We start from the raw sequence: 57,671 nt of genomic DNA, 5'->3' as shown, positions 1-57,671 counted from the left end.
CGTTAGGAAAGCACTATGAACATGAAAAAAGCACAAGGTTTCACTTTACTAGAAGTGATGGTCGTTATTGTTATTTTAGGTATTTTAGCCAGTATGGTAGTACCTAACTTAATGGGTAGTCAGGAGCGCGCTAATATGCAAAAAGCGGTATCTGATGTTACCGCATTAGAAACGTCTTTAAGTCTTTATAAAATGGATAATTACGACTACCCAACAACAGAGCAAGGCTTAGATGCGCTTGTTGAAATGTCTGATGTAGAGCCAGAGCCACGTCGTTTTCCTGATGACGGTTATATTAAACGTTTACCTAAAGATCCGTGGGGTAATGACTACGTTTTATTAAATCCAGGTGAGCAAGGCAAAATGGATGTTTTTTCAGTAGGTCCTGATGGCGAAGCCGGTACAGAAGATGATATTGGTAATTGGAATCTTGGCGATTTTCAATAGGTAAAGGCTACCTTGTTGCTGTAAAGCACAATTTAGGCGTCAATTGTACTCATTGACTAACGTCAACTCCGTGCATTTTCCTTTAAATTGAGCATTACAGCTTAAAGTTACCCATTACAAATTAATATGAACGTTAAGTCTATCAACTCAATAGTGAGAAAAAATCAAGGCTTTACCTTAATTGAGGTAATGGTCGTGGTGGTGCTTATTGGTTTGATGGCAAGTTTGGTGCAATTTAATTTTGCAGGCAATAAGCCTGCAGATACGTTGAAGCATGAAAGTGCTCGCTTTGCGGCTATTTTTGAAGTAGTTGCTGAGTACGGCATGCTCAATAATATTGAGTTAGGTTTAGTTGTTAAAAAAACAAGTTATGAATTTTTAGGTTATGACGGCACTAGTTGGACTGAAATACCCGATCAAGACTGGGATGCTAATGTAACCTTGCCAGAAGAAGTTGAAATAAGCATAGAGTTAGACGACCTACCCATTGAAGAGCCATTACTTTTTAATAGTGATACCTTTAAAGAAAAAGATGAAGAAGACTTCACTTTATTATCTAAAGAAGAACAAGAAGAAAAAATAATACCACAAGTTTATATACTTTCTGGTGGAGAACTTACTCCTTTTAGCGTGACTTTTCGCATCACAGAAGAACTAGCTTATGATCAAGATGCTGAAGACATAGCATACCGAGTTACGGGGATTTATAGCACGCCCTTAACTATTGAAGGGCCTGTCCTCAATGATTAAATGTAATACGCTACTGCACAACAACAAATCAACCAATTCTCCAATTAAAAAACAAGGCTTTACCTTAATTGAAGTCATGTTAGCAATGGCTGTTTTTGCTGTTGCTGGCGTTGCATTACTTGGTGTTGCCGATAATAACTACCGCCATATTAGTTTGCTAGAAGATAAAATGTTTGCTAATTGGGTTGCTTCTAATCAACTTGTTGAAGCTAGCTTGAATAGCTCTTGGCCACCTAAAAACAATAAAAAAGGTGAGGTCGAATTAGCAGGCAGAACATGGTACTGGCAACAAAAAGTTATTAAAACAGCGAGTAGCGATTTACAATCAGTCGTGATAGAAGTACGGAAAAATAAAGAAGATGAATTAATTACTGCTAGTTTAATGACTTATTTGTCGAAGGCTAAGCCATGAGTTATGCCACTTGTCGTAAAATTAGCTCAATGAAACAGTTTGCTCAACAAGGTTTTACACTGCTTGAGGTATTAATTGCTATCGCTATTTTTTCAGTCGTTAGTTTAGCAAGCTTTACCATTTTTGATACTGTACTGCGTGGAGATGAAAACTCTAAAATACGTAGCGAAAAACAAAATGAATTACAACGCGCCTTTTTATTAATTGAACGTGATTTTACTCAAATCGCTAAACGAACAATGCGTCTTAATGGTGAAGCGGCAACGGATACGTTTATACACACTTCCGACGATAGTTTTATAAAAGATGAACAATCTATTGCTTTTGTACGCAATGGTTGGACAAATCCGGGGTTACTTTTACCTCGCGGAGATATGCAAAGTGTGGCTTATCGATTAGTAGACGGTACACTTGAACGATTACATTACAACTTTGTTGATGCTGTTGTCGGACAAGAGCCTAGAATAAGACCATTAATTAGTGATGTTATTAGTGTTGTTTTTGAATACCACGATGGCCAAAGATGGGAAAAAAAATGGGATGGTGCAACCCTACCACAGGCTATTGCTATTGAATTAGATACTGAAAGTTATGGGGTAATTCGCCGTCAGTTTTTAGTTGCAGATGATCCTGCTACAACAACTAGCACGCAGAATAATTAATGATGGTTAGATTGTTTTCAAATAAAAGCATTAGTTGTTGTATGAAACAACAAGGTGTTGCATTAATTACTGTGATGTTAATTGTTGCATTAGCCTCAATCATTGCCGCGCAAATGACAGCAAGATTACAAATGCAGATGCAACGAGGCACAAATATAAGCTTTAACCAGCAAGCTTATTGGTATGCTCTGGGGGCTGAAGCTTTTGCCAAACGTGTGTTGATTGATGCGTTTAAAGATGAGCCATCAATAACTCATTTAGAACAAAACTGGGCAATAGGTGCAAATAGTTACCCCGTTGACTTTGGTGATATTGGTGGGGAGTTAAGTGACTTACAAGCTTGTTTAAATCTTAATGCGTTACATCCAAGTGCTAAAACAAAAAATCAAAATGACTCAACTAATACAGTCGGTCAAAATACAGATTTACCTGCCGCAACAATTTTAGAGGCACTTATTCTTAATTTGAATATTGAAGATGTTAGTAACTTTGAAGCCGAAGCTATGGTACAAGCATTAACAGATTGGCTTGATGATAATGACAGGATAACAGGTAGCGGCGGAGCAGAAGATAATGATTACGCTTCACGCGAGTACCCTTATCTGGCTGCCAATAATTATTTAGGCAGCCTTAATGAGTTAAGGTTAGTTGAACACTTTACGCCAGAGATTATCTTAGTGTTAGAACCTTATGTTTGTGTACTACCGAATAACAGCCAAAATTTAATAAATATTAATACGTTAAGCGCCGAGCAACCCGAATTAATACAAGCGATATTTGATATAAGTATAGAAGATGCACAATCAGTATTAAATGCACGAGAAAGCTCGGGTTATGAAGACTTAAATGATTTCTTTAGCTTACCTGAATTAAGTGATGGTAAAGTAGAAGATTGGCAAAAAGAGGTATTTGTGGTTGATAGTGACTACTTTAAATTAAAAGCTAATGCACGTTTTAATAATAGTTACTTTGACATGAACTCTATTATGCAAGTAACAAAGAACCAAGAAATTCAAATAATTAGTCGTACTATAGGACGTAACTAGTGACAGAAACTTTATTTATCCGTCTAGGAAGTCAAGCTAACGATACCATTCATTGGTTGATTATTGATGAGACTAGTGGCGATGAGCAAGAAATAATTGCATGTGGCGACCTACAAGGTGCGGCACAACTCACCGAGCTTACGAGCAAAGCAGAGCAGCGCCAAGTAAAAGTATTGGTGCCTGGCTGTGATGTATTGTTAAAGTCTTTAAAAATACCTGCAAAGTCAAATCGCGCTGTACGTTTAGCTGCACCATATATGTTAGAAGATAGTGTAGCAGAAGATGTAGACCGATTGTTTTTCGCTTATGCAGATTTACCACGTGATATTCAAGATAATAATTGCTTCGCGGCAATTGTTTCACATCGACAAATCGAAAGATGGCTATCGTGGTTAGAAGATGCCGATATTGAAACGTCGTTTATGTTACCAGATGTTTTAGCAATACCTTATACCGAAAATGGTTGGAGTGCGATTACCTTAGGCTCTGCAGAGCAAGAACAAGTTATTGTTCGTCAACATTTATGGCAAGGTTTTACCTTAGATGCTAGTACGTGGAAATTACAATGCGAAGGGTTTTCAAAGCAAATAGAAAATATTGACGAAACGGATGAAGGTGATGAAAACGTAACACAACAAGTAAGTATTCATATCGAGTCTTATTCACACTTAGTTTACAGTGATAAATTCGATATGGTGCAAATGCCTGAAGAGTTACCGCTAATGTTAATGGCGAAAAACTATGGCAAAAACCTAAATCGTTTTAACTTATTGCAAGGCAAATATAAACGCAAAGAAGTTAGAAGTCATGCTAGAAGTCAATGGTTATGGGTCGCAGGCGTTGCTGTTTTCGCTTTATTATTAAACCTAGGTCATAAAAGCGCACGATTATGGCAATTAAATACGGCACAGGAAAGTGTGCAAGAAAGTATTATTGCACAATATAAAGCCACTTTTCCTAAAACAAAGCGTGTACGCATTTCAACAATAAAATCCCAATTAAATCGTGAATTAGCTTTAATGGGCGGCGTTGGTGATAAAGAGGGCTTTTTAGCGATGTTGGCTAAAATACAGCCTGCTTTTGCAAAAGTACCTGGATTAAAACCAGAATCGTTAAAGTTTGATGGTAAGCGCCAAGAGCTTCGTCTGCAAGCAACAGCGAAAGACTACCAAACCTTTGAAAAATTTAGTGTTGCCTTGTCGGCAACCGGTCTGGAGGTTAAAAAAGGTTCGCAAAGTAATCAAGGTGACTTAGTGTCAGGCTCATTTAGTATTACTAATAACGGTAAAAAAACAGCTGCCATTAACGATCAAAACACTCATTTAGACGCTCAACTCATTACTTCTTTGACTAATCAGGGAAGTGAGAAGTCGAGTAATGAGCAGAATAAGGAAACATCATAATGAAAGCATGGTGGCAACATTTAAATACTCGTGAGCAACGTATGGTTGCTGTTATGGCGTTCGCCTGTATTGTTTTTATTTTATATAACGCTATTTGGCAGCCGTTAAATAATAGCTTAGTAGAAGCGCAGGAAAAATTAGATCGCAACCAAGAAATGCTTACTTGGGTAGAAGAAAATACCGCTTTATATCAAGAAGCAAAGCGTCACAGTAATAAAGCGCAGCTCAGCGGCAGCTTATCAAGTGTGGCAAGTAAAAGTGCAAAAGCTTATAAATTAACAATTACCCGTATGCAGCCGCAAGGGGATGATTTACAAGTATGGATCGACAATACGCCTTTTACGCAATTATTGTTTTGGCTTGAACACTTAGCTAACAACGAAGGTTTGCAAGTTCACGCGATTGATTTAACGCAAGGTGATAATGCTGGCGAAGTTAAGGTAAGGCGTTTACACCTTGCTAAATAGTATAAAACTAGCTGATTATTAATAAACCGTATAGGGTTTAATTGTCGCTTTAATAGTAGTTTTTGAAGCGTATAAGTTACTTAGTAACAGATAAAAATATAGAGAGATTAAATGAAGAAGTGGTTTGCTTTTACGGCAATATTTTTTGGCAGTTATTTCGTGTTTTTAGTGGCAACAATACCGTTAGCTGTTTTGTTGAATAATATAAATCTTCCTAAAAATGTAAGTGTAGGTATTGCTTCAGGCACCATCTGGCAAGGTGAAATTAATAAAGTATTTGTCAATAATAATGAAATAGAGAAGATTAACACCGAGCTTAGTTTTTGGTCGTTGTTGTTTTTCGCTCCATCGATAGATGTCTCTTTTGGTGATGCTATGTTAAATGGACCGGAAGGAAAGCTAACATTAACAGTATCATCAAGTGAATTGTCGCTTAATGATGTGGAGTTATTTCTTAATGCCAATGATATTGCTCAAAATTTACCGTTACCGATCCCTGCTAGCGCTCAAGGTAATGTTGAAATAGCATTAACCGAATTGACTTTAAATACATCAAACAAGTTAACGTGTGAATATGCACAAGGACAGGTAAGCTGGATTCGTGCAAGTGTTAATGCCTTAAACTACGATATTAAAGTAGGCTCACTTAAAGCAGATATTAGCTGCGAAGATGGCGATCTACTTGCTAAAATTTTACCAGATAATGATTTAGGGGTAACTTTAGATACTCGATTAAATTTAGCAACGCAAAAAGCGACAGGACAAGGTTTTGTTAAACCAGGACCTAAGTTTCCTGCTAACTTAAAACAAGCGTTAACATTTTTAGGGCGCCCAGACGCTCAAGGGCAGTATCGCCTTAGATTTTAATTAACTTAGGGCGGCTTAAACCGCTGCTTTATTTATATTTACCCAATACGCAGAAGCTAAAACTATGTTATACCAATTTAATCAAATTGGTATTAATTTAACGTTAAGGTGTAATAATCGAAATAGGCGTTGGCCAATCTTCAGGGTTTAACCTACCTTGCTCAAGCAAACCACCAAGACCTTGTAACCCTCCAGTGTGCAATAATACAATACGTTCACCCGGTTTAAAGTAGCCTTGCTCTAATAAGTCGAGCAAGGCCAAAATCATCTTTCCCGAATAAACGGGTTCAAACGTTATCCCTGTTTCTTGATTAAAAGCGATAATCCGTTGAGCATCGTTATCGCTAAACTTACCGTAACCGCCACGATGAAACTCTGTTAATAATTGCCAGTTATTATGCTGTTTATGAATCGAAGTATGTGTTTGGTCAAAAGTGTGAGATTGAATTAACGCTTTTATTTCATTAAGTAAATATTCCCCTTGCTTTAATACTGCTATACCTACTATTTTATGTTGATTATTTTTAGGGATATTATCACCAGCTATTAAGCCAGCTAACGTTCCGCCACTACCTACGGGAGTAAGTAAAGTATCAAATTCAGTCTGTTGATTAAGTTCGGTGAGTACTTCTGCTACACCTGCTACAGCTAATGAATTACTACCACCTTCAGGAATAATAAAATAGTTCGGGTATAACTGCTGTAACTCTTCAAGATAGTCACTATCAAACCGTCTACGGTAAGTTTTACGATCGACAAAATGGCACTGCATGCCCCAATGACGCGCCCAACTTAATGTAAAGTTATCAGCATAATGTGACTCGCCGCGAATGATGCCAATACAGGGAATGTTTTTTTGCTTACAGGCATAGGCAAAAGCATGAATATGGTTAGAGTAACTTCCGCCAAAAGTTAACGCGCCTTGAAAGCTATCTTGTGTTGCTTGCCTTAAATTATATTTCAATTTTCGCCATTTATTACCCGAAATTACCTGATGTAACTGATCGTCTCGCTTTATTGAAACATTAACTCTATATTTATCAAATAGCGGATGTGTTAATTTTTCTAATTTTGATAAAGGTTTAGGCATAAATTGAAAACTAAAATAGGTTACTAAAGAAACTAAAAAGATTATATACCATATTGATACTAACCTTATTAAACGAAGGATAAGTAAAATACTTAGGGTTTTAATAAAACCTTAGCGATATTGTTAAATATGCTTATATTTTTGTCATTCAAATAATAAAAATTTGCACTTAAACGACTAATAAACTTAACTAATAGTTATTAGTATTCCTTGCTCTGCGAGCATAACAAAGGGTATATTGAAGTTAAATAGAGTACGATGGGGTATTACCAATATACATATCGTTGCATTCATTTAGAAGGTAATTACCATTAATTATAAAATACGGCTTGCACGTGGTTTTCTCAAATGTTTCGAAACTCGCACTTTGAAGGAGTTTGAGTGTTAATGTCACTTTTAACAAAAATAAGTCAATTTTTTTCAAAAAACAATTCAAAACAACGCATAGGTATTGCTTTTCAGCAGCAAGGTATTTCTATGTGTTCTATTCCCGCTCAGGTACAAAATAGCGACACTGAGAATAAAAACTCAGCTAAAGTTATTTTTAAACATGAAAAAGCCAACTTCACTCACTTTGTTAAAAATATTCAAGCGTTTCATAACAATCATGAGCTTGATGGAAATGCCACTTTAGTGTTGAGTGAAGCCCAATCTCAAATAGTACAAATTGATAAGCCAGCACTATCCGAGACTGAAATAAATAGTGCTTTAAAATGGCAAATTAAAGATTTAGTCAGTATCGCGGCTGATAATATGCTGCTTGATTATTATGATGCGCCGATCCTGTCAGGTGGCAAAGAAAAGATTAACGTTGTGTGTGCCCCTTTAGATGAAATAAAAAAATTAGCCATAATTACAGAGCAAGGGCAAGTAAAAGTTAGCAATATAACCACGCAAGAATTTGCTTTTGCTAATTTGTTACCTGCACAGCATGACGCCACTTTATTAGTCTGCCAGCAGCCTAATGAAGAAATAGTGTTAATTATTGTGAAAGATAATCAAATTTTCTTTCAACGTCGTTTACGTGGTTATGCTCAAATAGCAGTTAAAACAGAAGCGGAGCTTACCGCCTCTGTTGTTGACGATCTGAGTTTAGAGATCCAGCGTTCAACTGATTATTTTGAACGACAATTAAAGCAAGCCCCGATACACGCTATTAAAGTGTTATTACCGATGAAACTCGAGGATTTCTTTATCGAAAAGCTAGCTGCAAATACTTTGGCACCAGTGAGCTTGTTAGAATTGCCTCGGCCATACCATCAACATAGGGAATATGCCGCTGCTATTGGGGCAAGTATTGACCATGCTTCTGCTTATACTGAAGAAAATATTGTGGTAGGAGAGCACTTTGGTAATTAAAAAGAATATAAACTTACTACAAGCAGATCTTTTTCCAGAAAAGCCACTTTTGACACTAGGTAAAGTGGTAGCTTGTTGGTTAGGGTTGTTATTGCTTATGGCGATTTGGACAATTGTGACCGATCTGAATTATAAAGAAGCGACCATAAAATATAATGTTTTGAAAAAAGATCTACAGCAAAAACAACGTCAAGGAAGTCAGCTAGAAACGCGCTTGGCAAATAGACAGGTAACGCCAGAATTAAAACAAAAACTCAGTACTTTAAAGTTGGTTATGCAGCATAAAGACGCGTTATTAAACAAACTTACTGATTCAAACGAAACCTTTGCTGGTGGTTTTGTTATGATTATGAATAACTTATCCAAGATGCACCATAAAGATATTCGATTACAAAAAATTAGCATTAATTCAAAAGCCATGACTTTTTCTGGGTTGGCTTTAAATCCACAAGCCGTACCTGCGTGGTTGGCAGGATTTAAACAATCAAGTTTATTATCAGGTAAAGAGTTTTTGAATTTCAAACTGAATCAAAGTGAAAACAATCTTACCGAGTTTGTTGTTAGTTCAGCGGAAAAAGAAGGTAAGAAATAATGAAGCAACAATGGCAAAACTATAATGACAAATTTCATCAATTAACTAGCCGTGAACAGCTTTTATTATTACTTACTGGGGTAGTGGCAATATTTTTTATTATTTCATATCTTTTTATTGATGAGAAAAGTGCCAAAACTGTTAACTTAGATAAGCAAAGTAAGAGTATGCAATCGAGCATTCAAACACTTGATTACTCTATTGAGCAATATCAAACAGCGTTGAAACTTGATCCTGATACTGATGTACTTAAACAAATAGCACAATTAGAAAGTAAGCTGGCTCAGCTTGATGGGCAATTAGTGCTATTAACCACTGACCTTATTAGCCCTGTTGAAATGCGTGAAGCATTAATAAAACTTTTACAATTAGAGCCAGGCGTATCATTACTTTCTTTTGAATTGATAGGAGCTCAACCGCTCTTAAATTTATCGGCTGTTTCAGCTGATGCGGATGTAAATGTTAATAACTACTCGCTGCCACCTGAACAGCTGGGCTTAAACTTATATAAACATGGCATTAAGTTAAAATTATCAGGTGAATATTTTCAATTACGAAATTACCTCATGCAACTTGAGCAACTCTCGTGGAAGTTTTTTTGGCAAGATTTTCAGCTTCAAGTAAAGGAATACCCTGTAAATGAAGTTGAAATAATAATTTATAGTTTAGGATTAAATAAGGAGTTTATTGGTGTATAAAGCTCATTTAAATTCCAAAGTCACTGTTATTTTAAGTGTTATAGTTATACTTACTTCAACTGTTGCCTCGGCTCAAAACCTTGATCCCACTAAACCGTTTGGTGTTAGTGCGACAAGTACGAATAATTCTTTAAACGTTAAAGATGGTTTAACACTCACGTCAATTATTCACGGCGATGGTATTCATACCGCGGTAATAAATGGCAAAATTTATAAAATGTTTGACTATGTTGGTGAATACCGCATCACCGCAATTAATAATCATAGTGTAGTCTTACGTAGCAAGTCTGAACGTTTAAAGATAAATGTTTTTAAAAGTAAAGGTTTTACAAGTCACGTTGTAGAAAACACGGTAGCTAACTAATGATAAAAATAAGTTTCCCTATGAAAAACGTTAAATCAAAAATTACACTGGCAACATTAGTGTTTATTTTAGTTGGCTGTCAATCGTCACCAGATGATCCTGTTTGGATGAAAGAAGATATAGATTATGCGATCAAATCAAATGACCAATTAAAACAACCTAAACCGTTAACGCAAGTACCTAATTCTGTTCAACAAGAAATGATGTTCAATGATATGGATCTAGCTAAACAAGGCATGTTAGCTGAGAAACGTTTAGAAATTTCAGCGACAGAAGTTGAAGCAAAAGATTTTTTTCAGGCTATTGTTAGAGGCTCTCGTTATAACGTTGTTATCCACCCTAACGTAACGGGGCAAATATCATTAAGCTTGAGTGACGTTACTTTAACTGAAGCCTTAACTGTGGTTGAAGATGTTTATGGTTATGAAATAACTAAAAAAGGTAATGTGGTTCAGGTGTTCCCGCCAGGTATCCGCTCTGAAACTATTGCGCTAAATTACTTATTCCTTAAACGTTTTGGCTCGTCGAGAACGACAATTAACTCGGGTGGGGTTTCATCAAGCGAAAACAATAACAGTAATAATGGTAGCAACAACCGTAATAGCAATAATTACGGTAATAATAATAGTAATAATAGTAATAATAGTAATACTGGTGATTCAAGCAATCAAAACGGCGTTAATTTATATACCCAAAACGAGTCTGACTTTTGGGTTGAACTAAAAGAATCACTAAATTCTTTTATTGGTACTGGGGATGGGCGTTCAATTATTGTTTCACCGCAAGCTGGCTTAGTAACCGTTCGTGCATTACCTCAAGAAATAAACGCAGTTAAAAAGTTTTTAACTGACACTGAAAGTCATTTGCACCGTCAAGTAATCATTGAAGCGAAAATCATGGAAGTGACACTTAATGATGACTTTCAACAAGGCATAAAATGGAACCAAGTATTAGATAACATAGGTAGTGCAGAAATAGTTTATTCTACAACAGGCAATGTTGTTGGTAGCGTAATCTCCAGTGCAATTGGCGGTGTTAATACTATTGGTTTTAGTAAACAAACTAGTGGTAGTGACTTTTCGGGAGTTATCGAGTTATTAGAAACTCAAGGTAATGTACAAGTACTATCAAGCCCGCGTATAACGGCAACTAATAATCAAAAAGCGGTTATTAAAGTTGGTGAAGACGAATACTTTGTTACAGATGTTTCGAGTACTGTTTTTACAAGCAGTGGTGGTGATGGTACTTATGCAACACCTGATATCGAATTGACGCCTTTTTTCTCAGGTATTGCGCTTGATGTTACCCCACAAATAAGTAAAGACGGTGGTGTTATCCTTCATGTGCATCCTTCTGTAACTGTAACAGAAGAGCAAAATAAAGTTATTCAAATAGGCGATGAAGAGCTTGTATTACCATTGGCTCAAAGCCGTGTTCGAGAATCTGATACTATTATTCGTGCCATGTCAGGCGAAGTTGCTGTTATTGGTGGTTTAATTGAAACTTACAACATAGATCTTGAATCTAAAACGCCAATTTTAGGCGACATTCCTTTTCTTGGGGAGCTGTTTAAAAGTAAGTCAACTCAATCACAAAAGCGTGAGTTAGTTATCATGCTTAAACCTGTTGTGGTAGGGCAAGACACTTGGAAGCATCAATTAAAAGACGCACGTAGTATTTTAACAAAGTGGTTTCCTGAAGAAGTAGAAGAATGTGAGCTATCAGATAACGGTGAATTGACCGCAGAGTGTCAAGAGCAATGCGCAAATGCTGAATATGCACAAAGCAATGATGTGTGCCAACAGGCGAAAATAAATGCTGAGCAAAATACAAGTACAGGTGTAGCACACAATGATGTTAATACAGAACTATAAGTTACCTTCAATGATGTTTAACTTAACTAGCTGATGCTGTGAAAGAGCTATGTACTTATATCATTTTGGTTTAACAGAACTACCATTTACGTTAACGCCTAATACCAGCTTTTACTTGCCTATGGCCATGCACGACGAAGCACTAGCTGTATTGTCAACTGCCCTGAAAACAGGTGAGGGCTTTATTAAAGTGGTGGGAGAAGTAGGTACCGGTAAGACATTACTATGTCGTAAGTTACTTAATGAAATCCCAGAGCACTTTGTTACAGCATATATTCCTAATCCTTATTTAAATCCTGATGAATTAAGACGCGCAGTTGCGGTTGAATTAGGTATTAAACAAGCACAACGTATGTCTGTGCAGTTACTAACACAACGTATCCAAACACGGTTATTAGAGTTACATAGTCAAGGCCACTCGGTGGTGTTAATACTCGATGAAGCACAAGCATTGCCAGAAGACAGTTTAGAAGCGTTAAGACTTTTCACTAATTTAGAAACAGAAACCCGCAAATTACTGCAAGTTGTTTTATTTGCACAACCCGAACTTGATGAGCGATTAAGTACAACAGAGTTTAGACAATTAAAACAGCGGATAACATTTTCTTATAAATTAAGAGCCATGAACTCAAATGAAGTGCAGCAATATATCCATCATAGATTGCAAGTTGCAGGTTATAAGGGGGCTGAGCTTTTTTCTGATCAGTTATGTAATAAAATAGCGCGAGTTAGTCAAGGTGTGCCGCGGTTAGTTAATATTCTGTGTCATAAAATGCTTATGGTTGCTTATGGGCAAGGTCATTACAATATGACAGCTAAAATTTTACAAGCAGCAGTAGAGGATACCGAGAGTATTGAACAAAACTCAAATAAAAAAATGTTCCTTGCTTTGTATGTCGCCATTTCATCTTTAATAATATTGGGTGGCTTTTTTTTCTATTTTTCCTCGGTAAATGAACTATGAGTGTTATCAATCAAATGTTAAAAGATTTAGATAAGCGAGATTCTGAATCGAATAAGCATAATGCTCTACAAAATAATAGTCGTATGGGGCTTTCAACTACCAATGTGGCGTTAATTACCGGTTTTGGAGTATTGTTTTTATGTTTGCTTGGTTTTTATATTTGGCAACTTATAGCTGAAAACAACACCTTAAAGGCTGAAAAAAAGCATATCCAACAAGCGAATGCCCAATCAGAGAGTGTGCAAAAAAACGCTTCTAGCGCATTGGCTATTAATAACTCTCAAAGTAATATGGAAAAACCATCGCAGTTAAAAGCACTTAAAACGTCTATATCGTCAAATCAAGATAAGCCTATAACTCCGCAAAAAGCAGTCAATCAAGTACTAGTAACTGAAGCAACAACGAAATCAGAAGCTACACCTATACAAACTAAAGTTGCACAAGAAGAAAACAAAAAAACTGTTGCGGCTAAGCCAGTAACAGCGTCTAAAAAAGCCAATGAACGTCAACATAGTCACAGCCATTCAGATGAAGAAGGAAGTCGCAGCCATGACGTTACACCTGTTGTTAATAAACCTGCAGCGAATAAAATGTCAGTATCACGCCGTAACTTATCGGCAGATGAATTAGTTGCAAAAAAATTAGTTTTAGCTGAAAAGGCACTCGAGGCAAAACAAGTAGATAAAGCTGAAAAGTTGTTAGAAGACGTAATTATTTTAAAGCCTACTGATAGCCAAACACGCAAAAAACTAGCAGCGTTATGGTTTGGCAGACAAGCATACCAAAACGCAACTAATTTACTGTCGCAGGGTATAGCTTTAGATGCAAAGGATAGTAGTCTACGAGAAATGAAAGCCCGTATTCACTTACAACAGCAACAAGTTACCGCGGCTTTAAATACCTTAAAACCGTTAGCTCAGTTAAAAAATGAGCAATACCAAATAATGTTAGCAAATACAGCACAACAGGCGCAGCAAAATCAAATAGCTATAATGGCTTATAAAACACTCATTTCAATGCAGCCGGAAAAAGGTCGATGGCATTTAGCTATTGCTGTTTTATATGACAAAAATAGTCAGTTTAGATTAGCAAATGAATCTTATAATAATGCTTTAGCTAAAAATGATTTATCTGTTTCTTCAGAAGATTTTGTTAAACAGCGCATACTAGCAATAGGACAGTAGGAAATATTATGGCAGCTCACAAATTAAAGATGCGCTTAGGTGATTTATTGGTCCATGAAAATATCATCACCAAAGAACAACTAATGCAAGCGTTATCCGCTCAAAAAGAAACAGGCCGTAAGTTAGGTGATACGTTAATAGAATTAAACTCTTTAACTGAACGACAACTATTGCAGTTTTTAGCGCAGCAGTTAGACGTGCCCTTTTTAGATATTTCACAGCATAAAATATCCCCCAATGTAGCAACCTTATTACCTGAAGTTCATGCTCGACGTTTAAGAGCTTTAATTATTGAAGATAGAGGCGCGTCAGTACTCTTAGGAATGAGTGACCCTGCTGATTTAAGTGGCTTAGATCAATTAGAGCGCATGCTTTCTCCTAAACGTATTGAACTGGCTGTGGTTATGGAGTCACAGATTTTTGATGCTTTTGATGGTTTGTACCGACGTACCGCTGAAATTGAGTCTTTTGCGAGTCAACTGGAAGAGGAATACGAAGAATCCTCTAGTTTTAATTTAGAAACTAATTTTTTAGATGAAGGTGGTGATGCAACTGTTGGTAAGTTGCTTCAGTCTGTATTTGAAGATGCCGTACAAATGCGAGCATCGGATATTCATATTGAACCTGAAGAACAACAACTACGAATTCGACAACGTATTGATGGTGTTTTACAAGAGAAAGTACTTAAAGAAAATAAAATAGCTTCGGCTATGGTGTTACGCCTTAAATTAATGGCGGGACTTGATATCTCTGAAAAGCGTATTCCTCAAGATGGCCGTTTTCACCTAGATATTGCCGGGCATAGTATTGATGTACGTATGTCGACTATGCCAGTGCAATTTGGTGAGTCGGTGGTTATGCGTTTATTAGATCAATCGGCTGGCTTATTATCATTAGATCAAACGGGTATGCCGGCCGATATTGCTGAACGTATACGACTGCAAATTCATCGTCCACACGGTATGATTTTGGTTACCGGACCAACGGGGAGTGGTAAAACGACTACCTTATATGCAGCATTAAGCGAATTAAACGAACCCAGTAAAAAAATAATCACGGTAGAAGATCCTGTTGAATATCGTTTACCTCGTATAAACCAAGTACAAATAAATACCAAGATAGATTTAAGTTTTTCTCGGGTTTTACGTACCGCACTTCGTCAAGATCCCGATATTATGATGGTCGGTGAGATGCGAGATCAAGAAACAGTCGAAATAGGTCTGCGTGGCGCCATAACAGGTCATTTAGTTTTATCAACATTACACACCAATGATGCTATAACCAGTGCCTTACGGTTAATCGATATGGGCGCAGCCGGTTTCTTAGTGGGTAGTGCATTACGCGCTGTAATTGCTCAACGACTTGTTCGTAGAGTGTGTGATGTTTGTGCTATTGAATATCATGCTGATGAACAAGAGTTATTTTGGTTAACTAACTTAGCTGGTGAACAGGCAAAGAATATTAAATTTATGCACGGTAAGGGTTGTCAATCATGCCAATATACCGGTTATAAAGGCCGAATAGGTGTATTTGAAATACTTGAAATGAATGCTGAAATGATGGCTGCTTTAAAGCGTAATGATAGTGAGGCGTTTTCAGCATTAGCTAAAAAGAACCCTACTTTTACACCTTTGGCGAATGCCGCTTTTAATTACGCAGCTGAAGGTATTACCTCGGTAGAAGAAGTATTACGCCTCGTAGAGACTATTGATATCAGCTAAGTTTTGAGCGGTTATTCTTCCATTATATAGATACGTTACATTTGGTAAAAGTATAGAGAATTTATGGCTTTATTTAATTATACAGGGCGAAATGCCAATGGCAGTCAAGTAAAAGGTAGTCTTGAAGCTGCCAATGTCGATTTGGCTGCTGAAAAGGTTTTTAAAAAAGGTATAACTCCTATTGCTGTTACTGCAGTAAAGCAAGGTGATAAAACTAGTGCAAATATTGATGTTTTAGAGTTGTTTAATAATGGCCGAGTGTCACTAGAAGAGTTAATTATTTTCTGTCGACAAATGTACGCTTTAATGCGCTCAGGGGTGCCAATATTAAGAGCAATTAATGGCATGGTTGAATCTGCTAATTCAATAACATTAAAAAAAGCACTATCAGATATAGGCAGACAACTTGAAGGTGGTTACGCCTTTTCATCCGCGTTAAATAGCCATCCCAAAATTTTTGATAATCTATTTGTTTCATTGATACATGTTGGTGAAAATACAGGGCAATTAGATCAAGCATTCTTAAAGCTAACGAGTTATCTTGAACGTGAACTAGATACTCGAAAACGTATTAAAGCGGCTTTACGTTACCCAAGTATGGTTTTAATTGCGATAACTGCGGCGATAGTTATTCTTAATATTTTTGTTATTCCAACCTTTGCAGACATGTTTTCTCGCTTAGGGGCTGATTTACCTCTTGCTACTCGCTTTATTATTGCCAGCTCTAATCTATTTTTAAATTATTGGCCGTATATGCTAACGGGCGTTATTTTGATCTTTTATATGATTAATAAGTCCTTAAAAACTAAACAGGGTAGACTGCAATGGGATAAACGTAAAATCAACATTCCAATTGTCGGTAGCATTATTGAACGCTCTATTTTGGCGAGATTTTCGCACAGCTTTGCCATTGTGTTAAAGGCTGGAGTCCCCATGACCACAGGATTAACCTTGGTAGCAGATGCTGTAGATAATAGTTACATGCAAGGTAAAATAGCGGCAATGCGTCAAGGGATTGAAGGCGGTGAAAGTTTATTGCGATCTTCTGTAGCAAGCGGTTTATTCACTCCTTTAGTTTTGCAAATGGTTGCTGTTGGTGAAGAAACAGGTCGTGTAGACGAGTTACTTGCCGAAGTAGGTGATTATTATGAGCGTGAAGTTGATTATGACTTAAGCACTCTTACCGCCCGCATTGAACCTCTACTTCTGGTAGTAGTGGCAGTAATGGTGTTGGTGTTAGCATTAGGGATTTTCACCCCGATGTGGGATATGGCTTCGGCCATGCAAGGGTAGATAAGTAGAATGAATAAACCACTAAATCATTCTGAAAAAAAACAAGGCTCTATGGTTGAGCTTTTAGTGGTGATTGTTGTTGTTATGATAATGATGAAATTATTATTAGATGTTTTTTTTAGTCAACAAGAAAAAATAACTGATACAGCTTTTACCGGGTTAGCACAAAGCTTTATGAGTAAAGTTAACGTTGTTCATGGGCAATGGCTGATGGATAGACAGCCCGAAACTGTTGTGCTGAGTCAACTTAGCAGTAGTGAAAAACAGTACATTAAAGTAAATAAGTTTGGCTGGATTGATAGTAAAAACCACAGGCTAGCTTGTCATGATATTTGGCAGCAAACCCTAGCAGTACCATTAAAGGTGGTCAAATCAACAGTTGTTGCGATTGAAATTCAAAATAAAGTGATTAAAAACGGCCGTTTATGCCGTTACAGTATTGCTAATGGACAATCTTTTGACTATCGTAGTGATACAGGGAAAATAAAATTAAGCAACTAACCATTACTTATCAAGTTGATCTAATACTGAGTATTCATTTCATCAGCGGTAGAGGTGTGATGGGTAGATAACATTGTTTTTTAGAGATCTCTAAATCATAATGTTGTTATGCTGGTCTAGTAAATCTAGATTCGTGGTAGATAATACAAAGCAGTTGAACTAAATAAATGTATTAATGCGAAGTACATCAATACCTAACTATCTAGTTTATTTAATAAGGTCACCCCAATGGTACACAACAATAGTTATAATGAGTCAGTATTTAGTATGAACAAAAATACAGGTTTTACATTAATAGAATTGGTTATCGTTGTCGTTATTTTAGGTTTTTTAGCTACAACAGCTATTCCTAAATTTGTCGACTTAACTGAGCAAGCTAAGCAAGCTAATATTGAAGGTATGGCCGGTGGATTCGCAACAGGTGTATCATTAGCACGTTCACAGTGGGAAGCCGAGGCTCGCCCAAAAGACTCCAGTGGCGAAAACTTTGTTAATTACGACGGCACTGTTGTATACCTAACCAGTGAAGACCGTTCAACTACACCAGCAATCAGCCCAGGTTACATTGTTGGGCTGAGTGCCACACCGGGTATAAATGGCACTAAAGAAATGACGGCAGCATCATGTATTGATGTGTGGAATAGCTTGTTACAGCAACCACCAGCAATAACAGACGATGTGGATAATATTAATAGTGATGATAGTTTTAGGTATTTAGCGAGTGTTTCAGGTGGTGGCGCTAATACGTTATGTCATTATCATTTAAAAGAAACACTAGCACGTGACGACACTGGCGAATATGTTGCCTTAACAACAGCGACATTAACTAGTGTTGGTAATAGCTTTAGCTATCAACCAGCTAATAGCTCAGTAATTATTTATATCAATGATAATTAACAATAAATTTTAAAGTGAAATTGGATTTTTTGGTTTATAATTATTAATATAAATCTAATAGTTTAATTTCACTATTAAGTAAGTCTAAATCAGCCATTAAAACGCGAATATTTTCGTTTATAAATTGAGGATAAAACATGAAAAATAGTATGAATGTTAAAGTAAATCAAAAGGGTTTTACCTTAATTGAATTGGTAGTAGTAATCGTTATTCTAGGTATTTTAGCTGTTACTGCAGCACCTAAGTTTATTGATTTGAGCGGTGATGCAAAAGCGTCAGTTGTGCAAGCAGTTGAAGGTTCTTTAAAATCTGCGGCAGATATGGCTTATGCGAAACGTCTTGTTAAAGGTGTTAGTGCAGGTGGGAGTATGTCTTTTGGCAGCGATACTGTTACTTTTGTTAATGGATACCCAATAGCTGCAGATATTCAAAAGTTAACGGATATTTCTGCTTCAGTAAGTGAAGGTGCAGATTTCCTCCTCGATGATGATGGGACTGATGGTAGTATTTCTTTTCAGCATTCAGATGCCTCGAATAAAGTTGAGTGTCAGGTTACTTATAGCAATGCAGCAGAGTCAGGTGATAAACCTGAAATTGAAAGTGTTGTTTCTGATTGTTAATTGCATAGATATAAACTAAAAATTATTAAGCCGAGTAAACCTCGGCTTTTTTATGTCTGATTGTTTATTTAGTTGTCGTATTATTTTGTTTAACTTGTACTTCATGCTTCTCTAAATCTATTAACCATCTTGTTTTCTCTTGTGGATAAGTACGTTGAGCTTCGTTAAGTAGTCGGTCAAAAAGTTCTTCTTTATCGAGTATATTCGCCACTAATAACGCTTTTCTATACAAAATTGGTCTTGGTTTATATTGTATACGATCAATAACCCAATCAAGGTAACTAGTTAGTTTTTCGTTATCTCTTTCATGTAAACCTGAAATAAGTATATGAGCATATACCGCAGCATCTAACCGATTTTGCCAAGCTATAGGGTTAACAATATTATTCAAACGTTTAAGCGCTACAGGGTCTGTTAAGTTTTTTTCGTATTCTACTAAAATATATGCAGTGTGTTGTGCAGTTACCATAAAAGGGACAAAAATAGCAGGTATCAATAAAGCCAAAAAGCGTATTAAAAACGTTTTTTGACAAGGAATAATATTTATTTTGTTTTTAGTATTTATAGTATATTGATCAATGACCCACAGTAATATTAAAAATACTAACCAATGCGAAACAGAGCTATAAAAAGGAAACTCAAATTGGCAATGTACCAATAAAGGTAAGGGTAAAGCTAATAATAACAAACCTTTGTTTAGAGGAATTTTAATCCAAGTTAATACAAAACCGACAGTAAAAAGCAAAAAAGCTAATAAAGCAACTCCGCCTCCTTCAACGACCCAAAAAAACACCTCGTTATGGGGATGAGAAAAATTCACCAACGTATCGCCAACTTCTGGATGCTGTTGAGCATATTGGTTGAAGTGGTCAATAAAGCTTCGTTCAAACCCACCGTAGCCGTAGCCTAATAGTGGCTCCTCTTTAATCATATTAAGGCTAACCAGATAGACGTCATAACGAACCCCTGTATTTTGATAGACTTCGGTAGAGCGAACAGGAGTAGAAGATTTTTCAATACAAATTAATGCCGCACTTATTGCTAAGCCTATAACGCATAAGTTCGTAACTAATTGTCTTTTACTTTTTTGAAAAATATATGGTGTTGTACATATTAATGCCAATAATGCACCAACAAAGCCGGTTCTAGATTGTAATACCACTAATAAAAAAGTAGTGCTGAACAGGCTAAAAAATACAAAGTACTTAAGTGGTTTGTATTTTGTTAAAAGTGTTGTTTTACTTGAGAAGAACAAAGCTATAGCTAGACCTGTCGCCATAAAGCTTGCCATCACATTGGGTTGTAAGAATACGCCATGTGGGCGACTAGAACCTATTCTATAACCACCCCAATCTCCGGCTTCAAATATAAAAAACTGTACTAAACCAAAGCTGGCTTCCAATATAATAGCAATTAATATTATGCCAAGTATTTGTAAAATATTAGGTTTGGATAGTTGAAATTGATAGAGAGAAAACAAAAAGAGCAAGCCACCGATTAAGGCGAGTACTCTAGGAATAGCATGGTCAGTAAATTGAAAATTATAAAAAATAGGAATAACTAAGCAAATACAGCCTAAGGTTAACCAAAGTAGCATGTTACTGTAGTAAATTTTTTTATTTAAGGTTATTTGCCATAAACCAAGGGCAATTAATATTGACGTTATTATCCAAGCAATAACATTATAAGAATAATATAAGCCAACACCGCCAGGTGTATCTAAAATGACATGCATACCAACGAGGAAATAAAGTACGAGAAAAAATTTAAAATAAGGTAATAAAATCAAAATAAGCTCATGATAGTCAATGCAATACTTGAGTATACAATCTATGGTTAAAGTGTTGTAAGATAATAATGCTATTTTTTGTTGGTATGGTTAGTACTTACTACAGCAGAGAATTGATTTGGGGTCACGTCAGAAAAATTTACTTATCATCGAGCACCAATATGCAAAACCAAGGCTTTACTTTAATAGAATTGATTGCTGTCATCCTTTTGATTTCAATTCTTGCCGTATCGGTAGCGCCAAAATTTGATAGTACTGATGGTTACGAAGCACATACACATAGAGCACAATTAATTGCAGCATTGCGTTTAACGCAGCAACGGGCGATGCAACAAACTTCCCAAGCAGATGATTATTGCCATCAAATAGTATTTGATAATGATTATCCTCGTTATGGCATTCCTGATAGAACTGATTGCGATGTGATGATATTTCCAGGAACGATTGAAAACTGGGAGCCTGATGCAACAGGCTATTTAGTTGATAGTCGCTATCAAATTACCTTTAATATTGATGGTCAAAGTAATCCTCAAGCGGTAGGTTTTGATTGGATGGGGCGACCTACTAAAGACTGCTTAAATGGTTGTGTAATCAATGTGGCGCACCCAACAAGTACATCACTAAAAATTACTATTGAAAAGGAGGGCTATATTCATGCATTCGATCTTCCATAATAAACAAGCCCGTCAATTCACTAGTTTAGTTAAAAAACAGCAAGGATTTACCCTAATTGAGTTGATTATAGGTATTGTTATATTAACGATATCATTGGCTATCGTGAGTACTCTTATCGCTCCAGCAGATGAGAAAAGTGCAGATAATGTATTACAAATTAAAGCCTCAGAGCTTGCACAAAGTTTAATGAACGATATAACGAGCCGTGCTTTTGATGATAATTCAGATATGTCTGGTGGACGTGTTCGATGCGATGAAGCAGGGACTGCGGCTTGTACTACAACACTTGGGCCAGAGACTGGTGAAGATAATCGTAATTTATTCGATGATGTAGACGACTTTCACAATTATAGCGATAAAAAAAACTCAACGGGTGACGATATTGATGGCGGTTACGATCAGTTCAAAATATCTGTCAAGGTGATTTATGCAGGTGAGGATCTTGGTTTAGCTAACAGGTTGGCGAAGCGTATTACTGTAACAGTAACAACCCCTTTAGGCACCGAAATTGAGTTTACCAGCCATAAGGCTAATTTTTAATGATTTTTTTAGCCGTCAAGTTTAGCCGAAAGAAGCGAAAAATTACGCAAGGTTTTACTTTGCTAGAAATGATTCTAGTTATTATGATTTTAGGCATAATGGCGGTAGGCATAAGTGGTTTTATCAGCCTATCTACGCAAACTTATATCAATGCTACGGCCCGAGATGAACTGGTTGGTAATGCACGTTTTGTGATCGAACGTTTAAGTCGTGAATTACGTAATGCGTTACCAAATAGTATTCGTGTTAAAAACTTTAATGCAGGACAAGGACAGTGTCTTCAATTTACTCCCATTATCGCTAGTACTGTTTATACCGATATTCCTGTAATGCCAGAGCCAGCTAGCAACAGTTTATCTATAATTCCTTTCAATAATAATGAAGGCGATTCTTTTCAATGTGACACTGTTTCTAACTGTAATGCACTGGCGACAGTTTACCCATTAAGTACTGACGATATTTATGCAGACTCTACAGCTGCACTCGGTAAAACTTTTCAAGTTGAAAGTGTTACCGACAATATAGTATTTGGTACTGCTGTAGATCTTTCTGAAATAATCCTTAACCAGGCGATTAACTTTATTGAAGATTCACCCACTAAACGGCTTTATATTATTAATGACCAGGTGAGCTATTGTGTAACATCAGGTTTTATTTCTCGTTACCAAGAAAACATTGCTAGTGGTAACCAGATTGCTCCGCCTGTTTCTTCTAGCACGCTTATGGCGGGGTATTTAACGACAAACTTTAATGGTCATTTACCTTTTAATTACCAACCTGCAACGTTAAGGCGTAATGCGGTTGTGCAAATACATCTTAAGTTTACACAAGATGATGAGAGTTACGTGTTTGATCACGAAGTACATATTAACAATGTTCCTTAAGTAGCATGTATTGCAAATTTTTAACTGTAATTTTATGAGTTAACACTTTATCAGAGATCATGCTTATATTGCATAAACATCTGCTTAGCGTTACCTTTATATCAATGTTAGTCCTAATAAATAGTAGTTTTAACTGGCAATATGCATAACCAACAATCGCTTAAAAATAGATTCCACAGCAACCTAACTCGCACTGATGCACAGCGAGGGAGTTCTATTGTCTTAGCTTTATTCGTTATCATTATTTTAACTTTACTTGGTAGTGCGCTAATGCGCATGATTTCAACCAGCAGTGAAACTGTATCACAAGAAGTTTTAGGTACGCGCGCTTATATGGCCGCAAACTCTGCAATGCAAGCAGAGTTACAACAACTTTTTCCGCTTAACAATACCGTTGGCGTTTGTAATGCTAGCAATATTATTACTTATGACTTTCAAGATGAAAATACAGATATTCCAGGCTTATATGATTGTGAAGCGACAACAACGTGTGACAATTACTATTCTGATAGCGAGAATGATGTTGAGTATTACCGGCTAACCAGTACTGGGAAGTGTGGTACTGGCGCTATGAATTCTGACAGTAAAGTGATTGTAAAAAGCAGCAGAACGATTCAAATAGAAGCGAGGAGTTTGTAGATGACAATTCGTGCACTGTTTTATTATCTACTCCTTATTCTATTTTCTCAAAGTGTAAGGGCTGTAGAGTGTCCAGTTGTTTTTCCAGATGGAATACAAAATAATGATGATGAAGGGCTTATTACTTTTAATTACCATGGTCAACTTAAGAATAGTCCCGATAATATTTTAGCAACTAATCAAGATATTATCGATGCTTCAGGTGATAATTGGAATAGTTGTGAAGATGGACCTTGTACTAAACTAGGTTCTATAGCTGAAGTTGTAAATATTAATGATTTTGGAACTGGTGAAGATGGTGATATTACACTTATTGTAAATGAAAGCCAAACTATAGCGCCAGGAAACTATGGCGATTTATTATTAAATTATCACTCAGTTTTAACACTAACCGAAGGTGATTATTACTTTACAGGAAATTTTGTTAATAACTCGCAAAGAAATATAATCATTAACGGCTCTGGCGTTGTACGCATCTTTGTTCAGGGTATCGTTACTTTAGGATATCAATCAGGTTTGAATGAAAATGGTAGCGCAACCCAATTGTTACTTTACTCAGCAGATAATATTGTTGTTGGTAACGAAGTGAACTTTTCAGGGTTCATATATAGCAAAGAAAATGTCACCATTTCTTATCAATCATATGTTAAAGGTGCTATCAGCGCTAAAAATCTGACCCCATCGAATACAGAGCAAGTCATAGAGTTTGAGGATGATATTCCTGATTTTGGTGATTTTTGTGGAACACCATCGTTTATAATGCCGATTACGGATTATCGTTTTGATGAATTAGTGTATACGGGCGCCCCTGGTGAAATTATAGACTCAATTACGGGGGCAGATGGTCAAGCAATAGATAGTCAACCTACCGAAGGTAAGGTGTGTAATGCAATAGATTTAAGTGCAACAGGCATCGATGATTACGCTATTCTTGATGAATCGGTTTTAACTGGGAAAACCAACTTTAGTATTTCTTTATGGTCTAAAAGTAGTAAAACTTCAAACCAAAGCTTCCTCTCTGGTGCTGGCGCTAGTGCTAATGATTTACTAATGTGGTTTATCAATGATACTAATTTTAGACCCCATTTAAAGAATTCTTATCAAGGTGATATTAGGACACCTTCAATTGCTGATGGCGAGTGGCATCATTTAGTGTGGACTAGAGAAGGCAATCAAAGTTGTATATTTGTAGATAAGGTATTACAAGGTTGTGTTACACAATCGTCATCAGCTTTAAGTATACAGAGTCTCATTCTTGGACAAGAACAAGATAGTATAGGAGGTGACTTTGTTTCATCTCAAGCGCTTGAAGGCTTAATTGATGAATTACTGATTTTTGATGAAGTGATAAGCTCATCACAAGTTGCAGATATTTATGATAATCAAAACTCAGGCCGAGGTTATGACGGTAGCGCTAGAGTTTGTCCAACATTAGTTGAAGCGGTTACTGGCCGAGTGACCTTAAATAATACCATTAGTAACCCTGAATTTACGCATGTGTGTTTTGATACTCCTTTCTCTAGCGTTCCTCAAGTATTTAGTTTACCAACCACTGCTAATGATGAAGATCGTTTAACCTTAAGAATTAAAAATGTAACAACTGAAGGGTTTGATATTGCTCAGGTTGAATCACGCGAACAAGCAAATAGTTCACCTCCTACGGGTAATGTTGCTCAAACAGTTGACTTTTTAGCTATTGTTGAAGGGGATTACAACCTTGATGGTGGCGCTGTTATGCGCGTAGGGAGTGTTAATACGCAAAGTTTTCAAAGCAAATTTATTAACGGTAGTTCTTGGGAAACGGTCAATACAGCTGATTTAAACTTCTCACAATCACCGGCAATAATTACCGCGATTCAAACCATGTCTAATGAGACGAATAACCATCCAGCGGGCCCCTTTCCAATTTCAGAGCCTTTTATGGCGACCACCGTTAGTAGTGTTACCAATACTCAATTTAATATTGCTTTAGATAGAGGGGAAACCACAACAGGAACGGTAAATACTAATGAAACGATAGGCTATATTGCTATTACTGCCGGTGCTAGTGGACAGCTTACAACCGATATTACTTTTGAATCATTTCTCACTAACGATAATATTCAAGGTACCGATGACGATAATGACTGTCAAATAGTTAATTTTAATCAATCTTATGATGACACCCCGTTAGTGATTGCTAGTAAAAATAGTCATGACGGTCCTGACGGTGGCTGGCTGAAACAATGTGCCATATCAACCTCTAGTGTTGGTTTAGTGATAGTCGAGGATGCTGATAATGATGAAGAAAATGCTCATACCACAGAAATAGGCGGTGGTTTGGTATTAGGAGGAGCATTTAAAGACTACACAAATTCATGTCCAGTTTTAATAGATCACTTTGAGATAGATACTTTAAATGGTCAAGGTTTAACATGTGAGCCAGACACAATATCGATTAAGGCCTGTAGTAATGCTGATTGTGATCTGCTGTATAGTAATAATGTTGATGTGCAGTTACTTGTAACTAGTAGCTCTGAAGGAATATCAAACAAAATGATTACCGTGGTCGGTGGTGAAAGTGATTTTAGTTATCGCCATACGGTTGCTGAACAAGTTTCTTTAAGTATAGATAAATACTATGAATGTAGTGATGGAGAAGCAATTCCTTGTACGGTTACCTTTGCTGATGCCGGTTTTCGATTTGTTACTGATACAGGTGATTCCACTTTACCATTACAGCTTTCAGGAAAACCCTCAAATACAGGTTTTAACGCAAGCACCTTGCAAGTAGAGGCTGTTAAAACTGATGATTCTGGTGCTTGTGCGCCACTTTTGGTAACAGGCCAGTCTATTGAAATGGCGGGTAGTTATCAAAATCCGAGTACAGGATCTGAAAAAGTAAACATTTCCGGGGTTGATATTGGTACTGCGGCAAATAATATTACTTTTGATAACTTACCTTTTAGTTCAGTAGCACTAGATTTTGGTAATGCTACGCAAAATAAGGCAGAGTTTGTTTTTACTTATCCAGACGCTGGTACGACGCAACTTCATGCGCGTTATGAATTGCCTGATGATAATGGTAACTCTTCTGGAGAATATGTTACGGGTAGCTCTAATCCAATAACGGTACGCCCTTTAGGATTTTTTATCGACGTAGCTGACAACCCTGAAGCGCAAAGTGCTAGTGATAGCGTCTTTAAAAAAGCGGGGGAAGAGTTCACCACAAGTGTTAGCGCAGTAGCATGGCATGTTGATGATGACTCCAATGGCGATGGGGTGCCTGATACTAATGCGGATTTATCTAATAACAATGTGACACCAAACTTTGGAAATGAAAGTGTTGCCGATACTGTCGTTATTTCAGGTAGCATATATTTACCGAACCCAGGTACCGACGGTACATTAACAAATACTGAATTTACCAACTTTACCAATGGGGTTGCGACTAACGGCAGTGCTAATAATAAATCCATGACTTATAGCGAAGTCGGTATAGTTAGTTTTAGTGCTAATTTACAAGATAGTAAATATTTAGGCGGTAGTGATATTAGCGGCGAAGAGCCTTACGTTGGCCGATTTATTCCAGATCATTTTGCCGTGAAAAATGTTGTAGATGGTATTTTAAATGGCAGCTGTGATACAGCTAATACAACAGATTTGCCTTTTGTCTATAGTGGACAAAGGTTGACGGACAGTTCAGCAACGGGGGCATTAGGTTATTTAATTGCACCAAAAATTGTTCTTGAAGCAAGAAACTCAAATGATCAGCTAACGCAGAATTATACTGAAGATTTTATCAAATTATCATTAACTAACTTTGAGCGTTTAATGGCTGCAAGTCATACCGCCCCAAGTACGCAAATATTGGCGCCCGTTGCCGATAATAGTCAAATGGGCAAAGATGCAACTAACTTAGTACGCTTAACTGCAAATATTGATGAAGCAACCTTAGTTGGTGAAAATGGCGTTATAACCTATAGCTACAATGACGATGACAACTTTTTTTATTGGCATGAAGGAAATAGTGAGATTGCTGAATTTACCTCTGATATAGATTTATCTATGGTTTCCATTATTGATGGCGATCTTGTTGAAACTAAAGATTATGATGGCGATACGGGTAATAACCTAATTCTTACACTGCAACCTAGTGGCAAGTTAATACGCTTTGGGCGCGCTCAGCTTGAAAACAGCTATGGCCCTGATACCTCAGATTTACCGCAAACGTTGTCAGTTACTTATTATACCGCTGATGGATATATCCTGAATGAAGAAGATACTTGCACAATTTATAACTCTAGTAATATTAGCCTCACTAATATCAGTTTAGATCCTGAAAAAACACCAATAAAGAGTGCAGTGTCAGGTACATTTGCTGACGAAGAGTTGCATGGTGAAACACGCGATATTATATTAACCGCGCCAACCGTTGATTTAAATGAAAGCAATACTGGCCAAGTTTGTGTTAGTTACAGTATTTTTCCATGGTTGCAATATAAATGGGCTGTAGATGAAGATAACTTACAATGCTCATATACTGATGTAGACGGTTTATTCAATGATAATCCACACGCTATAGCAACTTTTGGACTATACCGCGGTAATGACCGAATTATCTATCAAAGAGAAGTATCGCGTTAATAGTCGTTATTTATAATAACTCGTTACTTTTTCTTTACGTTTTATCTTAAAAAAAGCAACACATTAGCGTTAGACTAAGGTATCATTATCCGATCTGTTATTCGCACGCATTCTCGCACGAATTTTCGCACACAATCAGCGTTTGCTTTATTAGTACATTACAGGACATTTTGAGCTATGTTTAAAAAAATACGCGGCATGTTTTCTAACGATCTTTCTATTGATTTAGGTACAGCCAATACACTTATTTACGTAAAAGACCAAGGTATTGTATTAAACGAGCCTTCTGTAGTTGCTATTCGTCAAGATCGTGCTGGTGGCTCTAAAAGTGTTGCTGCTGTTGGTATCGCTGCAAAAGCTATGTTAGGTAGAACGCCGGGTAACATAGAAGCTATTCGTCCAATGAAAGACGGCGTAATCGCTAACTTTTTTGTTACTGAAAAAATGCTACAACACTTTATTAAACAAGTGCATAGCAATAACTTTTTACGTCCAAGTCCACGCGTGTTAGTTTGTGTGCCTTGTGGTTCTACTCAAGTTGAGCGTCGTGCAATTCGTGAATCAGCATTAGGTGCTGGCGCAAGAGAAGTTTATTTAATTGATGAGCCTATGGCAGCAGCAATTGGTGCTGGTATGCCAGTATCAGAAGCAACAGGTTCAATGGTGGTTGATATAGGTGGTGGTACCACAGAAGTTGGTATTATTTCACTTAATGGTGTGGTTTACTCATCATCAGTACGTATTGGTGGTGACAAGTTTGACGAAGCAATTATTAATTATGTACGTCGTAACTTTGGTAGTTTAATTGGTGAAGCAACAGCAGAACGTATTAAACATGAAATTGGCTCTGCTTACCCAGGTGAAGAGTTAATCGAAATTGAAGTTCGTGGTCGTAACCTAGCAGAAGGTGTACCGCGCAGCTTTACGTTAAACAGCAACGAAATCTTAGAAGCACTACAAGAGCCATTAACAGGTATTGTTAGTGCAATTATGGTGGCGTTAGAGCAATCTCCACCAGAGTTAGCTGCTGATATTTCTGAGCGAGGCATGGTATTAACGGGTGGTGGTGCTTTATTAAAAGACCTAGACCGTTTATTAATGGAAGAAACAGGTATTCCTGTTGTGGTTGCTGATGATCCATTAACCTGTGTTGCTCGTGGCGGCGGTAAAGCCCTTGAAATGATCGACATGCATGGTGGCGATTTGTTCTCTTACGAATAAATCAATGTTTCTTCTTTGCCATTTGGTTCAATTACCGCGTTGAAAGTACTCATTGACTAACGTCAACTCCGTGCTATCGCCTTGTACTTGAACCAAATGACTTTGAATAAAATATTGATGGATAAATAGTAATAAATTATTTGCATGTTGCTTTATTACGTATGAAAAAATAACCGACTTGAAGCCTTATAATCTAGTACTTCTACCTTGTAACATTTTATGAACCCAATATTTAATCAAGGCACATCTCCAGGGCATCGACTTATTCTGTTGCTAATCTGCTCTGCCGCTTTGATTTTTTTCGACCACAAAATGGGTAGTTTTGAAACCGCCCGTGGTTACTTACAGTCCCTAGTTAGTCCTTTGCAATATATGGCCAACGCCCCTAAACAAGTGATGAACTGGGCTTCTGAAAACCTGGTAACTCGTCAACAGCTGATGGAAGAAAACCAAGAGTATCGTGTTAACGAGCTTTTCTTTCATGAGCAATCAATGCAGCTCAGCATACTTCGCCAAGAAAATGAACGACTTCGCTCCTTGTTAGCCTCACCTGTTAGCGGTGAAAGTAAAAAAATGTTTGCTGAAATATTAGCCGTTGATAGTGACCCTTATTCACATCAAGTTGTTATCAATCGTGGCGCGAATGATGGTGTGTTTGAAGGTCAACCAGTACTTGATGAAAAAGGTATTGTTGGTCAAATACTACATGCTGGCGCGAGTAGCTCTCGTGTTATTTTAATGACTGATATTTCACATGCTATTCCCGTACGAGTGCAACGTAATGGTTTAAGATTAGTTGCTTCAGGCAGTGGTCAAATAGATAGATTAATTCATAATTTTGTTCCTCACAGTGCAGACGTTAAAGAAGGTGATTTGTTAGTCACTTCCGGCTTAGGCGGAAAATACCCGGAAGGCTACCCTGTCTCTAAGGTTGTGTTTGTACGTGCCGATGAGTCTCGAGAATTTGCAGTGATTTATAGCCAACCTATCGCCCAAATAGACAGATTACGATATATCCTATTACTTTCTAAAGAAAAAACTGTTCAGGACTCTTCTATAGGTAAAAATAATAAGTCTCAGAAAGGTAATACTAAAGAAAACGTTAAAGAAAAGAATCTTAAAAAAGAGAAAGCTAAAAAACATATTGCAGCAGGTGTAAACTAATGTTTAGTAATAACGGCATCATTATTTTACTGACTTTATTAATCGCATTAATTGCTAGTATTATGCCTATGCCACTAGGGGTTGATGTTTTTCGTCCTGATTGGGTGTTAATTATTTTAGTGTACTGGTGTTTAGCTTTGCCTAATAAAGTTAACATTGTTACCGCTTGGGTAATGGGCTTTATCCTTGATGTATTACTTGGGTCGGTGTTAGGTGTGCACGCATGTGCCATGGCGTTATCTATTTATATTGTAGTCGTTAATTTTCAAAAAATTAGAAATTTTTCTGTTTCACAACAAGCACTTATTATTGGCGTTTTATCAGCGCAATATCACCTAGTCGTATTTTGGTTGCAGCGTTTCTTAACTGATGCGGTATTCTTACCCAATTATTTATATCCTGTTATTACCTCAATTATACTTTGGCCTTGGTTGTTTTTATTACTGCGCCGAGTGCGTAGACACTTTAAAATTAAGTAGTTCGTTTAATGATGAGTTAAAAAACATCAAGTACGGTATTAAAGCGTAATAAAACATTAATGGCTGTTCTATAAACTTTCCTAAGCTCTAGCTATAACTGCAGAATATAAGATTTATGATTAACGTAACAGCAAGTTCAAATAACCCTCAGAAAAAATTAATATTAGCTTCCCAGTCACCTAGGCGTAGCGCTCTACTTGCACAACTTGGTTTTGAGTTTTCAATACAAATCAGTGATATTGATGAAACCGTTATAGATTCAGAAACTGCACATGAATATGTTTTACGTTTAGCTAAACAGAAAGCTCAACATATATTTAATCACTTGCCAGCTAATGAGCAAGAATGTAGCTTTGTATTAGGCTCTGACACCAGTGTGGTGTTTGATGGCATCATATTAGGTAAACCCACCGATGAAAAAGATTGTATTAAAACGCTATCTTTGTTGTCTAACAATCAACATCAAGTATTAACTGCTATTGCTTTAGTGGGAAAAAATCACGTACAAGGCAAGGTTGTGTTAACCGATGTGACATTTAAAACACTCAGTAAAGACGAAATTGCAGCCTATTGGTTAACAGGTGAGCCGCAAGACAAAGCTGGCAGTTATGGTATTCAAGGTATTGCTGGGCAGTTTGTTAAAAACATTAACGGTAGTTATTCAGCTGTTGTTGGATTGCCATTATACGAAACTAACAATTTATTAACTGAAGCGGGCTTTGTTGGCGCTATCAAGTGTAAAAAATAATTTAAAAATTAAGTGAAGAAAGGACTAATTATGAGCGCTGAATTATTAATTAACGTTACCCCAAGCGAAACGCGCGTTGCATTAGTTGAAAATGGTTCGTTACAAGAAGTACACATTCAGCGAGAAGCTAAACGCGGTATTGTTGGTAATATTTATTTAGGCAAAATAATCCGAGTATTACCTGGTATGCAAGCTGCTTTTGTTGATATTAAGTTAGATAAAGCCGCATTTCTTCATGCTTCAGATATTAAAAGTAAGCTGATTTTAAAGGAAGACTCTGAACAAGTACCTGATATTCGTTCTTTAGTGCATGAAGGCCAGTACATTATGGTGCAGGTGGTGAAAGACCCGTTAGGTACTAAAGGTGCACGGTTAACTACAGACATTACCGTTGCGTCTCGTTATTTGGTATTAATGCCTAATGCGCAACATGCTGGAATTTCATTACGTATTGAAGATGAAAAAGAACGTGAGCGTTTAAAAAATATTGTGAATCCGTATTGCGATGATCAACAAGGCTTTATTGTGCGTACTGCCGGTGAAGGCGCAGGTGAAATAGAGCTGCAGCATGATGCGGAGTTTTTACGTCGTGTATGGCAAAAAGTAATTACCCGTAAACAACGTAAACAAACCAAACTGCCTTTATATCAAGATTTATCTTTATCATTTCGTGTGTTACGTGATTTTGTTGGTATCAACATTGAACGGATCCGTGTTGACTCTAAACTAGCCTTTCAAGAGCTTGTTGCATTTACCGAAGAGTTTATTCCTGAATTAACGCCGTCATTAGAATACTACCCAGGTGAAAGACCTATTTTTGATCTGTTCTCAGCAGAGCAAGAAATTCAACGTGCCTTGCACCGCAAAATAGAACTTAAATCAGGTGGTTATTTAATTATTGACCAAACAGAAGCAATGACTACTATTGATATAAATACTGGTGCATTTGTTGGTCATAGAAACCTCGAAGACACAATATTTAGTACTAATATCGAAGCCACACAAGTTATTGCAAGACAGCTAAGGCTAAGAAACTTAGGGGGTATCATCATTGTAGACTTTATTGATATGCATAATGACGATCATAAACGTCGCGTGTTAAATAGTCTTGATATGGCGATGAGCAAAGACAAAGTGAAATATAGCCTACATGGTTTTTCTGCTCTAGGCTTGGTTGAAATGACACGGCAACGTACTCGTGAAAGCTTAGAGCATATTCTATGTGGAGAATGTCCGCTGTGTTCAGGGCGAGGTCACTTAAAAACAGTTGAAACTGTTTGTTTTGAAATACTCAGAGAAATTGTGCGTGTTAATCGTGCTCACGACGCGGATAAGTTCATTGTTTATGCTTCTACTGCCGTTACCGACTTCTTACAAGAAGATGAGCGCCATAATTTAGCAGAAGTTGAAGTTTTTATTGGTAAGTTAATTAAAGTACAAGCCGAACCCATGTATAATCAGGAGCAATTTGACGTTGTGATGATGTAAGTTGATGTTTACTCATCTATTTCGTAAAGGTAAATATACTGCTATGCATAAGATAGGATAACTTCAGCTTTAATGAATATTGTCGGCACTTCGAACCGTTGGTTAAATTACCTTTATAAAACAGTAGCCATTTTATTGGTACTGTTAGCAGTAGCCATTAGTGCCTTTCGTCTATTACTCCCTTTTGTTCACCATTATCAGCTCCCTCTACAAAATTATCTCAATGAACAAGCCAATAGCAATATAGTTATTGGTGACTTAAGCATGACTTGGCAAGATTTTGGCCCAAGTCTTGTGCTTGGCAATGTACAAATCATTGAGACAGACAATACCTCGGTATTTATCAAGCAACTTGAATTACAAGTCGACTTTTGGCAAAGCATTTCTCAACAAGATCTTATTTCCAAAAATTTATTTATCTCTGGCGCAGATATCGATGTTAATGAACAGCTATGGTTAGCAGCAGATGCTGATGAAATAGCGAACGATAATAGTGATGAAATGAATGATATTGATTTTATTAGTGATGTTTTTCTAAATAAAATAAAAAGATTTTCTATTCTGAATAGTCATGTAACGGTTCGCAATGAAACAATAACACGCAGTATTCGGTTGAATACATTACGCTGGGTTAATAATGGTTCTCGCCATCAAGCACAAGGTAGCGTGGTGCTTAATGAATTAAGCTCTAATAACCTCACCTTAAAACTAGACCTACGTGGTAAAAAAATAACAGGGCTTACTGGCGACGCATACTTGCAAGCGAATCATATTGATATCACACCTTGGCTAGACAATGTTTTAGTGCTTGAGGACGATAAAACAAAAAGTGATATTAACTTCTCTGCTTGGCTTGAAGTTAAAAAAAGTCAGATAAAACGTTTAAAGGTAAACTTTTCAGATAGCTATATGGCGTGGTCTTATCATGGTGATAAGCAACGACTTACCTTAGAAAAAGGGCAAGTGTTATTAGTAAAAGATAAACATGAACGCAGCTTTAATTTATACAGCACCCCGTTAACGCTTCAGTTGAACGAACAAGCAGCACAAAATTTTACGGTGATGTTAGCGAAAAATACGAATGATTTTTCATTACATTTATCTGACGTTGATTTGAGCATGATAGCTGAACTTACGCCATTAATTGTTGCTAATGAAGGGACCCGTAAATTACTCTCCGATATGAGTCTAAACGGTAAAGTAGAAGATATATATATCCGCAACGATAAATCCGGGGTGCAAGCGGTAGCAAATTTTTCAGCATTAAATAGTCGTTACAGCCATGGTATTCCCGGTTTAAAAAATGCCACGGGTCAACTTAGCTTCGTTGATAATTATTTAGCGATAGACTTTTCTGCAGAGCAGGGAAGTCTCGATTTTGATGAACTTTTTGTGCAAGCATTTCCTTATGACAAGCTTACCGGTGAATTTAATGTTGCCTTTGATAATAGTGGTTGGATACTAAATGTTGAGCAATTAGACTTCTTATCAAAAGAGATCAATTTATCAGCGCAAGTTAATGTTGAGGCACCGACAAATGATGAAGTTAATTTAGCGTTACTTGTTAACGTTAGTAATGGCAATGCGGGGCTTGTTGGGCGGTATTTACCTTTGCCGATCATGAGTGATAACTTAGTTGAATACTTAAATTCGGCGGTTGTTTCTGGTCGAGTCGAAAATGCTCAAGTACTTATTAACGGTCCTATTAGTCGTTTTCCATTTACTGATGGCAGTGGCATTTTTGTAGTGGATGCAGAGCTTAGTGATGCTGAATTTAAGTTTGTTGAGAATTGGCCCTCAATTAATGACTTTGTTGCCAACTTAAATTTCACCAATAACTCTATGTTAATTACCGGACGAGATGGTTTATTAGCAGGTTTAGACGTAACTGGAGTAACAGCAGGTATTGCTGATTTATCAGGTGAGGCAGTCCTTCTTGTCGATGCAGATATAAAATCGACTGACAGCAGTAATATTAGTCGTTTGATGAACCAAAGTCCATTACAGAATAGTGTCGGTAGTGCCTTAGATTATATAAATATTCAAGGTAAAGTCAGCGGTGACTTTTCATTGAATCTACCGTTAGATGATAGTGAACTTGGTGTTGCAACTGGCAGTATCAATTTTGATAATAATAAAGTTGCCTTACAAGCGCCGCAGCTAAATTTTAGTGACGTACAAGGTCAATTAAACTTCGCAAACGATGTGATAGATACTAAAAATATGCAGTTAATATGGCAAGGCTTGCCTGTTACATTAGATATCACAGGTAATGATCGAGACAGTTATTACCACACGGCTATTAAGCTACAAGCATTATGGCAAGAGTCTCAATGGTTGCCGTATGTTCCTGATTCTTTGCGTAGCTATACACAAGGAGAACTGCCTTGGCAGGGCGAACTATCTTTGCATCAACATCATGATGGTGGCTTTTCATACGATGCTAAATTTAGTTCAGAGTTAACCAATACTCAACTATTGCTACCAATGCCATACGCGCAAAATTCAACACAAAAGAACACATTAAATGTCAATATTCATGGTGAAGATAAGGAGTCAAAAATAGTTTTAAACTATGGTGATGAAATGCACTTTTCTGGCTTACTTAATCATGAAAATGTTACTTTTACGCGAGCTAATTTGATGTTAGGTAAAGGTAACATGGTATTGCCGAACGATGGTTTTCATATAACCACCAAATTAGACTACGTTGATTTTGCACAATGGCAAATATTAATTAGTGACATTCTTGATAGCCACGAGCCAAAAACAATAGATAATGAGCAAGCCAACACGCAACCTCTTTTAGCTAAGCCAACCCGTATTCGCGGCACAGTAGGGCAATTGAACATTCTTGGACAGGCGCTTAATCATGTAACCTTTAATTTGTTAGAAAAGCCAGAGTGGCAGTTATTATTACTTGATTCTACAGAGACACGAAGTCAAATAAAAATATACCCAGATTGGTTAGCGCAAGGGGTCGATATTAATGCTGAATTTTTGAAATTACCGCAACATGAAAAAGTGGTCGAAAACGAACAAAATATTAACCCTAACTTAAACGTTGATACAACCACATCACCATTATTATCAATTGAGCTTATGGGGCCTCAGCCATTAGAGTCTTCTTTAATAGATAAAGAGGAAAACGATAGTATTTTTGCCAATATGCCCCCGATAAAGTTTCATTGTGATAGCTGCAGTATCGGCTCACTTAACTTAGGTGTAGTTGACTTTACTGTTAAGCGAGCTAACGAAGATACTATTGAATTTAATAATTTTACGGCATCACGCAATAAAACTAAGTTAAACCTTAATGGTCGTTGGCGGCATAATAAAGATGAGTCAACAACGACATTAACAGGGCGCTTAGACGTTGATGATGTAGAAAGTGAACTCAAAGCGATGGGTTATGCATCTATTATAAAAGACAGTGGTGCTACAGTTGATTTAGATCTTAATTGGCCAGGTGGTTTACATGACTTTTCAGTCAATCATTTAGATGGCACTGTACATGGTCGACTTGATGATGGTTATTTGGCAGAAGTGAGCGATAAAGCTAGACTGTTTTCCGTACTGAGTTTGCAATCATTAGTACGAAAATTAACGCTCGATTTTCGTGATATTTTCAGTGATGGTATGTTCTATAGTAATATTCAGGGTCACTATCAACTAGAGCAAGGCTTACTTAAAACCAATGATACCGAAATGAACGGTACCGCGGGTAACTTGTTTATGACGGGACATACCAATTTGGTAACAGGTGAACTTGACTATGATATGTCATACAAACCTAATTTAACCTCTAGTTTGCCGGTACTTGCTTGGATAGCGACATTAAACCCTGTAACATTTCTTGCTGGCGTGGCCATAGATCAAGTGATCAAATCACAGGTTGTCTCAGAATTTAACTTTAAACTTACAGGCTCTATTGAGGATCCCGACTTTAAAGAGGTCGATCGAAAAAGTAAGAGCATTAGTGTAGACACCGCGCTGCCTATTGCTGATAGTCAACAAACTAATCTACCTAACCCGTTATCTAAAGAATTATTGATGATAAGTACGCCTGAGAATAACAAGCCAGCACTGGAAACATCAGCTGAAACTACACCAGAAAATATAACAAGTGGGGAAAATGACATTGAGTAACGCTACCGTTATACCTCAGTCTAAGCTCAGGCTAAGCGCAATACAGTTATCGTCAGCGACAAATGTTACGACTAACCTAGCCAGTATTGCTGATATTTTAGAAAAAATTACTCAGTGTAAAAATAATGATATAAACCATGATACTGTTGATCATTTAGTCGTGTTACCTGAATGTTGTTTGTATTTTGGTGGAAAAGACAGTGATCAACTCGCCCTAGCAAAAAGCACAAGTAGTCAAGAAGGAAGCAAAGACAATAAGCTTTGTCTCGCACTGGCTGAATTGGCGCAACGTTTTCAGGTGTATTTAGTTGCTGGTACCATACCTATTTTATCTGCATCAGGACAACAGTTTACTAACAGCAGCTGTATATTTACTCCTGATGGTAAATTAATCGGGCAATACGATAAAATACACCTCTTTGATGTTACCGTAAGTGATAATACTAAAAGCTATTGCGAATCACGATATACTCAAGCAGGTAAAGAAATAAAAGTAATAGAAACTCCGTTAGCTGCTATTGGTTTATCGGTTTGTTTTGATTTACGTTTTCCGAGTTTATTTCAACAATTAACTGAAGCTGGCGCGGCTATTATAACCGTGCCCAGTGCATTTACTAAGGTAACAGGTAAGGCGCACTGGCAAACACTATTACAAGCCAGAGCGATTGAAAATCAAGTATATATAATAGCTGCAGGGCAAGAAGGTGTTCATGAAAATGGCCGTGAAACTTGGGGGCATTCAATGATCATTAATCCTTGGGGCGAAATAGAACAAACTATAGAAACAGGTGTAGGTTATATTAGTGTTGATTATCAACCACAAGAAATAACACGTATACGGCAATCTATACCGTTAAAAAGCCCCTTTATAACTACCTTAGCTAGTAATACATCGCTGAATAAATGATAGTCATTTTATTCAAATTAAAGAACAGAACAAAACGATAAGTAGAGCGCAGAGCAAATGAATAGTGTTGAAAAATCTTTATTAAGTGACAGTCAAATAGATGATGACATTTTAGCAAAAACCTTAAAAAGTATGATGAGCAGACAAGTTGATTATGCGGATTTATATTTTCAAGCCAGCCAACATGAAACCTGGGTTTTAGAAGATGGTATTGTTAAAGAAGGGTCGTACAATATTGAACGTGGTGTTGGTGTTAGAGCTATCTCAGGTGAAAAAACAGGTTTTGCTTATTCTGATGATATAACTCCAGCGGCTATTCAACAGGCTGCAGATGCAGCAAAAGGTATTGCTGATAGCGGCACTGGCGCAACGGTTAAAGCATTTAGTCGTCAATCACCTATTCAAGTATATCAATCGGTTGAGCCACTTGGCAGCTTAACGCAAGAGCAGAAAATTGATTTGCTGCATCAAGTTGAAGCCCATGCTCGCCAAGTTGATAGCCGCGTTACTCAAGTTATTGCAAGTTTGTCAGGTGTATACGAAACCGTGCTCGTTAGTGCTAGCGACGGTACTTATGGTACAGATATTCGTCCATTAGTTAGACTTAATTGCTCGGTATTAGTGGAAGAAAATGGTAAACGTGAACGCGCTAGTGCCGGCGGTGGAGCACGTACCGATTACAGTTACTTTTTTGAGATAGCAGAAGGGGATAACAAGCCACGTTACCTAGCTTATGCTGAAGAGGCTGTACGTCAGGCATTAGTTAACATTGTTGCCATTGAAGCACCTGCAGGTACATTCCCGGTAGTTTTAGGGGCAGGTTGGCCAGGTGTTTTATTACACGAAGCCGTAGGTCATGGCTTAGAAGGTGACTTTAACCGCAAAGGCTCGTCAGCATTTTCGGGTAAAGTAGGGCAAAAAGTTGCCTCAGAGCTTTGTACCATTGTTGATGATGGTACTTTACCTAACCGTCGTGGTTCAATTTCAATTGACGATGAAGGTACACCAGGGCAATACAATGTACTTATTGAAAATGGTATTTTAAAAGGCTATATGCAAGATAAGCATAATGCTGGCTTAATGGGTGTAAAGCCTACAGGTAATGGCCGACGTGAATCGTATGCGCATTTACCTATGCCACGTATGACCAATACATACATGCTAGCGGGAGAGTCTAGCCCAGAAGATATAATTAAGTCGGTTAAAAAAGGTATTTATGCACCTAACTTTGCTGGCGGGCAAGTGGATATCACCTCAGGTAAATTTGTATTTACTAGCTCGGAAGCTTACTTAATTGAAGACGGTGAAATTACCACTCCAGTAAAAGGCGCGACGTTAATTGGTAACGGCCCTGAAGCGATGAAGCGCATTAGTATGGTTGGTAATGATTTAAAACTTGATGGTGGTGTTGGTGTTTGTGGTAAAGACGGACAAAGCATCCCTGTTGGTGTTGGCCAACCTACTTTAAAAGTTGATGGTATGACAGTTGGTGGAACACAGTAAAAATTGAGTTTTAATTAAAACTATTTGATCAAAAAAGCTTAACGAGTACGCTCTTTTAACAGAGTTTGTTAAGCTTTTTTATCGTTTAGTTATTAACTTAGCAGTTGCTCACTTTATTTTAGGCGTTTTCTTTCAAGTAAGTGAATAAGTTTTTATAATGCTTACCAAGTTTTTCAGCTTTGACTTCTTTCGCGGCATGGCGAATTAACTGCTTGATTTTTTGACGTTCAATATTCGGAAACTCAACAATTAACGCTTCAACAGCATCATTGCCTTGTTCGATTAATTCATCTCTTATCGCTTCAAGACGTACAAATTTAGCCGTTTCTTGCTGATGCTTATTGGCCATTACTTCAATCGCATGATGAATTGGCTCAAGATCAGTTTCTAATAATATTTTAGCTGTATGACGAATGTGACGACGTAACGCTTCATGCTTATTTTTGATTTTATCAGCAACAACCATGGCATCTTTTAAGTCATCCGTTAATGGTAAGCGACTACGTTGATGCTTCGACATTTCAATAATACTTTGCGCAAAATCTTGTAATTGATGCATTTCACGCTTTATTTCTGTTTTACTTTTTAACTCTTCTTCTAAAGATTCGTCGATATCGTTGGCTGACTGGGGCATAATAATGTCTAATAGCATGTTAAAATAAATAATAATTACATTTATTATATCACTAAAATTAAAATATTCTAAGTTGCCGATTTATCCTAAGCGAAAATATTTATTCTAAGTGAAGCGAAACTCACAGTTCACGCCTCAATAGCCTTAGCACTATTTTCCCCAAAGACGCACTAACCTTATTACCCTTATAACCAGGAAGTAGAAAACAATATGACCCAAGCCTCTAAATCGCATGATCCTATAACTAATCAACTTAGCGAAGTTAAAGAACGTGTTGCCAAAGTTCTTGAATTAGCTAAATCACTTGGCGTAGATGGCGCTGAAGTCGCGATGAGTCGCCAGCAAGGGTTAAGTGTTAGCACACGCATGGGCGAAGTTGAAAATGTTGAATTTACCAACGATGGTGGCTTAGGTATTACAGTCTATCGTGAGGGCCGAAAGGGCAGCGCCTCAACCGCTGATTTATCGGAGCAAGCGTTAACTAAAGCGGTTACTGCAGCGGTTAATATTGCTAAATATACCTCGGTAGATGACTGCTCAGGTTTAGCTGATAAAGCATTATTAGCCATGAACCCTGTTGACTTAGATTTGTATCACCCGCATGAAATAAGCACACAAGAAGCAATTGAATTAGCGAAAAGCTGTGAAGAAAGTGCATTGTCGGTTGATGCACGTGCAGGGCAGTCTGATGGCGCTAGTCTTGATACTTTCTCGGGCTTTAAGGTATACGGAAACAGTCATGGCCAATTAGTTGGTTATCCAAGTACACGTCATAGTTTAAGTTGCGTGATGATCGCAAATGATGGCGACGACATGGAGCGTGATTATGCTTATACCGTAAACCGTGATTTTGCTTTATTGGAAAGTGCTGAAAGTGTTGGTAAACAAGCAGCCCAAGAAGTGCTTGCTCGTTTAAAGCCGCAGACACTTGCTACGGGTAAAGTGCCGGTTTTATTTAGAGCTGATATTGCCAACACTATTTGGGGACATTTTATCTCAGCAATTAGTGGCGGCAACTTATATCGTAAATCATCTTTCTTATTAGATGCGATTGGTAAAGATGTTTTTCCTAACTTCTTAAATATTAGTGAACGCCCACATATTGCCAAAGCTTTAGCTAGTAGTGCATTTGATAATGAGGGGGTATTAACCCAAGATCGAGATATTATTACTCAAGGAGCATTACAAAGTTATCTACTTACTAGTTACTCAGCACGTAAATTAGGACTTACCAGTACTGGGCACGCGGGAGGAATTCACAACTGGTTAGTTGATGCGCAAGGTCATGATGGCAGTTTTGATGCGATGTTAAAAGCCTTAGGTACTGGCTTATTAGTGACAGAGTTAATGGGTCAAGGCGTTAACGTAGTGAATGGCGATTACTCGCGCGGTGCTGCAGGTTTTTGGGTTGAAAACGGTGAAATAGCATATCCTGTCAGTGAGATAACTATTGCAGGTAATTTAGCGCAAATGTTTAAAGGTATTGTTGCTGTCGGTAGTGATACAGATTTACGCGGTAGTATTCGTACAGGCTCTATATTGATTGATGAAATGCAAATAGCAGGGCATTAGGTGCTTTGAATATTCAGAGACTAGGCCCTAGTGCCTAGTCTCTAGTGCCTAGTATCTAGTACCTAGTATCTAGTACCTATTTTCTAGTCTTAACCTTAAGTTAGCAATAACGTTGCGGTACCTAAGAAGGCAAATATACCTACCACATCGGTAACGGTTGTTAAAATAACACTACCAGCGAGAGCAGGGTCTATTTTAAGGCGCTTAAGTATCAAGGGAATACATACTCCCGCAAGACCAGCAGCGACCATATTCATTAACATGGCAAAGGCGATAACCCCACCTAACATTAAGTCTTGTTTCCAAACAGCCACCACAGTACCAATTAATGTAGCCCAAATAACCCCATTTAAAAAGCCAACGGCAACTTCTTTACTTAATAACGAACGAGCATTACTCTCACCGACATGTCCTAACGCCATACCACGAATAACAAGGGTTAAAGTTTGATTACCGGCTACGCCACCCATGCTTGGTACAAGTGAATTTAACACCGCTAATATAGCAAGCTGTTGAAATACTCCTTCAAACATACTGGTCACGGCAACAGCAAGTATCGCGGTAATAAGATTAACGCCTAACCATACTGAACGTTGTTTAGTGCTTTCAATCACTGGTGCAAAAGTATCGGCTTCGCCATCTAAACCCGCCATACTCATCATCGAGTGTTCAGCGTCTTCACGAATAATATCAATCACATCATCAATAGTGATACGACCAAGTAAGTGGCCTTCTTCATCTATAACTGGTGCAGAAAACCAGTCGTGACGTTCAAATAATTGTGCAACATCTTGCTCACTCATCTGTGCTTGTACCGCTTCTATTTCCTCATTGATCAAGCTAGAAACTATAACGTCTGCTTTAGCGGTAACTAATGCTGCAATAGACACCGCCCCTCTAAACTTATTTTGACGATTTACAACATAGAAGGAGTCGGTGGAGTCAGGTAAATTACCTTTTAAACGTAAGTATCTTAATACTACATCTACCGTTACGTCAGGGCGTAATGTAATGGTATCGGTATTCATGATACCGCCAGCGGTATCTTCTTCATAAGATAATGCTGTTTCGACGCGACTACGATCTTGCTCGTCCATCGAGTTTAGTACTTCGTTGTAAATACTGTCTGGTAGGGTACGTAATACTTCAGCTAAATCATCAACGTCCATGCCTTCGGCAACGGCAGCGAGCTTTTCAGGTCGCATACTTTTAAGAATACCTTTACGTACTTCTTCATTGAGCTCTTCGAGAACATCACCATGGAATTCAGGGTCGATAAGCTGCCAAAGTACAGGACGACTTTTAGAGGTTGATGACTCTAAAATGAGAGCTAAGTCATAAGCGGGCATGTGTTGCAGTAATTTTCGTACATAGACGAACATACCACTACCAAGGGCTTCATGAATTTGTTGTAGTCTGGTTTGATTGTATTCTTGTTCTGATACTTCAGGCATAACGATTCTGCTTCCTTAAATTCCCTTTCATAGCTAACTATTTATAGCAACGCTATGCGGGGATATTTTATGATGAAAAAGAAAACAGCTTTCTTTGGAGAGTAGCTGATTAACCAATTGTGCATTTTATTACATTTGTTTTGACGTGTTTGTGACAGTGTTTAACAAATGTAATGTAATTGTTATAAGTTTATCGTAACTTAGGTAAACTATCAGCTTTTTTATCTGAGAGATGCACGTTAATGAAGCAAAAAACTTGTGATTAATGGTAGCGAAGTAACTAAGGGAGTTATTCCGCTTCGTCAAACTTGTCTGAAATAAGCTTGCATATTTCTGTTAATGCCATTTGTGCATCTTCACCTTCAGCAGTAATATTTACTACTTTTCCTTGGCCACCAGCGAGTAACATTAAGGTCATTATGCTGCCTGCATCAGCTTTTTTACCGTCTAGTTCGACAGTGATTTTTGCCGAGAATTTTTGGCTAAGCTGTGCTAATTTAGTTGCTGCTCGGGCATGTAAACCGAGTTTGTTGCATATAGTTACTTGTCGAGATAGTACCGTCATTTGTTCGCTCGCCTTGTCGATTACTAGGTTGATTTTACATTAATATCTCTATGATGTGTCTGGATATCTTTACGTTCTTTACGGAAATTCTTAGCTAACATTTCGGCGATATAAACAGATCTATGTTTGCCACCAGTACAACCTATGGCTATGGTAACGTAGCTGCGGTTATTTCGTTCTAAATGAGGTAACCAAGTCACCATAAAACTATTTATTTGCCATATAAATTTGGTCACTATGGCTTGGCTTCCTAAAAAGTCTTGCACTTCTTGATCTGTCCCTGTTTTACCTTTTAGTGAATTTTCCCAAAAAGGATTAGGTAAGAACCTGGCGTCAAATACGTAATCAGCGTCAACCGGAATGCCATGTTTAAAACCGAAAGATTCAAACACCAACACCATAGAGCCGGTTTTTTTACCGAGAATACGCTCTCGCACCAGATCGGCTAATTGGTGTGGAGTAAGCTGTGTAGTATTAATATATAAGTCAGCAGTAGTTGAAATAGGCTCTAGTAATTTTTTTTCTAATGCAATTGCCTGATCTAACGCCATATTTTCACGAATAAGTGGATGCAAGCGACGCGTTTCACTAAAACGGCGAATTAAGTCTTTATCATCAGCATCTAAAAATAGCGTGTTAACGTCTACAGCTTTGGGTAAGTAGGCAATTATTTCAGGTATGTCTTGCGAGTCTTTCGGTAAGTTACGTACATCTAAGCTTACCGCGACGTTTTCATAATCATTAATTACTGTGTGTGTAAGTGCAGGTAGTAGGTTAATTGGAATATTATCAACACAATAATAACCAAGATCTTCTAATACGCGTAACGCTACTGATTTACCTGATCCTGAACGACCGCTGACAATAATTAGTTTCATGTAATATTTCCGAATGCCTTATTCTCTAATGTTTACCTAACAGCAAAGAATAGGTTGTGGCGTTGATTTTATTTGCCACTATTTTAACTCTAGGTTAAGTGTAGCTTAGTTTGTTTAAACTGTTAGCTAGTTTGTTGGATGAGCTTATAGAGTGATTGATCATCAATACACTTACGAACCTGTTTAATTATTTTCTTGTCACTAAATAGCTTGGCAATATTCTGCAATGTATCTAAATGCTCTTGGCAACTGTTCTCAGGTACAAAGAGGGCAATAAAAATGTCGACATCTCTATTGTCTATTGCGTCAAAGTTAATAGCTGTTTCAGTGGTGATTAATACCGCAACGGCTTTGCTGGTATTAGGTAAGCGCCCATGAGGGATAGCAATCCCATTACCTATGCCTGTACTACCCATTTTTTCTCGTTCGAGTAGGCTAGTTAATAACTCATCTTCATCAATATCTGGCACGTGTACGGCAGCGAGTTGACAAATTTTTTCTAAGATACGTTTTTTACTGGTTACGTCGACATCACAACTAGTACAGTTGCTCGTTAATATTTCAGATAATTGCATAATGGTATTTAGGCGAGTAATAGTTTTTAGGCGCGCGCTAGTCTAATTCATTTAGTCTTGCGCGCCTACTTTAAGTTGCTTTAATTGCTTTTAAAGCGCTTTATCGATTTAACAAGCTCAGTTTAATGGTGTGCAACTTTGCCTTTATACTTAAGGATTTGCCTATCGAGTTTATCAACTAAGGTATCGATTGAAGCGTACATATCAGTATTAACACCGGAAGCAAACACTTCGCTACCGTTCATATGTACTGTTGCTTCTGCTTTTTGGTCAAGCTTTTCTACGGTAAGTACTACGTGTACATTATTGATGTGATCAAAGTGCCTTTCTAACTTAGAAAACTTTGAGTCTACATATTCCCGTAAGGAATTAGTTACTTCAACATGATGTCCAGAAAGATTGATATTCATTAGCATAATCCTTTTATAATAAACTTTTACGTTGATTTGACGGCGGTATAGCTAATGATTCTCGATATTTAGCTATAGTACGACGTGCGACGTTAATTCCCTGCTCGGCTAATAACTCTGCCATTTTACTATCACTTAACGGTTTAGCAGGTGTTTCCGCTAAGATAAGCTTTTTAATTAAGGAGCGTATGGCAGTAGATGAGCATTCTCCGCCGTTTTCTGTACTCACATGGCTTGAGAAGAAGTATTTTAATTCAAAAATACCACGTGGAGTATGCATATATTTTTGGGTAGTTACACGCGATATGGTTGATTCGTGCATGTCTACTGCTTCTGCTATGTCGTTTAATACCATAGGACGCATTGCTTCGGCACCGTGCTCTAAAAATCCTTGTTGACGCTGTACAATACAATTAGAAACTTTAAGTAAGGTGTCATTACGAGACTCTAAACTTTTAATAAACCATTTCGCTTCTTGTAAATTTGCGCGAATAAATTGACCGTCGTCAGTAGACGACTTCATGGTTTTTGACATAGCGGCATATTGTTTGTTGATTGATAACTTTGGTGCGGTGTCTGAGTTTAACTCAACCACCCAACGACCATTTTTTTTCTCAACAGTCACATCAGGAATAACATATTGGTCATCACTTTTGGCAATAACATCACCCGGACGAGGATTCAGGCTTTGAATTAAACGCATAACCTCGCGCAGTTGATCTTCTTTTAACTTGGTTTTACGCATTAATTGGCGATAATCTCTATTGCCAAGTAAATCGATATAGTCTTTGATGATTAACTTACTTTCGGCAAGGTAAGGCGTGTCTGCATTAAATTGATTTAATTGAATCAGTAAACAATCAGGAATTGAGCGAGCTGCGACACCAATTGGGTCAAACATGTTTATTCGTTTTAATACTGCTTCGACTTCATCAAGCTCTAAGTCCTCAGTGCCAACACTCTCTAAAATTTCTTCTGGAGATACTGTTAAATAGCCGGCGTCATCAACGGCTTCAATAATCGCGATAGCGATAGTTTTGTCAGTATCTGAAAAAGGCGTTAATTCCATTTGCCATAATAAATGGCCTTGAATGGATTCTGTAGTTTCACCTTGATAAGTGTAATCGTCTGCAGGGCTACTTACTGCACCAGTATTTGACACGCCAGCGCTGTAGCTTTCTTCCCATGTAGTATCAATGTTTAGCTCTTCTGGAATGTCGCTCTTTTCCATGGCTTCAGTGGTCGATATTTCATCAATATTGGCTGATTGATCTTCACTACCATCGTTTTTATTTTGCTCCGATGAGTCACTGGTATTGGCAGAAAAAGCGTCTTCGAGGTTATTTTTTTCAGCCGTATTCTCATTTTGGGCTCTTTCGTCGACTTCAAGTAGTGGGTTACTCTCTAATACTTCTTGAATTTCTTGTTGTAACTCTAACGTTGATAGCTGCAAAAGCTTGATCGCTTGTTGCAACTGTGGCGTCATTGTTAAGTGTTGTCCAATACGGAGTTGAAGAGTTGGGCGCATCTAGGTTCTATTTTTTCCTGTCTATCTAATAAATATTACTAAGGTAATTACTTTAAGTCAGTATAGTTTTAGTAACTATAGCGTGAATTGTTCACCAAGGTATACATCTCTTACTTTTTGATTAGCAAGAATTTGATTTGCATCGCCTTGTGCAATAATTTCACCGTGGCTTACTATGTAAGCGTGTTCACAAACGTCCAGTGTTTCTCTAACATTATGATCGGTGATTAATACCCCGATCCCTCTTTTCTTTAATTGTATGATGATTTTTTTGATGTCGCCAACGGAAATAGGGTCAACACCTGCAAAAGGCTCATCCAATAAAATAAACTTTGGATCAGCGGCTAATGCTCTAGCAATCTCAACGCGGCGACGTTCTCCACCTGACAAACTCATACCGGTATTGTCTTTAATATGACAAATATGAAACTCTTCAAGTAGATGTTCAAGCTTTTCTGCGCGTTGTACTTCATTTAATTCTTTACGTGTTTGTAATATCGCCATGATATTGTCAGTAACAGTGAGCTTTCTGAAAATAGAGGCTTCTTGCGGTAAGTACCCAATACCACTGCGTGCTCTTTCATGCATAGGTGATAGTGTTAAGTCTTTGCCATCAAGTACTATTGCGCCATCGTCATTAGGAACTAAGCCTACAATCATATAAAAAGAAGTGGTTTTACCTGCACCATTAGGACCTAAAAGCCCAACGATTTGTCCAGCGTTAACTTCTAAGCTGACATTTTTTACTACTTGTCTGCTTTTATACGATTTAGATAAGCCGTCGGCAATGAGCGTACTTATTGGCGCTGCTTTTTCTACAACGTCTGACCCTGTAGTTTTAGTGTTAGTTGCCATTGTTTTCGCCTTTGTTATCAGTTACTACTTCAGATGTTTCCTGTGTTGTAACTTCTGTGGCTGACTCTACTTTAGGTTTTTCATGTGCCTCTTGTTGTTTTTTCAAAATAGTAGGCTGTAATACGGTGGTAATAGATTGATTTTCAGCGCTTTTCGCTTCGAGTTTTTCACTTAATGTATTGAATGTGATTAACTCACCGCTTACTTCACTACCCGCTTGCTTTACCAGTGCATTTCCTGAAACAGTAATGATGTTAGAGTCTGGGGTGTAGGTTATTTCATCGGCTTGTAAAATAATGATATTGCCATCTTCTAATTCTTGTTGAAAAACAGCCGGTTTACCTTTAGCTAAATAAGTATCTGATTTCTCATTAGTGGTTTTATCAACACTACTAAACACTTTTACAAGGTCAGCAGATATTGAAATAGAGCCTTGACGAATACTCACCTTGTCTAAGTAGCTAGCTATTTTATTTTTAAGATCCGCAGATTGACGCTGGGATTTAATGGTTATTTCTTCATTTAAATCATTTTTAGCAGCGTGCGTTGTAGGTAATAATAAAAGGCTACAAGTAACAACGAGTACTTTACTGGTTGTTTGCAAACTGAGGTTTAAGTACTTGTTTAATTTAACTTTCATCATATTTCTTATAAATAGTGCGTTCATGCTGAGTAAGAGTCATTTGTTTGGTGTTTAAATCGATAATTAGTCCTGATCCATACATGGTAAAGTCTTTTCCAACAACTACAACCGCTTGATCAGAACTAATGATATTTGTTTTTAAGTCTAAAGCGATAGCTTTACAATGAATTTCTTTAATTAAACTATTAATGTCAGTTGCGGCTATATGCACCTGAGTTTTAAGTTCAACACGATTATCTTTATAAAGCGTGGCTTCTTTTGCACTCACAGTCCATGGTGTGGCGTTTTGCTGCGGATATAATATGTAATTTGGTCGTTCAAAATAACTGACTTCTAAATCGGCATAATGCTCCATTCTTTCCGCATCAATAGTATGTGTTAAATCACCTATGTCATTATAAATTTTACTTTCTAACTTTTCGGCAATAAAGTTAGGTCGTTGTTCATCAACAATTAAACTGTCATTATCAACACTGGAGCTGCGCCACTCAATAACACCATAAACTAGCGCACTAAGTAGTAAAACAAATAGCGTAATGCTATTTAATCGATTCATACACTAGCGCCTTTAGCATAAGCTAACGTACCTTGGCTTTGCATTATTAAATCACATACTTCTCGCACAGCACCAAAACCACCATTGGTATAAGTTATGTGATCTGCACCATTTAATACTGCTGGATGGCCATCAGCGACACAAATACCTAAACCTACCGCTTGTATACAAGCTAAATCTGGTACGTCATCGCCAATATAGGCAACTTCACTAATATTTATTGTTAATTGTTTAGTGAGTTCAGTTAGTGCCGGTAATTTGTCTTCTTGACCTTGGATTATGTGTTCTACATTTAAAGCACTCATACGATTAGCGACAATAGCTGAATTTCTACCTGTAATAATAGCAACGGCTACGCCGCTAGCACCTAAAGCTTTAATCCCAAAGCCATCTTTAGTGTGAAAGGCTTTTAATTCTTCGCCGTCGTTACCTAAATATATTCTGCCGTCAGAAAATACCCCGTCAACATCGCAAACAAGTAACTTTATTTGTTTGGCTTTTTCTAAAATACTATTTTCTACATTACCGTATAGGGTATTCATTAAAGGACTCCAGAACTTAACAAATCATGCATATTCATTGCACCAACCGGTTTATTGTTATCATCAACTATAATCAAACCGTTAATTTTTTTATCTTCCATTATTTTTAATGCTTGAGCAGCTAGCATATCACCTTGTGCGACACGAGGGTTATGCGTCATTACAGTGCTGATACTATCACTATGAATGTCTATACGACTATCTAATACTCGACGTAAATCACCATCGGTAAATAAACCGACAAGCTGTTGCTCATCGTTGATAATAGCGGTCATACCTAAACCTTTTAATGACATTTCAACTAAAGCATCTTTAATAAAAGCGTGCTCAGATACTGTTGGTACACGTTCATCTTTGTGCATTATATCACTAAGGCGTAATAATAAACGTTTACCTAAACTACCACCAGGGTGAGATAAGGCGAAATCATCAGCGGTAAAGCCGCGGGCATTTAATAACGCTACGGCCAATGCGTCACCCATTACCAAGGTTGCGGTGGTACTTGATGTTGGCGCTAAACCTAATGGGCAGGCTTCTGCCGAAACTTTAATGCAAATATGGGTGTCAGCTAACTTGGCTAATGTTGAATTGCTATTGCCCGTCATGGCGATTAATTTTGCGCCAATACGTTTAATAACAGGTGTTATTGCAAGTACTTCGTGGGTTTCACCAGAATAAGAAATAGTTAATACGACATCGTTGGCGGTGATCATGCCAAGATCACCGTGACTTGCTTCGCCAGGATGAACAAAAAATGATGGTGTGCCAGTACTTGCTAGCGTGGCTGCTATTTTGCCACCAATATGGCCAGACTTTCCCATACCAATAACAATGACACGGCCTTTGCAGTTATACATAAACTGACAAGCAAGCTCAAAACTGTCATCAACAAATTGTATTAATTCGCTTATCGCTTGTTGTTCAATTTCAATAACTGTTTTTGCTAAAGCTTTAAAATTTTGCATAGTCATTAATTTATATTAGTTTTATTGTGATAATTGGCTGAAAAGTAATACTTGATAAGCGATAAAGCTTAACAGTAATAATCCACCTTTGGCACGGGTTATTCTAAACGCACCTGCTTTGCGACTAAAACATAAAAGAAGTAACAAAAAGGTAACACCTAACATGTAAGGTGCGTCTCTACTTGCTGCTAAGGGGTCAATATTCCCCGGCACAATAAGCCCCGCTAGTGGTAATACCGCTAAAATATTAAATATATTTGAGCCTATAATATTACCTAAAGCTAAGTCGTCTTCTTTTTTAATTATACTCATAATGCTAGCCGCTAGCTCAGGTAAGCTAGTGCCAATTGCTATAATCGTAAGGCCTATAACTAAATCACTAATGCCAAATGCTTTAGCAATAAACACTGAGGAATCTACCAAAAAGCTTGCGCTTAGTGGTAATACAATCATACCAACGGTTAACCAAAGTAATGATAGCTTCATGTTCACAGCTTCGGCAACCTCACTTTCTGCTTCAAGGATTAACGGATCATCACTCGGTTTTCCTTTAGTTTTCTTTAACGTAATAACAAGTAATGTGATGATATAAATAGCAAAACCAACTATTAATATAACACCCTCAATAAAGCTAAAGTTATTATCAATTAATAACCAGTAGCCTAGCACCGTTACCGCTATAATTAAGGGTATTTCACGTTTTATCGTTTGTGATGAAACCGTTAAGGGTTGAAGTAAGGCCGTAATACCAAGCACTAAAGCTATATTAGTAATGTTAGAGCCTATAGCGTTACCGATAGCGGTATCTGGATTACCTTGTAATGAAGCTGTTGCAGCGACCATCATTTCAGGAGCTGAAGAGCCCATAGCAACAATGGTTAAACCGATAATCATCGGGGAAATACCTAAGTTTCGAGCTAAAGATGAAGCTCCAAAAACGAATTTATCTGCGCTCCATACTAAAGCGACAAGGGCAATAAGTAGTATAAATATTTGTTCTAGCATTAATCACTCCGTAGTGTACCAAGTTCACTAAGTTACTCCTAACTCAGATAAAATTGGTTTAAGGGTAAATTGTTACTGGTTGTGAAGCAAAAGAGAAGTAAATAATACTAACAAAACCAAAAAAATTCGTATTTGGCTTACTTTTACACTAAAACCAAGCTTTTCTTAGGTTTTGTTCATTGATTCTTACATTTATTAGGACTTAATCTGTTTATTTCTAATGAACAATTTTTATGGGTCAGGTAAAATCACTTTCTCTTTACGATAATTATTATTGCAGGTTTAGGTCGTAACTTAGAACATAACTTAGGTTATAAACTCGGTTGTTATTTAAAGAAGACTTCTTGCAATGCATTAACTCATAAAAAACAGTGACGTTAAATGATGACAAGCGCTATGCCAGACACAAAATTGGTTGAAATTGAAAATCTTACTTTTAAACGAGGTGAGCGAGTCATTTATGACGACATCAGTTTGTCTATCCCTAAAGGTAAAGTTACCGCTATTATGGGGCCAAGTGGCATTGGTAAAACGACCTTGTTACGGTTAATTGGTGGCCAAATTAAGCCTGAAAGCGGCACTATACTTTTTAAAGGTAAAAATATTCCAGCGTTGTCACGCAATGACTTATATGAAACACGTAAGCAAATGAGTATGCTGTTTCAAAGTGGCGCCTTATTTACTGAAATGAGCGTGTTTGACAATATCGCCTTTCCTATTAGAGAACATACGCAATTATCTGAAGCAATCATTGAAAAAATAGTATTAATGAAACTTGAAGCAGTAGGTTTACGTGGCGCAAAAGATTTACAGCCTAGTGAACTTTCTGGCGGGATGGCACGTAGAGTAGCATTAGCAAGAGCAATTGCGTTAGACCCTGAACTGATTTTATATGACGAGCCTTTTGCGGGGCAAGATCCTATTTCAATGGGCGTAATTGTCCGCTTAATTCGATCACTAAGTGATGCTTTAGGGCTAACTTCTGTGGTCGTATCTCATGACGTACCTGAAGTAATGAGCATTGCTGATTATATTTATATTGTCGCCGAAAAGAAAATTATTGGTCACGGTACGCCAGAGCAAATACGCTTAGATTCATCACCTCTAGTTCAGCAATTTGTGAAAGGGGAAGCTGATGGTGCCGTTCCATTTCATTATGAAGCACCTGATTATCGTGGTGAACTTATTAAGACTGTTACCGAGGGCTTACGTTAAATGGCGTATGTTAACAAGGCAAACATACAGAGTGACCAGTCCCACAATTATATTTTTCTAGGTAATAAATAGTGAAGCAATTACGTTTTTTAGGTAAAGAAACTATCGCGTTAATAAGTGGTCTAGGTCGTGCTGTTATTTTATTGATATCGGCTTTATTGCATGTGCCTAATGTACGTAAAGGTACACCACTTTTACTACAGCAATTATACAGTGTAGGTGTTTTATCATTACTAATCATAATGGTTTCAGGAACCTTTATTGGCATGGTACTAGCTTTACAAGGATATACTATTCTTGTCGGTTACGGCGCTGAAGCAAGTTTAGGACCTATGGTGGCATTATCATTACTACGCGAACTAGGACCTGTGGTTGCAGCTTTATTATTTGCCGGCCGCGCGGGTTCCGCATTAACCGCTGAAATAGGTTTAATGAAAGCTACAGAGCAACTATCAAGTTTAGAAATGATGGCAATTGATCCATTAAGACGAATAGTTGCTCCGCGTTTTTGGGCTGGTTTTATTAGCTTACCTTTGTTAGCGGCTATTTTTTCTATGGTTGGTATATTGGGCGCACATGTTGTCGGTGTTGATTGGCTCGGTGTTGACAGTGGTACTTTTTGGTCAGTGATGAAAGACCAAGTTGACTTCAATAAAGATATACTCAATGGCGTGATTAAAAGTATTGTTTTTGCATTTGTGGTAATGTGGATAGCCGTTTATAAAGGCTATGATTGTGAGCCTACATCAGAAGGCATTAGTCGAGCAACAACTTCAACTGTAGTGCAATCATCGTTATTGGTTTTATTCTTAGATTTTATCTTAACAGCGTTAATGTTTGTTAACTAAAGTGTAATTTATTTTTGTTGTTTTATTATTTTAATACAAGGCGTTGGTGAAAGACATGGTGTCTAAAAAAGTAGAATTAGCGGTAGGTTTTTTTGTTGCATTAGGTATCGCAGCTTTATTGGCCTTATCATTTAATGTTGCCGATAGTGGCGCTGGCGGTAGCGGAGAAACTTATCAACTATATGCTAAGTTCGATAATATTGGTGGTTTAAAAGTGCGCTCTCCTATTAAAGTAGGTGGTGTTGTTGTTGGCAGAGTAAGTGAAATATCATTAGGTACAGATGATTACACTCCTAAAGTCACACTGGATATTGATATTAAATATAATCAATTTTCAGAAGCAACGTCAGTCGCCATTTTAACGGCTGGATTATTAGGTGAACAATATTTAGGTATACAACCAGGCTTTGTTGATGAATCGGTTGATACTCTAGTGCCAGGTGACTTTATTGAAGACACTAAATCTGCATTAGTTTTAGAAGAATTAATTGGACAGTTTTTATTTAGCCAAGGTAAGGATGAGTAATAAAGTAATGATTATAAATAAACGTAATGTATTTATTAAGGTAATAGTTAGCTTAGCTGTTTATTTTAGCTCGAGCCATATGGTTATGGCTAACAATGCAGTGCAAGACTCTTCTGAAAAAACAACCAAAATAGCTGCACCAACAGCCGTTGACCAAACAAACCCATATAGCATGATAAAAGGAGCAGCAGAACAAACCTTTGCTCGCTTTGCTAGAGAGAAAGATACTATTAAAGCTAACCCTAATGTATTAAAAGACATCGTTCGTGAAGAGTTGATGCCGTATGTTAATTATAAATATTCGGCATTCAAAGTTATTGGTAAATATTTAAGCCAAACAACAGATGAAGAACGCAGGGACTTTGTTCCAGTTTTTTATGAATACCTGATTACTTCTTACGCGCAAGTTTTTACTCTATATGATAATCAAGAGCTTCAATTTGAACCTGAAAAATCATTTGATGATAGAAGAATTATTGCGGTTAACACTCGTATTATTATGCCTGGTAGCGATAATATTGATGTTGCTTTTAAAGTGCGTTTAGATAAAAAAACAGAGCAGTGGCAAGCATTTGATATGGTTGCCGAAGGGATTAGTTTACTCGACTCAAAACAAGCTGAGTTAGGCAGTATCATTAGACAAAAAGGCTTGCCTTATGTGACAGAGCTTTTAAAAAATAAAAGTACTCGTGATATTGTTTTTAAGAATGACGATAATAACAATGTAGATACATCATTTGAAATTACCGAGTAAGGTTAAATTGTGAGCAAAGCTAACATAGTATTAAATCACGGTATACTTACTATTGATGGTGAGTTGAGTCGCTTCAGTGTTGCAGAGTTCAACGTTAATGAGTATGTAAACTGGTTTGCCCATAGTGCAGTCAAAATTGATTTAAGCCAAGTAAGTAAAGCAGATACAGCAGGCTTAGCTTGGTTATTCTATTTATTAGAGCAAGCAGAGCATCATGCCTGTCAATTAAGTTTTAGTAATGTGCCTGAAAAATTAACTAAACTCATTACCTTAAGTGGTGTTGATGGGTTATTACCGATCATAAGTGATTAACTTCACAATCAGTACGCAAATAGTACTAAACAGTAATAAAAATAAAGGAGTCTCCCTTGGAAATTGGTGACGTAGAGCAGTTAGTAAGTAAATTAGTAAGTGAAGCATTAGCGCTTGACGAAATACATGTAAAGTTTGATGGTTCGCAATGTCGAATTAATGCGGTAAGTGATATGTTTGATGACTTAAGTCGTGTTAAACGCCAACAAGTGGTACTAAAGCCTTTAGCTGATGTCATTAAAGACGGTACCATTCATGCAATCACGGTAAAAACATTTAATAAAACACAGTGGCAACGCGATAAATTATTTAATAGTTAATTTATATATTAGCTTAATTTTTTGATAAAAAATTGTAACTAAATTGTATTTTTTATGCCTAGCTTTTTACTGCTAGGCATTTTTGTGTATACTGACTCGATATTTTAAACCTTTTAAGTAAGTAGTGGTTATTTTGGACGCATTTAAAGTTATTGGTGGTAATCCACTTCGCGGCGACGTCGTGATCTCCGGAGCAAAAAACGCTGCTCTTCCTATATTAATGTCAGCGCTATTATCAAAAACACCAATTGTTTTTAGTAATGTGCCGAAACTTAATGATATTTTAACAACAGTTAAATTATTAGGTCAGCTTGGCGCTAAGACAGAATGGCTTAGTGAAAATCAATTGATGATCGATGCTAGCAGTATTGATGTTTGTCGTGCTCCGTATGATTTAGTTAAAACAATGCGTGCATCAATTTTAGTACTTGGCCCATTATTGGCTCGTATGGGACACGCTGAAGTCTCTTTACCAGGTGGCTGTGCTATCGGTGCTCGACCCGTTAACCTTCATATCGAAGGTTTAAAAGCAATGGGCGCGGATATCACGGTAGAAGACGGTTATATCATTGCTAAGAAAGAAGGTCGTTTAACCGGCGCTACTATCTTAATGGATATGGTTAGCGTTACGGGTACTGAAAACTTAATGATGGCTGCAGCATTAGCTGATGGGATCACAATCATTGAAAATGCGGCGCGTGAGCCTGAGATTGTTGACCTTGCTGAATGCTTAATTAGCATGGGGGCTAAAATTACCGGTGCAGGCACTAACACGCTAACGATTGAAGGTGTTAGCGAGTTAAATGGTAAAGCATATTCAGTTATGCCAGATCGCATTGAAACAGGTACTTTCTTAGTTGCTGCAGCTGTAACTCAAGGTCATATTAAATGTTTAAATACTGATCCTACTGCACTAGAGGCTGTGTTAGCTAAGTTAAAAGAAGCGGGCGCTTTAATCACTACAGGTGATGATTGGATTGAGTTAGAAATGACAGGTCCTGCACAAGCTGTAAATATTAGAACAGCACCACATCCAGCTTTCCCTACTGATATGCAAGCACAGTTTATGACAATGAATGTGTTAGCTGAAGGTACTGCAACCGTTATTGAAACTATTTTTGAAAATCGCTTTATGCATGTTCCTGAATTACAACGTATGGGAGCAGATATCGCGTTAGAAGGTAATACCGCAATCGTTAAGGGGGTTGACAGCCTTAATGGAGCACAAGTTATGGCAACAGACTTACGCGCTTCAGCAAGCCTTGTTATTGCGGGGTTAGTGGCTAAATCACCAACACAGGTTGATAGAATCTATCATATCGACCGAGGTTACTTATGTATTGAAGGTAAGTTACAAAGTTTAGGTGCTGATATTACCCGTATTAAAGTAGATTAATACGGAAATACATAGCCATTATAGAAAGCCAGAGCTATAAACGTTCTGGCTTTTTTAGTGCTAATACCAAGTCTGTTAACCAGTTATTACTCAAT

The 57,671-nt window shown here is 37.4% G+C and carries 56 protein-coding genes; 41 read left to right on the top strand and 15 right to left on the bottom strand.

Annotation, left to right across the window (positions count from 1 at the left end; genetic code table 11):
* The first annotated feature begins 15 nt into the window (after window positions 1–15).
* The 8 genes from gspG (at window position 16) to KO502_RS06390 (ending at window position 6,054) form a co-directional block, all read left to right on the top strand.
* Window positions 16–447: a type II secretion system major pseudopilin GspG gene (gene gspG, locus KO502_RS06425; RefSeq protein WP_101343275.1), complete on the top strand. Its 432-nt coding sequence runs from the start codon at window positions 16–18 to the stop codon at window positions 445–447.
* A 126-nt stretch (window positions 448–573) separates the two neighbouring features.
* Window positions 574–1,197: a type II secretion system minor pseudopilin GspH gene (gene gspH, locus KO502_RS06420; protein WP_216021736.1), complete on the top strand. Its 624-nt coding sequence runs from the start codon at window positions 574–576 to the stop codon at window positions 1,195–1,197.
* Window positions 1,190–1,609, top strand: coding sequence for a type II secretion system minor pseudopilin GspI (gspI, locus tag KO502_RS06415; protein WP_216021735.1), 420 nt, complete (start codon window positions 1,190–1,192; stop codon window positions 1,607–1,609). Before gspH ends, gspI begins: the two co-directional genes overlap by 8 nt.
* Complete coding sequence (gspJ, locus tag KO502_RS06410) at window positions 1,606–2,271, top strand: type II secretion system minor pseudopilin GspJ (protein ID WP_216021734.1); 666 nt, start codon at window positions 1,606–1,608, stop codon at window positions 2,269–2,271. The genes gspI and gspJ overlap by 4 nt, the downstream gene beginning before the upstream one ends.
* 41 nt (window positions 2,272–2,312) lie before the next feature.
* Window positions 2,313–3,317: a type II secretion system minor pseudopilin GspK gene (gspK, locus tag KO502_RS06405; RefSeq protein ID WP_252730551.1), complete on the top strand. Its 1,005-nt coding sequence runs from the start codon at window positions 2,313–2,315 to the stop codon at window positions 3,315–3,317.
* Complete coding sequence (gene gspL, locus KO502_RS06400; RefSeq protein ID WP_216021732.1) at window positions 3,317–4,720, top strand: type II secretion system protein GspL; 1,404 nt, start codon at window positions 3,317–3,319, stop codon at window positions 4,718–4,720. The genes gspK and gspL overlap by 1 nt, the downstream gene beginning before the upstream one ends.
* Window positions 4,720–5,187 carry a type II secretion system protein M gene (locus tag KO502_RS06395; RefSeq protein ID WP_216021731.1) on the top strand — a complete coding sequence of 156 codons (468 nt, stop codon included), beginning with the start codon at window positions 4,720–4,722 and terminating at the stop codon, window positions 5,185–5,187. Before gspL ends, KO502_RS06395 begins: the two co-directional genes overlap by 1 nt.
* Window positions 5,188–5,298: 111 nt before the next feature.
* Entirely contained in the window at window positions 5,299–6,054 is a 756-nt protein-coding gene (locus KO502_RS06390; protein ID WP_216021730.1) for a type II secretion system protein N, read from the top strand.
* 103 nt (window positions 6,055–6,157) lie between these two features.
* Here the strand turns inward: KO502_RS06390 and KO502_RS06385 are convergent, their stop codons facing one another.
* Complete coding sequence (locus tag KO502_RS06385) at window positions 6,158–7,144, bottom strand: pyridoxal-phosphate dependent enzyme (protein WP_216021729.1); 987 nt, start codon at window positions 7,142–7,144, stop codon at window positions 6,158–6,160.
* 387 nt (window positions 7,145–7,531) lie between these two features.
* On the opposite strand from KO502_RS06385, the gene KO502_RS06380 reads away from it, so the two are divergent.
* The 12 genes from KO502_RS06380 to KO502_RS17235 all read left to right on the top strand — a co-directional run bounded on the left by KO502_RS06380 (window position 7,532) and on the right by KO502_RS17235 (window position 19,211).
* Window positions 7,532–8,503, top strand: coding sequence for a hypothetical protein (locus KO502_RS06380; protein ID WP_216021728.1), 972 nt, complete (start codon window positions 7,532–7,534; stop codon window positions 8,501–8,503).
* A complete protein-coding gene (locus KO502_RS06375; RefSeq protein ID WP_216021727.1) occupies window positions 8,493–9,095 on the top strand; it encodes a PilN domain-containing protein in 603 nt (200 codons plus the stop codon). The genes KO502_RS06380 and KO502_RS06375 overlap by 11 nt, the downstream gene beginning before the upstream one ends.
* The gene (locus KO502_RS06370; RefSeq protein ID WP_216021726.1) at window positions 9,095–9,793 is read left to right on the top strand and encodes a hypothetical protein; all 699 of its coding nucleotides are present in this window, start codon (window positions 9,095–9,097) and stop codon (window positions 9,791–9,793) included. The genes KO502_RS06375 and KO502_RS06370 overlap by 1 nt, the downstream gene beginning before the upstream one ends.
* Entirely contained in the window at window positions 9,786–10,157 is a 372-nt protein-coding gene (locus KO502_RS06365; RefSeq protein WP_216021725.1) for a hypothetical protein, read from the top strand. The genes KO502_RS06370 and KO502_RS06365 overlap by 8 nt, the downstream gene beginning before the upstream one ends.
* 20 nt (window positions 10,158–10,177) lie before the next feature.
* A complete protein-coding gene (gene mshL / locus KO502_RS06360; protein ID WP_252730549.1) occupies window positions 10,178–12,031 on the top strand; it encodes a pilus (MSHA type) biogenesis protein MshL in 1,854 nt (617 codons plus the stop codon).
* 49 nt (window positions 12,032–12,080) lie between these two features.
* Complete coding sequence (locus KO502_RS06355; RefSeq protein WP_216021723.1) at window positions 12,081–12,995, top strand: AAA family ATPase; 915 nt, start codon at window positions 12,081–12,083, stop codon at window positions 12,993–12,995.
* Window positions 12,992–14,179: an MSHA biogenesis protein MshN gene (locus KO502_RS06350; protein WP_216021722.1), complete on the top strand. Its 1,188-nt coding sequence runs from the start codon at window positions 12,992–12,994 to the stop codon at window positions 14,177–14,179. Before KO502_RS06355 ends, KO502_RS06350 begins: the two co-directional genes overlap by 4 nt.
* Window positions 14,180–14,187: 8 nt before the next feature.
* Window positions 14,188–15,900: a GspE/PulE family protein gene (locus KO502_RS06345; protein ID WP_216021721.1), complete on the top strand. Its 1,713-nt coding sequence runs from the start codon at window positions 14,188–14,190 to the stop codon at window positions 15,898–15,900.
* 63 nt (window positions 15,901–15,963) lie between these two features.
* Complete coding sequence (locus tag KO502_RS06340) at window positions 15,964–17,193, top strand: type II secretion system F family protein (protein ID WP_216021720.1); 1,230 nt, start codon at window positions 15,964–15,966, stop codon at window positions 17,191–17,193.
* Window positions 17,194–17,202: 9 nt separating this feature from the next.
* Window positions 17,203–17,694: a hypothetical protein gene (locus tag KO502_RS06335; protein ID WP_216021719.1), complete on the top strand. Its 492-nt coding sequence runs from the start codon at window positions 17,203–17,205 to the stop codon at window positions 17,692–17,694.
* 267 nt (window positions 17,695–17,961) lie between these two features.
* The gene (locus KO502_RS06330) at window positions 17,962–18,591 is read left to right on the top strand and encodes a prepilin-type N-terminal cleavage/methylation domain-containing protein (protein ID WP_252730547.1); all 630 of its coding nucleotides are present in this window, start codon (window positions 17,962–17,964) and stop codon (window positions 18,589–18,591) included.
* A 137-nt stretch (window positions 18,592–18,728) separates the two neighbouring features.
* Window positions 18,729–19,211 carry a prepilin-type N-terminal cleavage/methylation domain-containing protein gene (locus KO502_RS17235; protein WP_216021717.1) on the top strand — a complete coding sequence of 161 codons (483 nt, stop codon included), beginning with the start codon at window positions 18,729–18,731 and terminating at the stop codon, window positions 19,209–19,211.
* A gap of 64 nt (window positions 19,212–19,275) precedes the next feature.
* Here the strand turns inward: KO502_RS17235 and KO502_RS06320 are convergent, their stop codons facing one another.
* Entirely contained in the window at window positions 19,276–21,000 is a 1,725-nt protein-coding gene (locus tag KO502_RS06320) for a PglL family O-oligosaccharyltransferase (RefSeq protein ID WP_216021716.1), read from the bottom strand.
* Between the two features lie 68 nt (window positions 21,001–21,068).
* Between KO502_RS06320 and KO502_RS06315 the strand changes: the two genes are divergently transcribed.
* The 13 genes from KO502_RS06315 to tldD all read left to right on the top strand — a co-directional run bounded on the left by KO502_RS06315 (window position 21,069) and on the right by tldD (window position 40,023).
* Complete coding sequence (locus KO502_RS06315) at window positions 21,069–21,674, top strand: type II secretion system protein (RefSeq protein ID WP_354668309.1); 606 nt, start codon at window positions 21,069–21,071, stop codon at window positions 21,672–21,674.
* Entirely contained in the window at window positions 21,655–22,215 is a 561-nt protein-coding gene (locus KO502_RS06310) for a prepilin-type N-terminal cleavage/methylation domain-containing protein (protein WP_216021715.1), read from the top strand. Before KO502_RS06315 ends, KO502_RS06310 begins: the two co-directional genes overlap by 20 nt.
* Complete coding sequence (locus KO502_RS06305; RefSeq protein WP_216021714.1) at window positions 22,215–23,099, top strand: type II secretion system protein; 885 nt, start codon at window positions 22,215–22,217, stop codon at window positions 23,097–23,099. Before KO502_RS06310 ends, KO502_RS06305 begins: the two co-directional genes overlap by 1 nt.
* Window positions 23,100–23,240: 141 nt before the next feature.
* Window positions 23,241–23,738 (top strand): pilus assembly PilX N-terminal domain-containing protein, encoded by a 498-nt coding sequence (locus KO502_RS06300; RefSeq protein ID WP_216021713.1) that lies wholly within the window; start codon window positions 23,241–23,243, stop codon window positions 23,736–23,738.
* Window positions 23,739–28,364 carry a DUF6701 domain-containing protein gene (locus KO502_RS06295; protein ID WP_216021712.1) on the top strand — a complete coding sequence of 1,542 codons (4,626 nt, stop codon included), beginning with the start codon at window positions 23,739–23,741 and terminating at the stop codon, window positions 28,362–28,364.
* A gap of 177 nt (window positions 28,365–28,541) precedes the next feature.
* Entirely contained in the window at window positions 28,542–29,585 is a 1,044-nt protein-coding gene (locus tag KO502_RS06290; RefSeq protein ID WP_216021711.1) for a rod shape-determining protein, read from the top strand.
* A gap of 219 nt (window positions 29,586–29,804) precedes the next feature.
* Window positions 29,805–30,749, top strand: a complete 945-nt coding sequence (gene mreC, locus KO502_RS06285; protein ID WP_216021710.1) for a rod shape-determining protein MreC — start codon at window positions 29,805–29,807, stop codon at window positions 30,747–30,749.
* Window positions 30,749–31,228, top strand: coding sequence for a rod shape-determining protein MreD (gene mreD / locus KO502_RS06280; RefSeq protein WP_216021709.1), 480 nt, complete (start codon window positions 30,749–30,751; stop codon window positions 31,226–31,228). Before mreC ends, mreD begins: the two co-directional genes overlap by 1 nt.
* Window positions 31,229–31,343: 115 nt before the next feature.
* The gene (locus KO502_RS06275; protein ID WP_216021708.1) at window positions 31,344–31,976 is read left to right on the top strand and encodes a Maf family protein; all 633 of its coding nucleotides are present in this window, start codon (window positions 31,344–31,346) and stop codon (window positions 31,974–31,976) included.
* Window positions 31,977–32,006: 30 nt separating this feature from the next.
* Complete coding sequence (gene rng, locus KO502_RS06270) at window positions 32,007–33,464, top strand: ribonuclease G (RefSeq protein ID WP_216021707.1); 1,458 nt, start codon at window positions 32,007–32,009, stop codon at window positions 33,462–33,464.
* A 72-nt stretch (window positions 33,465–33,536) separates the two neighbouring features.
* Window positions 33,537–37,613: a YhdP family protein gene (locus KO502_RS06265; protein WP_216021706.1), complete on the top strand. Its 4,077-nt coding sequence runs from the start codon at window positions 33,537–33,539 to the stop codon at window positions 37,611–37,613.
* The gene (locus tag KO502_RS06260; RefSeq protein ID WP_216021705.1) at window positions 37,600–38,520 is read left to right on the top strand and encodes a carbon-nitrogen hydrolase family protein; all 921 of its coding nucleotides are present in this window, start codon (window positions 37,600–37,602) and stop codon (window positions 38,518–38,520) included. The genes KO502_RS06265 and KO502_RS06260 overlap by 14 nt, the downstream gene beginning before the upstream one ends.
* Window positions 38,521–38,577: 57 nt before the next feature.
* On the top strand, window positions 38,578–40,023 hold the full coding sequence (tldD, locus tag KO502_RS06255) for a metalloprotease TldD (RefSeq protein WP_216021704.1): 1,446 nt from the start codon (window positions 38,578–38,580) through the stop codon (window positions 40,021–40,023).
* Window positions 40,024–40,141: 118 nt separating this feature from the next.
* Here the strand turns inward: tldD and yjgA are convergent, their stop codons facing one another.
* Window positions 40,142–40,657 carry a ribosome biogenesis factor YjgA gene (gene yjgA, locus KO502_RS06250; protein ID WP_216021703.1) on the bottom strand — a complete coding sequence of 172 codons (516 nt, stop codon included), beginning with the start codon at window positions 40,655–40,657 and terminating at the stop codon, window positions 40,142–40,144.
* Window positions 40,658–40,867: 210 nt separating this feature from the next.
* Here yjgA and pmbA point away from each other — a divergent pair, with 210 nt between their 5' ends.
* A complete protein-coding gene (gene pmbA / locus KO502_RS06245) occupies window positions 40,868–42,229 on the top strand; it encodes a metalloprotease PmbA (RefSeq protein ID WP_216021702.1) in 1,362 nt (453 codons plus the stop codon).
* Between the two features lie 95 nt (window positions 42,230–42,324).
* Here the strand turns inward: pmbA and mgtE are convergent, their stop codons facing one another.
* The 12 genes from mgtE to KO502_RS06185 form a co-directional block, all read right to left on the bottom strand.
* Window positions 42,325–43,683: a magnesium transporter gene (gene mgtE, locus KO502_RS06240; RefSeq protein WP_216021701.1), complete on the bottom strand. Its 1,359-nt coding sequence runs from the start codon at window positions 43,681–43,683 to the stop codon at window positions 42,325–42,327.
* 289 nt (window positions 43,684–43,972) lie between these two features.
* On the bottom strand, window positions 43,973–44,248 hold the full coding sequence (locus KO502_RS06235; RefSeq protein ID WP_216021700.1) for an HPr family phosphocarrier protein: 276 nt from the start codon (window positions 44,246–44,248) through the stop codon (window positions 43,973–43,975).
* A gap of 23 nt (window positions 44,249–44,271) precedes the next feature.
* Window positions 44,272–45,126: an RNase adapter RapZ gene (gene rapZ, locus KO502_RS06230; protein ID WP_216021699.1), complete on the bottom strand. Its 855-nt coding sequence runs from the start codon at window positions 45,124–45,126 to the stop codon at window positions 44,272–44,274.
* Window positions 45,127–45,248: 122 nt separating this feature from the next.
* Window positions 45,249–45,701 carry a PTS IIA-like nitrogen regulatory protein PtsN gene (gene ptsN / locus KO502_RS06225; protein WP_216021698.1) on the bottom strand — a complete coding sequence of 151 codons (453 nt, stop codon included), beginning with the start codon at window positions 45,699–45,701 and terminating at the stop codon, window positions 45,249–45,251.
* Window positions 45,702–45,823: 122 nt separating this feature from the next.
* Window positions 45,824–46,111 carry a ribosome-associated translation inhibitor RaiA gene (gene raiA / locus KO502_RS06220; RefSeq protein WP_216021697.1) on the bottom strand — a complete coding sequence of 96 codons (288 nt, stop codon included), beginning with the start codon at window positions 46,109–46,111 and terminating at the stop codon, window positions 45,824–45,826.
* Window positions 46,112–46,124: 13 nt separating this feature from the next.
* Window positions 46,125–47,639 carry an RNA polymerase factor sigma-54 gene (locus tag KO502_RS06215; protein ID WP_216021696.1) on the bottom strand — a complete coding sequence of 505 codons (1,515 nt, stop codon included), beginning with the start codon at window positions 47,637–47,639 and terminating at the stop codon, window positions 46,125–46,127.
* 75 nt (window positions 47,640–47,714) lie between these two features.
* Window positions 47,715–48,494, bottom strand: a complete 780-nt coding sequence (lptB, locus tag KO502_RS06210; protein WP_252730545.1) for an LPS export ABC transporter ATP-binding protein — start codon at window positions 48,492–48,494, stop codon at window positions 47,715–47,717.
* The gene (lptA, locus tag KO502_RS06205; protein WP_216021695.1) at window positions 48,484–49,134 is read right to left on the bottom strand and encodes a lipopolysaccharide transport periplasmic protein LptA; all 651 of its coding nucleotides are present in this window, start codon (window positions 49,132–49,134) and stop codon (window positions 48,484–48,486) included. Before lptA ends, lptB begins: the two co-directional genes overlap by 11 nt.
* Window positions 49,124–49,693, bottom strand: coding sequence for an LPS export ABC transporter periplasmic protein LptC (lptC, locus tag KO502_RS06200; RefSeq protein ID WP_216021694.1), 570 nt, complete (start codon window positions 49,691–49,693; stop codon window positions 49,124–49,126). The genes lptA and lptC overlap by 11 nt, the downstream gene beginning before the upstream one ends.
* On the bottom strand, window positions 49,690–50,235 hold the full coding sequence (kdsC, locus tag KO502_RS06195) for a 3-deoxy-manno-octulosonate-8-phosphatase KdsC (RefSeq protein WP_216021693.1): 546 nt from the start codon (window positions 50,233–50,235) through the stop codon (window positions 49,690–49,692). Before kdsC ends, lptC begins: the two co-directional genes overlap by 4 nt.
* On the bottom strand, window positions 50,235–51,200 hold the full coding sequence (locus tag KO502_RS06190; protein ID WP_216021814.1) for a KpsF/GutQ family sugar-phosphate isomerase: 966 nt from the start codon (window positions 51,198–51,200) through the stop codon (window positions 50,235–50,237). The genes kdsC and KO502_RS06190 overlap by 1 nt, the downstream gene beginning before the upstream one ends.
* Before the next feature lie 21 nt (window positions 51,201–51,221).
* Complete coding sequence (locus KO502_RS06185; protein WP_216021692.1) at window positions 51,222–52,205, bottom strand: calcium/sodium antiporter; 984 nt, start codon at window positions 52,203–52,205, stop codon at window positions 51,222–51,224.
* Window positions 52,206–52,601: 396 nt separating this feature from the next.
* On the opposite strand from KO502_RS06185, the gene mlaF reads away from it, so the two are divergent.
* The 7 genes from mlaF to murA all read left to right on the top strand — a co-directional run bounded on the left by mlaF (window position 52,602) and on the right by murA (window position 57,576).
* Window positions 52,602–53,420: a phospholipid ABC transporter ATP-binding protein MlaF gene (mlaF, locus tag KO502_RS06180; RefSeq protein ID WP_252730539.1), complete on the top strand. Its 819-nt coding sequence runs from the start codon at window positions 52,602–52,604 to the stop codon at window positions 53,418–53,420.
* A gap of 68 nt (window positions 53,421–53,488) precedes the next feature.
* A complete protein-coding gene (gene mlaE, locus KO502_RS06175; RefSeq protein ID WP_216021812.1) occupies window positions 53,489–54,268 on the top strand; it encodes a lipid asymmetry maintenance ABC transporter permease subunit MlaE in 780 nt (259 codons plus the stop codon).
* A 55-nt stretch (window positions 54,269–54,323) separates the two neighbouring features.
* A complete protein-coding gene (mlaD, locus tag KO502_RS06170) occupies window positions 54,324–54,794 on the top strand; it encodes an outer membrane lipid asymmetry maintenance protein MlaD (protein WP_216021691.1) in 471 nt (156 codons plus the stop codon).
* Window positions 54,795–54,801: 7 nt separating this feature from the next.
* Entirely contained in the window at window positions 54,802–55,548 is a 747-nt protein-coding gene (locus KO502_RS06165; RefSeq protein WP_252730537.1) for an ABC transporter substrate-binding protein, read from the top strand.
* Window positions 55,549–55,557: 9 nt separating this feature from the next.
* Complete coding sequence (locus tag KO502_RS06160; protein ID WP_216021689.1) at window positions 55,558–55,860, top strand: STAS domain-containing protein; 303 nt, start codon at window positions 55,558–55,560, stop codon at window positions 55,858–55,860.
* 56 nt (window positions 55,861–55,916) lie between these two features.
* Entirely contained in the window at window positions 55,917–56,180 is a 264-nt protein-coding gene (locus KO502_RS06155) for a BolA/IbaG family iron-sulfur metabolism protein (protein WP_216021688.1), read from the top strand.
* Between the two features lie 133 nt (window positions 56,181–56,313).
* Complete coding sequence (gene murA, locus KO502_RS06150) at window positions 56,314–57,576, top strand: UDP-N-acetylglucosamine 1-carboxyvinyltransferase (RefSeq protein WP_216021687.1); 1,263 nt, start codon at window positions 56,314–56,316, stop codon at window positions 57,574–57,576.
* Window positions 57,577–57,671 lie beyond the last annotated feature (95 nt).

This window comes from Colwellia sp. E2M01 (assembly GCF_018860585.1).
Taxonomy (GTDB): Bacteria; Pseudomonadota; Gammaproteobacteria; order Enterobacterales; family Alteromonadaceae; genus Colwellia.
The sequence above is the reverse complement of the archived record's forward strand: the minus strand, read 5'-3'. Positions and strand labels throughout refer to the sequence as shown.

Coding starts and splice junctions, on each gene's coding strand:
- KO502_RS06260 (WP_216021705.1), top strand. CDS start 37,600: ATGACATTGAGTAACGCTACCGTTATACCTCAGTCTAAGCTCAGGCTA.
- lptA (WP_216021695.1), bottom strand. CDS start 49,134: ATGAAAGTTAAATTAAACAAGTACTTAAACCTCAGTTTGCAAACAACC.
- KO502_RS06290 (WP_216021711.1), top strand. CDS start 28,542: ATGTTTAAAAAAATACGCGGCATGTTTTCTAACGATCTTTCTATTGAT.
- KO502_RS06300 (WP_216021713.1), top strand. CDS start 23,241: ATGCATAACCAACAATCGCTTAAAAATAGATTCCACAGCAACCTAACT.
- KO502_RS06335 (WP_216021719.1), top strand. CDS start 17,203: ATGAATAAACCACTAAATCATTCTGAAAAAAAACAAGGCTCTATGGTT.
- rng (WP_216021707.1), top strand. CDS start 32,007: ATGAGCGCTGAATTATTAATTAACGTTACCCCAAGCGAAACGCGCGTT.
- KO502_RS06190 (WP_216021814.1), bottom strand. CDS start 51,200: ATGCAAAATTTTAAAGCTTTAGCAAAAACAGTTATTGAAATTGAACAA.
- KO502_RS06295 (WP_216021712.1), top strand. CDS start 23,739: ATGACAATTCGTGCACTGTTTTATTATCTACTCCTTATTCTATTTTCT.
- raiA (WP_216021697.1), bottom strand. CDS start 46,111: ATGAATATCAATCTTTCTGGACATCATGTTGAAGTAACTAATTCCTTA.
- KO502_RS06380 (WP_216021728.1), top strand. CDS start 7,532: ATGTCACTTTTAACAAAAATAAGTCAATTTTTTTCAAAAAACAATTCA.
- KO502_RS06390 (WP_216021730.1), top strand. CDS start 5,299: ATGAAGAAGTGGTTTGCTTTTACGGCAATATTTTTTGGCAGTTATTTC.
- KO502_RS06350 (WP_216021722.1), top strand. CDS start 12,992: ATGAGTGTTATCAATCAAATGTTAAAAGATTTAGATAAGCGAGATTCT.
- kdsC (WP_216021693.1), bottom strand. CDS start 50,235: ATGAATACCCTATACGGTAATGTAGAAAATAGTATTTTAGAAAAAGCC.
- mreC (WP_216021710.1), top strand. CDS start 29,805: ATGAACCCAATATTTAATCAAGGCACATCTCCAGGGCATCGACTTATT.
- KO502_RS06265 (WP_216021706.1), top strand. CDS start 33,537: ATGAATATTGTCGGCACTTCGAACCGTTGGTTAAATTACCTTTATAAA.
- mreD (WP_216021709.1), top strand. CDS start 30,749: ATGTTTAGTAATAACGGCATCATTATTTTACTGACTTTATTAATCGCA.
- KO502_RS06345 (WP_216021721.1), top strand. CDS start 14,188: ATGGCAGCTCACAAATTAAAGATGCGCTTAGGTGATTTATTGGTCCAT.
- gspI (WP_216021735.1), top strand. CDS start 1,190: ATGATTAAATGTAATACGCTACTGCACAACAACAAATCAACCAATTCT.
- KO502_RS06330 (WP_252730547.1), top strand. CDS start 17,962: ATGAACAAAAATACAGGTTTTACATTAATAGAATTGGTTATCGTTGTC.
- gspK (WP_252730551.1), top strand. CDS start 2,313: ATGAAACAACAAGGTGTTGCATTAATTACTGTGATGTTAATTGTTGCA.
- KO502_RS06355 (WP_216021723.1), top strand. CDS start 12,081: ATGTACTTATATCATTTTGGTTTAACAGAACTACCATTTACGTTAACG.
- pmbA (WP_216021702.1), top strand. CDS start 40,868: ATGACCCAAGCCTCTAAATCGCATGATCCTATAACTAATCAACTTAGC.
- KO502_RS06385 (WP_216021729.1), bottom strand. CDS start 7,144: ATGCCTAAACCTTTATCAAAATTAGAAAAATTAACACATCCGCTATTT.
- KO502_RS06340 (WP_216021720.1), top strand. CDS start 15,964: ATGGCTTTATTTAATTATACAGGGCGAAATGCCAATGGCAGTCAAGTA.
- mlaF (WP_252730539.1), top strand. CDS start 52,602: ATGCCAGACACAAAATTGGTTGAAATTGAAAATCTTACTTTTAAACGA.
- tldD (WP_216021704.1), top strand. CDS start 38,578: ATGAATAGTGTTGAAAAATCTTTATTAAGTGACAGTCAAATAGATGAT.
- KO502_RS06305 (WP_216021714.1), top strand. CDS start 22,215: ATGATTTTTTTAGCCGTCAAGTTTAGCCGAAAGAAGCGAAAAATTACG.
- KO502_RS06215 (WP_216021696.1), bottom strand. CDS start 47,639: ATGCGCCCAACTCTTCAACTCCGTATTGGACAACACTTAACAATGACG.
- KO502_RS06370 (WP_216021726.1), top strand. CDS start 9,095: ATGAAGCAACAATGGCAAAACTATAATGACAAATTTCATCAATTAACT.
- mshL (WP_252730549.1), top strand. CDS start 10,178: ATGAAAAACGTTAAATCAAAAATTACACTGGCAACATTAGTGTTTATT.
- KO502_RS06315 (WP_354668309.1), top strand. CDS start 21,069: ATGCTATTTTTTGTTGGTATGGTTAGTACTTACTACAGCAGAGAATTG.
- mlaD (WP_216021691.1), top strand. CDS start 54,324: ATGGTGTCTAAAAAAGTAGAATTAGCGGTAGGTTTTTTTGTTGCATTA.
- KO502_RS06235 (WP_216021700.1), bottom strand. CDS start 44,248: ATGACGGTACTATCTCGACAAGTAACTATATGCAACAAACTCGGTTTA.
- KO502_RS06395 (WP_216021731.1), top strand. CDS start 4,720: ATGAAAGCATGGTGGCAACATTTAAATACTCGTGAGCAACGTATGGTT.
- KO502_RS06185 (WP_216021692.1), bottom strand. CDS start 52,205: ATGCTAGAACAAATATTTATACTACTTATTGCCCTTGTCGCTTTAGTA.
- KO502_RS06165 (WP_252730537.1), top strand. CDS start 54,802: ATGATTATAAATAAACGTAATGTATTTATTAAGGTAATAGTTAGCTTA.
- rapZ (WP_216021699.1), bottom strand. CDS start 45,126: ATGAAACTAATTATTGTCAGCGGTCGTTCAGGATCAGGTAAATCAGTA.
- KO502_RS06310 (WP_216021715.1), top strand. CDS start 21,655: ATGCATTCGATCTTCCATAATAAACAAGCCCGTCAATTCACTAGTTTA.
- gspJ (WP_216021734.1), top strand. CDS start 1,606: ATGAGTTATGCCACTTGTCGTAAAATTAGCTCAATGAAACAGTTTGCT.
- yjgA (WP_216021703.1), bottom strand. CDS start 40,657: ATGCCCCAGTCAGCCAACGATATCGACGAATCTTTAGAAGAAGAGTTA.
- gspG (WP_101343275.1), top strand. CDS start 16: ATGAACATGAAAAAAGCACAAGGTTTCACTTTACTAGAAGTGATGGTC.
- lptC (WP_216021694.1), bottom strand. CDS start 49,693: ATGAATCGATTAAATAGCATTACGCTATTTGTTTTACTACTTAGTGCG.
- ptsN (WP_216021698.1), bottom strand. CDS start 45,701: ATGCAATTATCTGAAATATTAACGAGCAACTGTACTAGTTGTGATGTC.
- mgtE (WP_216021701.1), bottom strand. CDS start 43,683: ATGCCTGAAGTATCAGAACAAGAATACAATCAAACCAGACTACAACAA.
- lptB (WP_252730545.1), bottom strand. CDS start 48,494: ATGGCAACTAACACTAAAACTACAGGGTCAGACGTTGTAGAAAAAGCA.
- KO502_RS06275 (WP_216021708.1), top strand. CDS start 31,344: ATGATTAACGTAACAGCAAGTTCAAATAACCCTCAGAAAAAATTAATA.
- gspH (WP_216021736.1), top strand. CDS start 574: ATGAACGTTAAGTCTATCAACTCAATAGTGAGAAAAAATCAAGGCTTT.
- KO502_RS17235 (WP_216021717.1), top strand. CDS start 18,729: ATGAAAAATAGTATGAATGTTAAAGTAAATCAAAAGGGTTTTACCTTA.